Consider the following 57671-nt stretch of genomic DNA (forward strand, 5'->3'; position numbering starts at 1 on the left):
AATCCACAGGAACGGTTAGTACATTTTCCGCCTTCTGGGAGACAACGTTTAGTTTCACCGATGTACCAGTTGCCAAATTGGATCCTTCCGGAATGGATGCTTTCATCTTGAATAATCCGCTTTCCTTTTCAATCATGGTACTTTTTTCAGTTATGGTTCCTTCTATGTCAGATCCATTTTTTTCAATACGAATCCGTTCCCCTAGATTCAATCCGTTCATAACTCGTTCCGTAACATAGAAAGTAACTGCCTTTCCTCCCTCTCCGGAGATTACACAAACCGTTGACTGAGGAGAGATCATATCATGCAAGCTTAATTGAAAGCTTTCTACTCTTCCAGAAATAGGAGCTGTAATCTTACTGCTTTCCATTTGGTTATTATAAGCAATTTGCGCATTTTCATATTGAAGCTTTCCTGTCTTTACTTTATCCTGAAGAGATTGATAATCTGCTTCTGCTACGTCTCCTGCTGCATAGAGTACGGAATAACGGTCTAGATTCTTTTTCGCATCTTCATAACCAATCTTAGTCGTCTCCATTGTAATTCTTGATGACTCTAGTTGTTTGGTATCAACTTCGCATAGAAGCTGACCTGCTGTTACCACATCACCTGTCTTTGCTTGAATTCCGATCACTTCCCCTGAACCGAGAGGCTTTACGTATACAATGCTGTCAGGTTCAATGGTACCCATAAGTTCACTTGTCAGTTCGATATTCCGTACTTCAGGCTTACCAATCGTTACAGTAGGTGGTACAACAGCTACAATTTCATCTTTGTTCCATCCTGATATTTTAGGAATCACAAGTCCTGCTACAACAGCTACGATTATAACAGCTCCTGCAATTATAAGTATCTTTCTTTTTGTCATAATGAACTCCTTGTCTCGCTTCTACTAAGATTTTAGTTGTTATTTACAAATTCCATATTGTAGAATTTCTAATTTTTCACGGAATAATTCCTTAACTTTTTCCTTGTCTTCCAAATGATAGTAATACCAACTGATACATTCAGCCTGTGAAACAAGTATCATAGATAATATTTTACTAAATGTCTCAATCCCCTGATCCTTAAATTCAGTCTTATCTACTGCTTGGTATAGGGTCTCAATCAATAACGTCAATTGATGATCATTGCAGTTTCTTAAGTAATGAATTTCACCATACAATTTTTCTATATCTAAGATATTATGTACTAGTCGAGGCATTCTCTCTTTCGAATGATCAATACTATAATCCATAAAAGCTTCTGAAGTTTTCCATAAATTCCCCTGGTTCTTTTTGGCACAATCCAGCCAGAAAACCCGTAAACGCTCTGCTTCCTCACTTATAATATAACCGAGTAGATCCTTCTTATCGGTAAAATAAGTATAAAAACTACCTCTCGATATTCCTGCCCTTTGGATAATCTTATTAATAGAAGCCTTCTCATAGGAAACTCGGATAAATTCTTCCATCGCTGCATCATAAATCAAGTGTTTTTTTCCCTCAGACAAGTTAATAAAACGTTCCGATGGCATATTCTCACCTCTCTTTTCCTGTGTCCCTTTCAATAATCCAATGCAAAAAGGTGACAACATGTCACTTATTATAGTGACATGTTGTCACCTTGTCAAGAAAGGTTATATTTATTTTATAATTTTTCAGTTTAATTTATTTTTTCTGGTCTAAGAATTCTTTTAAGGCTTCCTCGCTTTCCTCAATCCATAAGTCTTCTTCTTCTGCATTAAAGCCAAGAAACTTAGCAAGTGTTTCTGCTGTACTGCTATTATTCCACTCCTCGATCCAGTCGTCAATCGCTTCAAATTCAATTTCACCTGTTAAATATTTTTCTTTAAATGTCATATGCCCTCGCTTTCTATTCCTTATCTTTAATATTTTTTGACACGGTAATCTCCTGATTATCTATATGCTCTCTCATCGCTTCCTTTGCATCTTCAACTTTTCGATTCCTTACCGCTTTTAAGATATTGTCATGTTCCAGTAATAATACCTGACGTTTATCCTCATCCTTTATGTATTCCAAACGATAACGATACATCTGCTCCCGTAAATTATTAATGATCTGAACTAGTTTTTCATTGCAGGTTCCTTTGTAAATGATATCATGATACGCTTCGTCTGTTTCTGCGATCTCCATGGAACTTCCGGATAATACAGCTTTGGAAAATAAGTCCTGCTTTGCCTGTAACTCTTCTACTTCTTCTACCGTCATACGCTGACAGGCAAGTTCAATGGCAAGTTCCTCCAATGATCTGCGTACTTCCAAAACATCACGAAGGCTTTTTTCTGAAATCTTAGCAACCTCTGCTCCCTTTCGTGGAATCATAAGAACCAGACCTTCCAGTTCCAATTTTCGAATGGCTTCCCGAATGGGGGTACGGCTAACTCCAAGACGGTCGGCAAGCTGAATCTCCATCAAACGCTCTCCTGGCTCTAATTCACCCTTTAAAATTGCTTGTCTCAAAGTATTAAATACCACATCTCTCAGTGGCAGATATTCATTCATATTAACCTTTAAATCATTCCCCATTGGTAACCTCCTTGGTATTATAAAAATTAGTTAAATATACTTGCTTTGCCAAATTCCGGCTTTTTCCGTAACGCATTTCTTCATAAGCATTCTCAGCTGATTTCTCACTTGTAAAAATCCCAAAAACGGTGGGTCCGCTTCCGCTCATAATGGCATTGACTGCTCCTAGTTCTTTCATCTTATCTTTGATTCTTGAAATGCCCGGATATTCAGATATGGTAACTGTTTCAAGTACATTTCCCAGTCGGTTGGATACCTGATAAATGTCACGTTTTTTAATGGCACTTATCATTCCATCTATATCTGGATGATCTTCTTTTTTCAGTCCAGCCAAATCAAGATGTTCATAGACGAACTTCGTAGATACACTAACCAGGGGTTTGGCAATGAGGACTTTGCACTGTGGCATATCCGGTAATGGAGTTAATATCTCTCCAATTCCCTCTGATAACGCAGTTCCTCTCATAATACAATAAGGAACATCCGCTCCGATCTTTACCCCTCGTTTCATTAACTGTTCTTTGGAAAGTCCCAGCTCAAACATCTTATTGACACCAAATAATACCGCTGCTGCATCACTGCTTCCTCCTGCCATTCCAGCAGAAACAGGGATAAACTTTTTTAAATGAATGCGGATTCCATGATTAATATGAAATTCATCCATTAAAAGTCTGGCCGCTTTATAAACCAGGTTATTCTCATTGACAGGCAGATAAAATAAATTAGTAATTACTTCAATTCCTGGTGTTTCTTTTAAGTAAATGTCGATTTTATCGTAAAGACCCACGGTCTGCATGATCATACGCACTTCATGATAGCCATCTTTTCGCTTACCCAAAACATCAAGTCCCAGATTAATCTTCCCATAGGCTTTTAACCCAAGATGTCGAATCATAGGCATCCATCCCTCACTTTTCTGATTTTTGGATTGTATTTTTAGATTTTTTTGTATACAGTATTTATTATATACCGAAAAAGGGAAAAGCACAAGAGTTTTATCTCTTTTATATTGCCTTAATTTTGTTAATATTTCACAAATATAAATAACTTTTATGCCTTATTTTTTTATTTGACAAATGCTGTGAGAAATGTATAATGTTCATATACCGAACGAGGGCGTTCCAAGACTGGAATTGCCCTCTTTTGCTGTTATTAAATCAAGGAGGTTGTGCTGTATGAAAAAACTGGAAATCATCATTAAACCAGAGAAGCTTGAAGACTTAAAAGCAGTTCTGGAAGGCTGCAAGGTCAATGGTCTTATGATCAGTAACGTCATGGGATATGGCAATCAAAAGGGCTACACTCAGATGTATCGGGGTACCAAATATAATGTAAACCTACTCCCTAAAGTTAAAGTCGAGACTGTGGTACCAAAAGAACTGGCTGACCCGATTATCGAAGCAGTTGTTGAAGAAATTAACACCGGCACATTCGGAGACGGTAAGATCTTTGTATACGATGTTCAAGAAGCAGTACGAATCCGCACCGGGGAACACGGTCGCGAAGCTCTGTAGTAAAAAGTATGCAGAGTATTTCTTAATTTAATACGGAATGAAATCAATTATCAATGGGGATAATCGCTTTTTTAAGCGGTTATCCCTTTTTTATTTGGCATTTCGTACATTCCATTATAAAAATCAGGAGGAGTTATGATTATGGATAATACAACATTATTAATAAATATTATGTGGACGATGCTAGGTGCATTTTTAGTCTATTTTATGCAGGCAGGATTTGCAATGGTTGAATCTGGCTTCACCCGGGCTAAAAATGCTGGTAACATCTGCATGAAAAACATGATGGACTTTGTCCTTGGATCCCTTGGCTTTTTCTTGCTGGGTTTTCCGCTTATGTTCGGACCCAGTATCGCTGGATTCTTTGGAGGCTCTGGATTTTTAATTCCTTATTCTCTCGCCGATGGCGATGGCATGTTTAACGGGCTTCCGATTGCTGTATTTATGATATTTCACACCGTATTCTGTGCAACCGCTGCCACCATTGTATCCGGTGCCATGGCAGAACGTACCAAATTTTCTTCTTACTTGGTTTACTCTGCCTGTATCAGCGTTCTGATTTATCCAGTCACTGGACACTGGATCTGGGGAGGCGGCTGGTTAACAGATCTGGGATTTCATGATTTTGCCGGATCCACTGCAGTTCATATGGTAGGTGGTGTTTGTGCTTTCGTCGGTGCTAAAATTGTTGGTCCAAGAATTGGAAAATATGACAAAGACGGAAAACCACACGCAATCCCCGGCCACAACATTCCTCTTGGAGCACTTGGTGTATTTATTCTCTGGTTCTGCTGGTTTGGTTTCAACTGTGGTTCTACCACTGCCGCGACCACAACCCTTGGAGACATTGCAATGACAACCAATCTGGCAGCCGCTGCAGCCACTTTAGTTACATTGCTATTCACCTGGAAACGATATGGAAAACCTGATGTATCTATGACTTTAAACGGTGCTCTAGCTGGGCTGGTGGCGATTACTGCAGGATGCGATGTCGTTACTCCATATGAAGCAATAATCATAGGTGCAATTGCTGGATTTGTAGTCGTACTTGCAATCGAATTTATTGACAAAGTAGTTCGGATCGATGATCCCGTCGGTGCGATTGGTGTTCATGGCTGCTGCGGACTCCTTGGAACACTCCTTACTGGCGTATTTGGAGAAGGGGTTTCTTTCCTTCCACAGCTAATCGGTGTATTAGCTGTTATGGCTTATGCTGGAGTTATGGCTTTCATTGTATTTACAATTATTAAGAAAACCATGGGGCTTCGAGTTTCCGATCAAGAACAGATCGATGGGCTGGATCTGCACGAGCACGGCATGTCTGCATACTCTGGATTCCGCATTGACAAATAATAAATCAGCTCTTATTATTTACGAAAGTCCCGGCAGGAACTGCCGGGACTTTTTATGTAGAATCAGATAAGAACTCCATTTTCTCTTCGATTTCTTTTAGTGCATCTGCGTACAGCTTCAATTCCTCAACTGCTCTTTCTTTCTTTTCTCTTTTGTAACAGATTCTGTGTTCCAGACTTGCCCAAAGATCCATGGACATAGTACGAAGCTGAATTTCTACTGGATAATACTCCATGCCGTCTGTATGGTATACTGGAACCCCAAATACAATATGATAACTCCGATATCCGTTTTCTTTTGGCTTCTTAATATAATCGCGCTCTTTAATTAATACGATATCCGTCTGTTTTCGAAGCAGGCAGACAATGGAATAAATATCTCTCACAAAGTAACAAATCACCCGGATTCCTGCAATATCAGTCAGGTAATTTCTAGCCGCCTCTGTACTTATATCCTGCTCATTTCTTAACAATTTGTTTTCGATACTTTTCTTCTGTTTGATTCTGTGTTGAATATGATGGATTGGATAATTATGTTCTTTCCTTCTATAATCATTATTAAGTACATCCACTCTCACCTGGATATTTTGTCTCGCATCTTCATAGGGCTGAATAAAACTGAGGTATTCTTCTTCGGTCATATTCCACCTCCAAAAATCTATCATCCTGAACCTTTAGTATATCCTTTTTTTGTGTCCATATCGTGTCCAAACTATAAATTCGCACGTTCCATTTTTGATTTAACTTAAAATCAAAAAGACCAGAAACTGCATTTGCAATCTCTGGCCCACTCAAAGCAAAAATTTATTTTAATTCATTGGTATCTTTCTCGTTTTTGTGTTCATCCCCTTTTGCTAAAAGAATGCTGTTTACCGGTTCATCCCCATTCTCTGCAAACAACGGTCTTAACTCGTCGTCCTCGCTCCGCTCCTCTTTTGGTGTATACCGATCAAATACCGGAGTCAGCATATAAGAATTTATGAATGCAACCAATGGAAATCCAAAAAGCATAAATACCATTAAAACAGGTGGAATCAAGAACACAAATCCTGCTGCCACCAATGCTCCATCAATTACAATAATTCCAATGGTACGGAATAAATGACGAAGTGACATAAAAAATGCATTAAAAAACGTCCGTCGAATCCCATTGTAAAATCTTGATTGAAGCGGAAATATGTACGTCGCAACTGCCAGATAAATCAGCCCCATCGCAAGGAATATGGTAAGCATAACCGTCTTAACCACCGTCGATCCTGTAAACAAACGGGTAAAGAAATACATGTCCACTCCCAAAATAGCGCCCAGCACCAATAAGATCAGCCAGATCAAAGTGGCCTGCTTAAAGTTTTCCTTAAACGACTTAAAAAAAGATCGGATGGTATATCCATCCTCATCTCTGGCAAGTTTCAGTGTTACATAATACACCGCTGTCGTAGATGCCCCCATGGTAACAATGGGAATACTGCATATAAACCATAAAATATTTAGTATAATCAGATCTCCAAATTTACCAATAAAGCGCCAGACCGGATTATCATAATTAAATAAACCAGAAAACATATGTCATTCCCCTTCTCTATAGAGTCAAAGTTATTATAGCGGATATGTGAATAAAAAGCAAATATTCTTGATTTTTTTATTAATTTTTATAATTATTAAGGATGTATTTCGTAGATCCTGTGGTATAATCAGTTCATTGGTAGTAATTACACAAGGAAAGAGGCGTGAGATATGACCCCTTACGAAGACAAAAAGTTCAAAGATACCCTACTAGAAGAAAAAAAGAAACTGAAAGATATGACTTTCAAAAATAAGATGTGGTACATATGGGAATATTATAAAATTCCCATCATTGGTGTTATCGTAACCGTGTCCCTTGCCGTTTCCATCGGTTCTGCTGTTTTAAACAACCGACACGAGACAGCGCTTTCTTGCGTCATATTAAACAGCCAGTCCGACAGCCAACAGGATCTGGTCGGTGAATATTTTGATCCGGGATTTCGTCAGTACATTGAACTGCCTGAGGAGGTTGAAATCGATGTGGACCATACCATGTCTTTGAGTTTTGATGAATCCGAGATGAATGAATTCACCTATGCAGAGATGGCTAAACTGTCTGCCATGATTACAAGCAAAGAACTCGATGTCATGATTGCAAAAGAAGATAGCATCGATCACTTTGGACAGATGGGAGGCTTCTACGATTTCAAAGAACTGCTTCCCCCTGATGTCTATGACAAGGTGAAGGATAATCTCTATCTTGTAACCAATCAGGAAACTGGAGAAACAGCCGCTTATGGTCTAAAGTTAACGGATACGGATTTTTTGAAAAAAACCGGCCTTCGGATGAAGGAGCCAATTCTGTCTGTTTTAATTAACTCCACCCATACAGACACTGCGCTCCAGCTAATTCGTTATGTGTACGGGCTATAAGATGAAATCCCAATTTTTCCAAAAGGCGTACAGAGAAATAATTTTCATCACTCACCCTTGCATAGACTTGATCTGTAAATCGAGAGGCATAGGATAACATCGATCGGCAAGCCTCCGTCCCATATCCCCGATTCCTATAAGGAGAAAAAATGTGATACCCTAGTTCAAGCGGGGTATCATTTTTATTTAAATGGTTCTGCCACACCGCTTCGTTGTCAGATTCCATCGGAAAAATCCCACCAACTCCAAGAATCGTTTTTCTATCTTTATCCCAGATTGCCCATAGCCCATATTCATAAAACCCATACTGATATTTGATATAATCTCTTAGTGTGTCTTCCCCACAAACAATGCTTCCTGCCTCTGTCATTTGTAATTCCGCTGGCAAAAGTAACCTGTCTTTTTGTTCAAATTCCCGAATAACAAGTCGCCTGGTGAGTGCAATTTCAAAGGGAATTCCCATCGCTCTTCTAACTGCCTGATCTAGAATGCAGTCATTGACATCCTCCATGGATTCCACTAGATATAATGCCATAGAAAGACACTGGTTTTTCTGATTCCGGTCCCACAAACCAATAACAGCCCTGCCTTCTGCAACGGCAGAACACAGGGCCTCATATTCATCGGATATGGTAACACGGTAGGTCTTTCCTTCTACGTCAATCTCCCGTTCCCATATCATCTCTTTATACTGTCTCCGGTTCCGTATACTCTTCACCGAAGGTTTCAACTGTCATAGTTTTTATCTTCTGTTCCTTCATTGGACGGTCATTGTAATCCGTCTTTTCATCTGCTATCCGATTCACAATATCCATACCTTCGGTCACTTTGCCAAACGCTGCATAGGAACCATCTAAATGTGGGGAGAGCTTATGCATGATAAAAAACTGAGATCCACCGGAATCTGGATGCATGGCTCTAGCCATGGAAAGAACCCCTTCGGAATGCTTTAAATCATTGTCCACTCCGTTCTGGATAAATTCGCCCTTGATTGAGTAACCTGGTCCGCCTGTTCCAGTCCCTTCCGGACATCCACCTTGTATCATAAATCCATGAATGACTCTGTGGAAAATCAGTTCGTCATAAAACCCCTTCTTTATCAGACTAATAAAATTATTGACTGTGTTTGGTGCAATCTCTGGATACAGCTCCGCTTTCATTACATCGCCGTTTTCCATAGTGATTGTTACAACCGGATTTTTCATGTTATTCTCCCTTTCTCGCGTAATTATTCGCACATGAATGTATTTTATCAAATCCATTCATTTTTGTAAAGCTGTTCATACTTTGTTTAAACTTCATTCAAAAACCTTTTACACAAATATCATTATTTCTTCATGTTTCTTAGATATACTAATAATATAGAAAAACAATATTTGAATTATTTTTTTCATAATACTTGAGCTGATAATTTATTATCAGCTCTCCTCCCTTTTTGAATAACTTTCTAAGAGCTGTCTCACAAATTCACGTGGGCAGCTCTTTTTTATAATTTTTAAAGTGGTCCCAGATCCGTCCGCTTTGCTTGATTGATTTATTTATATCTGTCTTTAAGCCCAGTTGTTGCTACTTGAATATTATCATATGCTTTAAAATAGTACTGACAATCAGAGGTATAATGCCTTCTTTAATTCATTTATGCAAGTCACCGGCTTTTTGCATGTACCATTCTGACATATATAGTATTGCGCACCAGTCTCTGGTATAGGATAATCTTTTGTAAACGGTGCTATTTTCGAGAGAACGTTCTGATTCTCCCCTGTCTTTAAAAGTATGCTCATTCCTGGCATGCGCAGATTCTTTAGCTGTAAAAGCTCTTTTTGTGTGGTATCTCGAAACGTAACTGCCACAATTTCTACCGTAGGATAAAGGATTGTCTGCAAACTTAAGAGTGAAAAACAAAAGTTAGCTGGACTGGCATTTATCTCTTTCATCAGATATTTCATCTGCTTTGTTAAAACCTCTTGCCATGTAACCTCCCCAGTCAGATGATAAAGTCTGGATAAAACATAGGCTGCTACTGAATTACCAGATGGCAATGCACCATCATAACATTCTTTTGGCCGACTGATCAATGCCTCTCTGTCATGGGCATACATATAGAATCCCCCCTGTTTTTGATCGAAAAACAAGGTTATCATGAAATGAGATAACTGAATTGCTTTTTCGAGATAGGCCGGATCCAATGTAGCATCGTATTGTTCCAACAACCCAAATATATAGAATGCATAATCATCAAGCTGTCCGTCATAAGCCGCGTCACCATCTCGGTAACGCACAAACAATCTTCCTTCTGAATTTGTTAAATTCTCTTCTAGAAATTTCTCGGCTCTTTGAGCCGCCTTTCCATACCGCTCATCTGAAAACACTTGGCTGGCTTTTGCCATGGCTCCGATCATAAGTCCATTCCATGAAGTTAGAATCTTATCATCCAAATGGAGTTTGGTTCTTTTCTCCCGATACGAGAAAAGGCGTTCATTCCCCTTCTGAATCGTTTCATTTGTCTTCTTATATTCTTTATTCCCAATTAAGTTTAAGATATTTTCCCCTTCAAAGTTCCCCTCTTTTGTAATACCATACCAACGGATAAATTCCTCTGCTTGATCTCCTAGTATTTTCCGTACCTCTTCCTCTTTAAATGTATAGAACTTTCCTTCCACACCTTCACTGTCTGCATCCTGCCCACAAGTAAATCCGCCACCTTCATCGGTCAGGGTATTCATAACATAAGATAAAATCCCCTGAGCCACATTTTTATAAAAATCATCCTTTGTAATAAGACTGGCTTCTAAATAGGTGTAAGCAAGCAAGGCATTGTCGTATAGCATTTTTTCAAAATGAGGAATCAGCCATTTTTCATCGGTGGAATAACGGGAAAACCCACCTCCCAGATGATCATAAATTCCACCTCGATACATCTGTCTTAATGTTTTTTCCACCATGGAACGCGAACTGGTGTCTTTTTCATAATAGGAGTGGCGGAGTAAGAAGAGCAGATTATGCCCCATTGGAAACTTAGGCGATCTGGAAAAACCACCCCACGTTTTATCAAACGATTGGTTAAGCTGATAGCATCCAGTTAGAAGCAGTTGTCTGTCCGGTTTCTTTTTTTCTTGCTCGTCCGTTTCAACTGAATGGTTTAAAAACTCTGTGATTTCATCCCCTGCTTTTAACAGCCTGTCTCTTTCTTCTTTCCAAAGCCGCCCAATGGATTCTAATACATCCAGCAGACCGGGAGACCCCCATCTGGCATGTTTGGGCAAATAGGTGCACGCATAAAAGGGTTTTTGATCCGGAGTCATAAAAATGGTTAAAGGCCAGCCTCCTGATCCAGTGAGCCTCTGGCAAACACTCATATACACCGCATCGATGTCTGGTCGTTCTTCCCGATCGACTTTAATTGCTATATAATCTTGATTCAATGCGATAGCTGCTTCTTGGTCTTCAAAGGATTCGTGTGCCATCACGTGGCACCAATGACAAGTTGAGTAGCCGATGCTTAAGAAAATCGGCTTATTTTCCTCCTTCGCCTTTTGAAATGCTTCTTCTCCCCAAGGATACCAGTTTACTGGGTTGTATTGATGTTGTAGAAGATAGGGCGATTTTTCATTTGATAATTTATTGGGTATCTTGCTAGTTGTCATAGGGCATCACCTCCTTAAATAAAGATACAACCTTATTATACCCATTAAAAAAGTGACTATGTAAGCCACATAGCCACTAATTTTTATTTCTTTGCATGTTGCAAAAGATATGGAATTCTTTTCTATCGATTGTCATTTTTAGGAACCGTTACTTCTTTCATAAGAAAAATCAGCGCAACGATGTTAGGAATAGCCATAAGACCATTCCAAATATCAGAAAATTCCCATACTGTCTCTAATTTTGCAAGGCACCCTGCAAATACGGCACCCAAATACAGTCCAGTATAGACTTTCCCTCGTAAAATCCGCTGGACCAGATAGAATTTCCCTCTAATTTTCAGACTCTCAGCCAGATATCCGGCTGCCTGCCGCCCCAGATAATACCAGGCGATGATAGTCGCAAAGGCAAACACAAGCATAGAAGCGGAAACTACATTCTGCCCCAGACCACCAAGTCGTTTGGAGAAGCTGTATGCAGTCAGTGCGGCGCCATCATATCCAGAAGCAGCCGTATTTCCATCTGTCATACAAAGAATAACAAGTCCTGTCATGGTACAGATTAGTATGGTATCAAAAAAAACTTCAAACATGGCCCACATCCCTTGTTCTTCAGGTGTGGTATCCTCTGCTGCCCCATGCAAAACGGCCATACTGCCCAGTCCTGCCTCGTTGGAAAAAACGCCACGGGATATCCCATACTGCAGACTTTTGCTGATTCCATATCCTGCTGTTCCCGATACCAGAGAGACTGGGCGAAATGCATCTTTAAAAATACATTCAAAAATATAAGGAATTTTATCATAACAGGACATAATAATAACCATAGAAAAAAGCATATAGATTCCGGCAGCCAGTGGGATTAACCGTTCCGATACAAAGGCAATTCTTCCAATTCCGCCAATGACTACAAATAAAACAAGAACAGTCAGAAAAATCCCAACCGGAAGGGATGGCATTTGAAACGCATAATTTAAGGTATCTGCAATGGAATTTGACTGGACCATACTTCCCATTCCCAAAGATACCATGATACAGAGAAAACTATAGAGCATACCAAGATATGGCAGTTTCAATCCTTTTTCCAGGTACACCATGGGACCGCAGACCCACTGACCATTTCCATTTCGGTAACGATAACGGATCCCCAGCATGGTTTCTGCATATCCTGTCATCATACCAATCCCTGCCGATACCCACATCCAAAACAAGGCACCCGGTCCACCGGCTGTCAAGGCAGTGGCAACACCAACGATATTACCGGTTCCAATGGTGGCTGCCAGAGCGGTACAAGCTGTTTGGAATTTAGTGACTTCCCCTGTTTTTTCACCACTTTCTTCCTGTATGCTTCCAATGGTATGTTTCCACCAATATGGCAGTTTCCGTACTTGAAAAAAACCTGTTTTCAGCGTATAAAAGATACCTATGCCCAAAAAAGCGAACAATAGCCACGGTCCCCATACCAGTTCATGTATGGTATGTATCATCCAATCAGCTCCCTAACACTCTCTCTAACACATATTCGTCCCAACCACATAGTATGAAAATTTCCAATAATTTTTGCACAAAATAAAATAACATATGTTATAATCAAACTAATAGTTTCAGAATTTATTCCAATGCGAGGTGAATAATATGCCCGGTTTTACCACCCACTACCTTTTGGGAGTCAGGGTTTTTAGCGACATTCCAAACAATCCATTAAAGCGAATCATATCCAAATACCGTTGGCTCTATCAGCTTGGTCTCCAAGGTCCGGATATCTTTTTTTATAATATACCCATTATCCGTCATAGGGATTATCGCAATGTGGGATCCTATATGCATGAAAATCACGTAAATGAATTTTTTGTCAATTCTCTAAACTACCTGTCCCAAATTGAATCCAGACAGCAAAGAGAACAGGCGATTGCCTATTTAAGCGGTTTTTTCTGTCATTACATCGGGGACTCCATTTGTCATCCCTATGTATACGGTAGAATTGAATGTAATGTAAATCATATAAGCAATTACCACCACGGTCTTCATGCCATGCTGGAAAACGATATTGATTCTTTGTTATTGATGAAATATAAAAAGAAAAAGCCTTCCCAGTTTAATCAGGCGGCTACGATATGTTTGAATGGGCAGGAAATGCAGTTTATCTCTGGGTTTCTGTCTAAGTGCATCAATGAAACTTATTACCCGATAAAAGACGGGAACAATTATAATGTTACTTCAAAGATGGTATCTCGTTCTATTCTTGCCATACGACTGGGCTGCCGAACTCTAGCTGATCCCAACAGTCGTAAAAAGAACAGCATTGAATTTATTGAATCCTTATTTCTACGTACTCCCATTGCATCTAGAAAACTGGTGACCGATATCACGCCAAATCCAGTGATCACCTTTAATCTAAAACACGAGACATGGTATAACCCCTGGGATAATCGACTGGCCTCAAACGCATCCTTTCCCGATTTGTTCCACTATTCTATGACCAAATGCAGCAATGTTTTTTACCGATTTAATGAAGAGCTGATTTCTCCCATTCCTTTAAGAAATCTAGATCACCATAAGCTGTTAAAAGAATTGGGCAACTATTCTTATCACAGCGGTTTGGCTGTTGATTAGACCTATTTCCCTGATACAACAAAAAACATGGACTGGGACTGGGCTTTCCCCATACCTGATCCATGTTTATTTACGATTCATCATTCATTTATATTTAATTCGTTTTACTCTTCTGCCTTTGTAGCCACTGTAGCTTCTGTATCCGTATCCCCCGCTTCCTGCTCATTCTCAGATGCAGTGGGCTCTTTGATAATCGCTCCCTCTTTGGGTTCAATCTCTTTTTCTGAGCCTTTTGGGATAGACATATCTACCAGCCAATATTTTGTTTCTTTCATGGTATAATCTGGCATAACAATCAGATGCAGATCATATTCCTTCAAAAATCCACCGTATGAAGTAGCACTGGATCTTTCAAAAGAAAAATCTTGAGTCGCAGCTTCGTCATTTAAGTAACGAACGGCAGCGTTCGCAAATGTAACGGCTTCTTCCGGAGTGGTTCCCTCTTTTACCATCAGTGTCATATCAATGCTTTTCTTTTCTTTGTCCACTCTGTAGTTGATGCTTAAAGCCATAGGATATTCTTTATTATCAACAAATTCCTCATCCATATCATTGTTTATCTGCTTCCAGTCCAGTACGATTCCCTGCTTTGTTTCAAACTCTGGTTCCGCTGGGCCACCAGAAGACAAGATATGACTCTGTGTACAGCCTGTTAACAGCAACGCTGACATGGCAAATATCGTGAACGCTTTGTTCCTCATCATAATTTCCTCCTTATTGAACATTTAACATTATATCTGATTCCCTGATCTTTTTGTAGTGTTTTCCGCAAAATGTCAGAAAATCTTCACAATTAAGTCAGAGTTCATTTCTCTCTCATACAATTCGCTGTTGCAATTTTTGTTTAACCATGGTATTATGTTCAATATTAACATTATAATTATGTTTTTGAACATAGAATAAAGGAGCGTTTCCTATGAACCAGAAAGAAAATAAAAGTATACTAAAACAACTTGATCTAGTGACGACACTAATCCCCTTTGCAGGTATTCTCCTCTTATGTATCTTATTTCTTACCAATCCTGCAAAGTCCGCCTCTGCCCTTTTCGCCATCCGTTCATTTTTTGGTAATGAATTAGGCAGTTATTATCTTCTCTTGGGACTTTTTACGTTCTTATGCTCCCTTTACCTGGCCTTTTCAAAATTTGGAACCATCAAGCTTGGAGAGATAGAGAAACCTCAGTACTCTAATTTTAAATGGGGCACTATGATGTTTACGGCTGGACTAGCTGCTGATATTTTGTTTTATTCACTTTGTGAATGGATCCTCTATGCAGGGGAGTCTCACATATCAGATCTGGGCTCTATGCAGGACTGGGCATCTGCCTATCCCCTGTTTCACTGGGGTCCTATCCCATGGAGTTTTTACTTAGTTCTAGCGGTAGCCTTTGGCTTTATGCTCCACGTTAAGAAGCGAACCAAGCAAAAGTATTCTGAAGCATGTCGTCCGATTTTAGGGAATAAGGTGGACGGATTTTGGGGGAAACTCATCGATATTCTTGCTGTTTTCGCTTTGCTTGCCGGTACGGCTACTACTTTTTCCCTTGCAACTCCACTGCTTTCCATGGCAATTAGCCGAGTCACCAAGATTCCCGATTCCCGATATTTAACCATTGCCATTCTTGTAATCATCTGCGTTGTTTATACCGTAACCGTCTACTTTGGTATGAAAGGAATTACCAAACTGGCTACCTCCTGTACTTATCTTTTTTTCGGTCTATTGCTTTATGTATTGATCGGAGGAGGTCAGGCACGGTATACCATTGAAACTGGTATCACTGCAATCGGAACAATGACGCAAAACTTTATCGGACTTGCAACCTGGACGGATGCCCTTCGAACTTCATCCTTTCCTCAAAACTGGACGATCTTTTACTGGGCTTACTGGATGGTATGGTGCGTGGCCACACCTTTCTTTATTGGTAGTATCAGCAAAGGACGAACCATCAAACAAACCATACTAGGTGGATATATCTTTGGGATTTCCGGCACGTTTACTTCATTTATTATATTAGGCAATTACAGCCTTGCCTTACAGACAAAGGGAATTCTTGACGTCATGGGGATCTATCAGTCAACCCAGAATCTTTATCACACAATTATCTCAATCCTTGAGACCTTGCCATTTTACCAGTTTGGTATGATCCTGTTATCTGTTACGATGATCGCTTTTTATGCCACTACCTTTGACGCTTTGACACTGGTGGCTTCGTCTTATTCATACAAAGAGCTTCCAGAAGGCAAAGAGCCTGATAAGCATGTGAAGCTATTTTGGGGCGTTATGCTTATGCTTTTTCCCATTGCATTGATCTTTTCTAAAAATTCCATGGAAAATTTGCAGACAGTTTCCATTATCGCAGCCTTTCCCATTGGATTGATCCTATTAATAATTATTTTCAGCTTTTTTAAAGATGCAAACGAATATTTAAACCAATCTTAATATCAAATAAAATACCAGATGCAATCCTATGTAGGATCACATCTGGTATTTTATTTAAAAATTTTGATTTCCATACTGGAATGGGTCGGTGTTCTCTGCTCTTTGGGTGGCAATTCTTTGTAATCCCCATAAATCCAGCTAAGTACTTCATGCCAGCCCTTTGGCGCCATCAATTTGGTGTCCTCAAACTCTAGATCTATGGTATCTTCACACCACTCTTTTTTTAGCGTCACATACAAATAATCCGGCTGGTAATTACTGTAATAGCGAAGTTTGCTTTTCCCTTTTCGGTCCTTTACTGCAACTGCATGTTGTAATTTTCTAAGTACTTTCATAGGAATTAGCTTTCCAATCAACGCTAGAATACCTACAACAATTTTGTTTATAAAACTATATTTAGAAAAGTCCAGCCGGTACCGATGCCCCATAGCCAATCCGTAGATTAACGTATGAAGAAGCAAGGTACCAGTAGATGCAACCTTATTCTCTGGCAGCTCGTCTATCAGGAAAAGATCCACCCATAGATGATTTAATTTCCCCTCATAATACTGCATCTGAGCCGTATTCTCATGGGTTTGACTCTTCTTATAGAGGATTCTGGGGGTAAAATCGTAAAATGCTTTTCCTCCCTTTAAATCCTCCGGTCTTAACAGTTCCATTTCTTCCGGAAGTTCTCTTTCCGCTACTTTCAAAAATGCTTCATAATTGGAACGGGTAAACGCGATATCTGCATCATCATCCCATGGAATAAACCCCTTGTGTCTCACTGCACCAAGCAGCGTACCTGAATCCAATAGATACTTAATTTTATATTTACGGCAGATCCGGTCAATCTCTTTTAAAACAGCAAGGTTGGCTTGATGTACCTGTGTTAAATCGTATTCTTCCATATTTCCTCCATTCCGCAGGCGCAGCCGGAAGATAGATTAAACCACCTGCTGGTCTAATGCTTCTTTTATGGTCTTCGTCATAAAATCAATCATCTCATCGGTCATACCAGGATACAATCCGACCCAGAAAGTATCTTCCATAATTCGATCGGTATTTTTTAAATCCCCAACGATCCGAAATCCTGTTTTTTCTTCTCTCATCTGATTAAAGCATGGATGTTTGGTTAAATTCCCAGCAAAAAGCATACGAGTCTGCACCCCTTTGGATTCTAGGTACTGGACCATATGGTTGCGGTTTACTCCTGATTTGCAGGTGATTAAAAATCCAAACCAACTGGGTTTAGAATTCTCACAAGCCTCTGGAAGGATCAAACGATCCTCTGTTTCTCTCAAACCCTCAGAAAGACGTATGAAATTACGCCGTCTTCGTTCTACGAAGGAAGGGAACTTTTCGATTTGTGCGCATCCAATAGAGGCCTGTAAGTCGGTAGCTTTTAAGTTATAACCAAAATGGGAGTATACATATTTGTGATCATAACCAATGGGAAGCTCTCCATATTGACGATCGAAGCGATGACCGCATAAATTATCCTGGCCAGAAGGACATACGCAATCCCTTCCCCAGTCCCTTAAGGACCTTATGATTTTATTTAAAAGAGAATTGTTGGTATAAACAGCGCCCCCTTCTCCCATGGTCATATGATGAGGTGGATAAAAACTAGAAGTCCCAATATCTCCGATGGTACCAGTAAGACGTTCTTCTCCATCCAGAGTATACAAAGTACCCAGTGCATCGCAGTTATCTTCAATGAGCCATAATCCATATGTATCACAGAATTTTTTTACTGCCGACAAATCAAAGGGATTCCCAAGCGTATGAGCAATCATGACGGCCCGTGTCTTCTCCGACCTAGCTTCTTCGAGCATTGTCACATCAATATTATACTGAGGAATGGTGACATCCACAAACACCGGAACAGCACCGAACTGAATCATAGGATTGACTGTGGTCGGGAATCCAGCTGCAACGGTAATTATTTCATCTCCCCGTTTTACCTGCCGTTCTTTTAACAAAGGGGAGGTAAGTGTCATAAATGCCAATAAATTTGCGGAAGAACCAGAGTTTACCAGAGAACAAAAACGAACGTTTAAAAACTCAGCCATTTTTTTCTCAAATGCGTCGGTATACCGACCGGAAGTAAGCCAAAATTCCAATGCACTGTCTACCAGATTGACCATCTCTTTCTGATCGTATACTCTGGAAGCATACGGAATCCGATCTCCCTCCTCAAACGGTTTTTTCTGATTGTGATGGGTATCACAGTATTCTTTTACCATCGCAAGAATTTCGTCTCGCGCATCTTTTTCTGATTTATGTTCAAACATGTCTCATATGCTCCTTTCTATTGTTTCATTGGTTAAAAAATTCATTGATCTGATGATCCATTATTTTTATCATATCATTGCCATCTAGGTAAGCTTTGGTCCATTCTACGGTTTTCTCCAATGCTTCTTTTACCCCGTATCTGGGGTTCCAGTCAAATACTTTCTTTATCTTCGAACAGTCCAGCTTTAAAAAATTCGCCTCATGAGGGCCACCATCGTACTGGTTGACCCATTGAATCCCTTGTCCCCACGCCTGACAAAACAAGTCAGCCAGTTCTCCTGCGGTTACGCAGTCCTTATCATCTGGTCCTACGTTATAGTATCCCTGATAGGAACGATCTTTATCCTGTTTCATGGCAATTAACATATACACGGCTAGAGGCTCTAGCACATGCTGAAACGGTCTGGTGGAGTGAGGATTTCGGAGAATAATGTCTTGTTTCTTGACTGCTGCCCGAATGCAATCTGGAATAATCCGGTCATTGGCAAAATCTCCACCACCGATTACATTCCCTGCCCGGGAAGTAGAGATTGCTACCGATTCAACTGCAAAAAAGGATTTGGCATAACTATGGGTAACCAGTTCGGAACAGGACTTACTGTTTGAATAAGGATCATAGCCATCCAATGGATCACACTCCCGATACCCATATTCCCATTCTTTATTCTCATAAACCTTATCCGTTGTTACGTTAAGAAATGACTTTACCGTATTGCTCTGCCTTATGCATTCCAGTACATGAACCGTCCCCATCACATTGGTCTCATAGGTATATACAGGATTCTGATACGATTCTCGTACAATGGGCTGCGCTGCCAGATGAAAGACGATTTCAGGTTTTACTTTCTCAAAGGTTTGTTTTAAATGTTCCAGATCCCTGATATCTCCGATTACAGAATCCATCCGATGGGATAATCCTGCCACCTCAAAGAGACTGGGGTCCGTAGGAGGAGTCTTTGAATAGCCTGTGACCTTAGCCCCAGCCAGATAAAGCATCCGACTAAGCCAAGCCCCTTTAAATCCTGTATGACCAGTAAGAAGCACTCTCTTCCCCTCATAGAACTCACAAAATTCTTTCCAGTTATCATTCTTAACAACCATTCTATTCATTCTCCCATATCTTCCAAGGCGCTTTCCCTGATTGCCATAGGGCTTCCAATTTTTTCATCTCACGCTGCGTATCCATACACTGCCAAAAGCCGTTGTGGTGGAAACTCATCAACTGACCCTCGGATGCCAGTTTTTGTAACGGTTCTTGTTCAAGCACCGTCTGATCTCCTTCAATATAGGAAAACACCTCCGGATTCATAACCATAAATCCTCCATTGATCAGGCTGGCATCGGCCTCGGATTTTTCCCGAAAGGAACGAACTACGTTGCCGTTGTCAATATCCAGAACACCTTTTAATTGAGCAATATTAACCGTTGTCATCGTTGCCATCTTTCCATGTTCCTTATGAAACTTTAAAAGCGCCTTTAAGTCTACATCGCAAACCCCATCTCCGTAGGTTAACATAAATGGTTCCTTCCCAATATATGGCTCAATCCTTTTAATTCTTCCACCTGTCATTGTATTTAATCCGGTATCCACCAGGGTAACTTTCCAAGGTTCGGAATAATTATTATGTACCTCCATCTTGTTATTCGCTAGGTCAAACGTCACATCTGAGGTATGAAGGAAATAATCCGCAAAAAACTCTTTTACCACATACTGTTTGTAACCAAGACAGATCACAAAATCATGAAATCCGTACTGGGAATAATACTTCATGATATGCCATAGAATGGGCTTTTCACCGATTTCTATCATTGGCTTTGGTTTTAAATGGCTCTCTTCACTGATCCTTGTCCCATATCCCCCCACTAATAAAACCACTTTCATTTTAACGTCCTCCAAATTAATAATTTAGTCATATTCTTTATATGCTTTACGGTAGAAATACATTAGAAACTTTACAATTGGTTCAGGCCACATCTTTTGAAACATCTCTGTTTCCTCTCGTGCCCGGCTGTTGTCTTCAATGCAGGCTTTTGTAGCTGCCTGCTCATGAACTCTATAATAAAGTACTGGCTTTTCAACACAAATAAAACGCCCTGGCAGCTTTGATAATTTATAAAGCGTATCCCAGTCTAGCGCAAAATGATAAGGAGAGGTGAACAAAGGGGCTCCTAATCTCTCCTTATTGTATGCACAGGCCGGACAGCAAATGGAATTACCAAACAGCAGAACGCTTTTTTTAATCCAGGATAGGTGACTCATGTGGCGGAGACGTAACGGAAACCTGAGTATTCTCTTTAGAAATTCCACCAGTTCAAAACCAGATACTTCATCCTGTTTCACAACCGTATACCCACCTGTAAATAAGGTTATATCGGGATACTTCTCATAACTATCCAATAATTTTTTTACATAATCCTTGTGATAAAGATCATCCTGATGCGTAATCGTAACAAAACGGGCATCCGCCATATAATAGGCAAAATTCCAGTCATCTTTGATGTCACTTTTTTCATGCCGGACAAAAAATGGGATTCCATATTTGTTCGTCAGGTCTTTTATATAAGGACTTGGCGTAGAAGTGCAAAGGATCACATCGGATTCCACGCTTTGATTCATAAGGGAACGGATACAAGACTCAAGGTACGGAGAGTCTTTGTAAGCGCAAATTGCAAATACATGTGGTTTCATCATCATTCCTCTACAATGTTAGTCATATTTGTCTGGCTATGATTATACCATAAAAGAGTTATAACATTCCACCCTATTTATTATTTTGAAAGAATTAATAATTTACTGTCAGAAAAAAGCCGCCTGTGTCAGCCACGGGCAGCTTTTTTTATGTTAGTAGAGTTCTCTGATATATCCTTTGACTAATTCTAATGTCTGCTCCATTCCTTTTTCATGAGCTCTTTCTGTCCCATGGGAAGCATGAACGCCTGGTCCGATGAGAGCACCACGAATATTATTCCCTCCATGGATTGCGGCACCCACGTCTGACCCGTAATGGGGAAAGATATCCACGACATAATCAAGTCCCTTGTTTTTTGCAACTGCAATCAGACGATTGGTCATCTCATAATCATATGGTCCAGAAGAATCCAGGGCACAGATAGAAACTTTTCGTTCATCTCCCATCAAGTCATCTCCAACAACGCCCATATCAACTGCAATAAACTCCTCAATATCTTCTGGTAACCAACTTGCACCAGATCCTACCTCTTCATAATTGCTGATGACTATTTTAAGGGTTTTTAGTGGTTTTTCTTTTGATTCTGAGAGATCTTTTAATACACCCATTAAAACGGCAACAGACGCCTTATCATCCAAATGGCGAGACTTAATATGGCCACTCTCTGTATGCACAAACATAGGGTCAAAGCTAATGTAATCTCCAGCGGAAATTTCTAATTTTTTAACGTCTTCTTCACTATCGGCTTGTGCATCAAGACGCACTTCCATATTTTTTGCCTTCCGTTCTAAGGTCTTTGCATCATCATAGGTATGGACAGACGGTTCTTTTGTAAGTATCGTACCGGTATAGGTTTTCCCCGTTCTGGTATGTACTTTGCAGTACATGCCTTCGATGGTTTCCATCATGAATCCCCCCACCGGTATGAGAGTAAGCATACCTTTCGAAGTAACAGAACGCACCATGGCTCCCAAAGTATCCACATGAGCAGACAGACCCAGCACTTCTTTTTTTAGTCCGGGAACTTCAATGATAAGTCCCCCTTTTCGATTATAGCTTGAACGATATCCAAACTTATTCGCTTCCTCTTCGACTGCCTGTATGGCTTCTTTTGTAAAGCCACTGGGACTTGGTATATTCACTAACGTTTCTAAAAATGATATTACGTATGACATTGTATCCATAGATATCCCTTCTTCTTTCCTATTTCGTTGTAATCATGTGCAGATGTCCTATTTTACCATGGTTTTCAATTCATTTCTAGTATAATCAACAAGAGCAATAATTTCTATTAGCATATGTAATCCTGTTCCCCCGCCTTCCTAAATGACAATAAAAACCGCCCTGTTGGATACGCCACAGGGCGGTTTTTATTGATTCTTATATGAGTTACACTTCGAAAATCAAATCTCCGTAGCTTGGCAGTGGCCATAATTCTTTATCCACAATCATTTCCAGCTTATCCGCCGGAGCACGAAGTGCTGCCATGGCAGGAATTACCTGAATGTAATAGGCATTGGCCTGTTCTTTGTTCCCTTCCAACGCACCGCATTCATCGGTTACCTGAATCAGGGTAGAAAGTGCTACTTTCATATCGGACAGGTAAGCACTCACTTCAGTAAGAAGTTCTTTTTGCACGCTGGTATCTGCATCCGGACAAGCTGCATTTACTTTAGAAAGAGAATCTGCAAGTCTGCCGATGTAATTTATCACGGCTGGAATAATCTGTTTTCCAGACATCTCAATCATGGTCTTCGCTTCAATATTAATTGCTTTAATATAAGCTTCATATTCAATCTCAGCCCTTGATTCCAGTTCTGCTTTGGTAAACACATGGAACTCTTCAAACATATTGATCGATGCTTCCGTAATCAGGGAAGGGATTGCTTCCACCATGGATTTAATGTTTGGAAGCCCTCTCCGCTCTGCCTCTTTAACCCAATCTTCGGAATAACCGTTCCCATTAAAGATAATTTTTCTATGAGTCGCCAACTGTTCTTTGATCATGTCATGAACAGCAGAATCAAAATCATCTGCCTTTTCCAGAATGTCTGCAGCCTCCTTAAACGCTTCCGCCACAATGGTATTTAGTATTACATTCGGGGAAGAGATCGAATCCGAAGATCCTACCATACGGAACTCAAACTTATTTCCTGTAAATGCAAATGGAGAAGTTCGATTCCGGTCTGTTGCATCCTTAAATAAATCAGGAAGTGTTTTTACCCCCGTCTTTAATGTTCCACCCGCTTTGGAGCTTGTTGCCTCTCCAGTACTGCAAAGCTGGTCAACTACATCTTCCAACTGTTCTCCAATGAATACAGAAATAATAGCCGGAGGTGCTTCATTGGCTCCTAGTCTGTGATCGTTTCCTACATCAGCAGCTGATTTGCGAAGTAGATCCGCATGTTTGTCAACCGCCTTTAAAATACAGGATAACACAAGAAGGAACTGAATGTTCTCATGAGGTGTTTCACCAGGATTTAATAAGTTGATCCCATCATCGCTGGTCAGTGACCAGTTGTTGTGCTTTCCAGATCCATTTACGCCTGCAAATGGTTTTTCATGAAGCAGACAATTCAGTCCGTGACGTCCTGCTACCTTCTTTAGTGTTTCCATAACCAATTGGTTGTGATCCACTGCTACATTCGCCTGCTCGAAGATAGGTGCCAGTTCGTGCTGAGCTGGTGCCACTTCATTATGCTGTGTTTTTGCCGGAACACCTAATTTCCAAAGTTCTTCATTTACTTCTTTCATATAAGCAGCAATTCTTTCACGAATGGTACCAAAATAATGATCTTCCAGTTCCTGTCCCTTTGGTGGCATCGCTCCGAATAACGTTCTTCCAGAATAAATCAAATCTTTTCTCTTTAAATATTTTTCATGATCTACCAGGAAATATTCCTGCTCCGCTCCTACGGATGGAGTAATCCTTTTCGATGTCGTATTTCCAAACAATCTTAAAATTCTCATGGCCTGTTCATCAACAGCCTCCATGGATCTTAAAAGAGGTGTTTTTTTATCAAGCGCTTCCCCTTTGTAAGAACAGAAAGCGGTTGGAACACAAAGTGTAACACCAATCGCATCTTCTCTTAAAAATGCCGGTGAGGTACAATCCCAAGCCGTATATCCTCTAGCTTCGAACGTTGCTCTTAATCCTCCCGAAGGAAAGGATGAAGCATCCGGTTCTCCTTTTACCAGTTCTTTTCCGGAAAATTCCATAATCACCTTTCCATCTGTTGCCGGTGAGGAAATAAAGGAATCATGTTTCTCCGCAGTGATACCGGTAAGCGGCTGGAACCAATGGGTATAGTGAGTCGCGCCTCTCTCAATCGCCCAGTCCTTCATCGCATGTGCCACAACATCTGCAATGGAAGGATCCAGTTCTGCGCCATCTTCAATGGTTTTCTTTAATTTCTTGAAAACTGATTTTGGCAAACGCTCTCTCATAACGGTTTCATTAAATACATTCTTACCAAATAATTCGGCTACGTTCACAACTTCACTCATAAATATCCATCCTCTCATATTAAAATCCACTTCATATCATTAAGTTAAGTCTAGATGCCTTTTAGTCTCCTCAATATCTGAATATGCGCACAAATCAGAAATGGCGCCCTCCTGCTATTAGGAGAACGCCATCGTTCCTTATTAAAATAAACCATTTTCCTAAAAAAATCAAGTACTTTTTTAAAAAACATGGATTCTATTCGTCTGATTATGCTTGTCCGACTGATCCAAATAACTCCATCTTCTCTTTCACAGTCGCTTTGATCGCTTCTGTGCCAGGGAAAAGAAGTTTACGAGGATCAAAGCCCTTACCTTCTAAATCTTTGCCTGATTCAATATATTTACGGGTAGCTTCTGCAAAGGTAAGCTGACATTCCGTATTCACATTGATCTTTGCTACACCAAGGCTGATCGCTTTTTTAATCTGGTCTTCTGGAATTCCTGTTCCACCATGAAGTACCAAAGGCATATCACCTGTTTTATTTTTCACTTCAGCCAGAGTTTCAAAACTCAATCCAGCCCAGTTTTCTGGATATTTACCATGAATGTTACCAATTCCTGCAGCGAGCATCGTTACGCCTAAATCTGCAATCTGCTTGCATTCATCTGGATCTGCACATTCACCCATACCCACAACGCCATCTTCTTCTCCACCAATGGAACCAACTTCCGCTTCAATGGAAAGACCTTTTTGTCCACATACCTTAACAAGTTCAGTGGTTTTTTCCACATTCTCTTCGATGGGATAATGGGAACCATCAAACATGATAGAAGAAAAACCAGCTTCAATACACTTTACACAGCCTTCATAAGAACCGTGATCTAAATGAAGTGCTACCGGAACTGTGATGTTTAATTCATCGATCATGGCTTTTGCCATAGCAGTTACAGTCTTATAACCTGTCATGTATTTACCAGCACCTTCGGAAACTCCAAGAATTACTGGAGACTTTAATTCTTGTGCCGTCTGTAAAACAGCCTTCGTCCACTCAAGGTTGTTGATGTTGAACTGTCCAACCGCATATTTGCCATCTCTTGCTTTTTCAAGCATGTCTTTTGCTGAAACTAACATATCACAAACCTCCAATTTTTTATTTATCTTACTCGTTTCATTATATACTATTTTTATCCATTTGAAAAGTTTAATTTTGAGCAGATCGTTTTTTTTATAACAATGTTACATTTCTTTTCATAGAAACTGCACTGGTATAAATACAGGCGATTCTAATCCAAAAAGCGTAATACTGCCTCTTGCATTTGATCCACATCGCATTCTGTCTGGTGGCGAACTGGAGCTGTGCGGATTTCTTCCACCGCCTGGGGAATCGTTGTACCAGATAATTCTGCAAGATGGTCGATGATCTGAAATACTTTCTCGGTCTGCTTCTTTCCTTCTAGTGCTTCCAAAACATGCCCTGAAAACTTATAAGGACTTGCAGTAGACGCAATGACCGTTTTTCCCAGGTCCTTCGTCTCAGACCGATACTGTTCATAGACAGATGCTGCCACCCCGGTATGGGTATCAATTAGATAACCAGTCTCCTCAAACAGATGCCTAATGGTTAATTGCATCTTTGCTTCTGGAGCATATCCTCCTACAAAATCCTTCATAAACCTCTTCATCTGGGGTGTAATCTCATAGCTTCCGGTTTCAGATAGTTCTTCCATCCGTTTTTTATTCTCAGCCGCATTCTGTCCAGTACTTAAATAAATCAGACGTTCTAAATTGCTGGAAATCAATATGTCCATAGAAGGGGAACTGGTTAAGATAAAGTCCCGGTTCTTATCATAGGTGCCTGTCTGGAAAAAATCATAAAGCACTTTATTGTCATTGGATGCGCAGATGAATTTGTGTATGGGTACTCCCACCTCTTTAGCAAAAAATGCCGCCAATATATTTCCGAAATTCCCTGTTGGAACCGCTACATTAATCTTTTCCCCATCCTCTATTTCACTGCTTGCAAGAAGTTTCGCATAAGCGTAAACATAGTAGACCACCTGAGGGATTAGTCGTCCAATATTGATGGAGTTTGCAGAAGAGAGCTGATATCCTTTTTGTTCCAATGAATGAGCGAAATCAGCATCCCTAAATATCTTTTTCACCCCGGTCTGTGCGTCGTCAAAATTCCCGTGAATGGCTGCCACATGGGTATTCTTTCCTGTCTGCGTCACCATCTGCAGTTCCTGAACTCGACTGACTCCATCTTTGGGGTAAAATACAATGATCTCTGTTCCTTCCACATCGGCAAATCCCGCCATCGCTGCCTTTCCCGTATCTCCTGAGGTAGCTGTTAAAATCACGATTTTATTCTTCACCTGATTCTTTTTGGCGGCGGCTGTCATTAGATGAGGAAGAATGGACAATGCCATATCCTTAAAAGCAATGGTGCTTCCATGGTAAAGTTCCAGATAGTATGCATCCCCAGCCTTTTTAAGGGGAGCGATCTGAGTTGTATCAAATTTACTGTCATAAGCCCGTTCAATACAACACTTTAACTCTTCCTTTGTAAAATCTGTAAAAAACAGCTTCATCACTTCATAAGCTGTATCCTGATAAGACATTGAGGACAGCTCCTTCATGGTTCTGTCAAGCTTTGGCATGGAATTTGGCATAAATAGACCGCCGTCTTTTGCAAGACCTTTTAATATTGCCTGGGATGCCGTCACATTGACCTCGCCGCCTCTGGTACTCTGATAAGTTATATCCATGGTTTCGCATTCCTTTCCTGCTGGCTGAATTCTAAATCTTTAAAAACCTTGCCAGCATTGTAGCACATTTTAAATAGACGTGCAAGAAAAAAGACAAGGTTACATTTTATCCTTTGCTGTGATAAAATACGGGTATCGATACAAAAAAGGAGCGTGTTTAGATTGAACTATAGCAATGTGATAACTGGTATTTTCATAAGCCGTCCCAACCGTTTTATTGCACACGTGCGGATCTTAGCGGATAACAAAAAAGAGAAAATGGTAATCTGTCACGTTAAAAATACTGGACGGTGTCGGGAGCTTTTGATTCCCGGGGTAGAGGTAATCCTTACGTTTCATCCGGAGGCTTCTGTCCTTGGGAGAAAAACAGACTATTCCCTAATCGGTGTTTGGAAAGAAAGAGACAAGGACCGGTTACTTATTAATATGGATTCTCAGGCGCCCAACCAAGTGGCCTTTGAATGGCTTTCATCGAATTCAACAAAGCTTCTCAAACCACAGCAATTCTTATCCCTTTCCAAAATCAGACGGGAAGTCTCCTATGATCAGTCCCGGTTTGATCTGGCTTTTCAGATTGTAAGCAAAAACCAGGAAGGAGCATTGGCAGCAATCCCTGCATTCATGGAGGTAAAGGGAGTTACCTTAGAGGAACAAAATGTTGCCATGTTTCCAGATGCCCCCACAATACGAGGTGTCAAACACATCATGGAACTCATCCGGGCGAGGAAGGAAGGGTACGAGACTTATCTCTTGTTTGTCATTCAGATGAAAGGAATGGTTTCGTTTACTCCTAACCAAATAACCCACCCAGAATTTGGCACCGCATTAAAAGCAGCGAAAGAAGCTGGTGTTCATATTCTTGCCTATGACTGTACCGTTACAAAGGATTCCCTTTCCATTGACCAGCCGGTTCCTGTTAGCCTGACTTGACTAATTTAAGATCTCCGTATTCCTCAACATAGCGATCTCCTTTGCATGACCTGCAGAGTCATTGGGAGTTTCCAAATAGATGGGAAGATCCTTAAGTGCTTCATGATTGACAACACGCTTTAACGCCTCAAATCCAATCAATCCCTCACCAATTTTAGCATGGCGGTCTTTCCTTGATCCCAGAGGATTCAAACTATCATTTAAATGAATTGCTTTTAATTTAGAAAGTCCGATCCTCTGATCAAATTGATGAAGCACTCCATCAAGATCCTCTTTTATGTCATATCCTGCATCCCAGATATGGCAGGTATCCAGACAGACTCCCATCCGATCCTCTTGTTTTACCCGGTCAAGGATTTCTCTTAACTCAAAAAAATCTCTTCCCACCTCACTCCCCTTTCCAGACATGGTTTCTAACAAAACGGTCGTGTTTAAATCTGGATTCAAGATTTCATTCAGCATCTGAGAAATATACTCTATTCCTACTTCTATTCCCTGTCCGACATGGTTTCCTGGATGAAAATTATAGCTGTTTCCCGGCAAATATTCCATACGCAACAGATCATCCTTTACGGTATCTCTTGCCAGTTTTCGAAGTCCTTCATCGGCAGAACAGGCATTTAATGTATAGGGAGCATGTCCAAGAATTCGACTGATTCCATGTTCCTCAGCAAATGAACGAAATCGATTAATATCATCCAGATCCATGGCTTTTGCCTTTGTTCCTCGTGGATTCCTTGTAAAGTACTGAAACGTATTGGCATCGATCGTTACTGCTTCTTTCCCCATGGCAAGGAAGCCTTTGGCACAGGATAAATGGCACCCAATTGTAAGCATAAACACCTCCTGTTATTTTTTATTTCTCATCCTTTTTCCCCGGCTGGGATGGATCACTATAATGGCTGCAGCCAGGAAAAGTGCTGCAAGTATAAGTTGAATTATAATACTTAATAGTACCCAATTTTCCATAATAAAATTTCCCGGATGAGGTCCAAACCAGTTGTTTAAACTGGTCACCACTTTATTATCTCCTGTCTGCGTGCTAATCATTACATAAAAAGTTGCCACTGGATTTAACAGAAGCAGATACAGACTGGGACCAGAACTGGCCTGATCCGCCACGCCTTGAAAGGAGGAAACAAGGGCACTATCCATATTCATTTTGGCCATGGATAACATAAATACATTGACCGCATAGGTTCCTGCTGCAATCAATATTAAAACCCCATAACTGACAACCGTTGCTATGGTTGATCGCTGAAACAGAGAGGAAAAAAAGATTCCCATGCTCCCACAGAGAAGCGCTACAGCCAGATAACACAAAAGAAGCAAAAAGACATCGTAAATCATCACGCCACCATAAACAAAGGAAACTGCCAGCAGAGGAAAGCTAGATACAATAAGCAAAAACATCGTGGCAAAAGAAGATGACAGTTTTCCCACAATGATTTCTCTGGGCTTCATCGTCGTTGTTAGTAAAAGATCGAGGGTCTGGCGTTCCCTCTCACCACTAATACTTCCAGATGTGAGTGCTGGCATAATAAACATCAGCATAACAAATTCCACAACTGCTACAAAGGTATATAAGTTTGTAAAGGAGGAATACTGAATGTCAGCCGTTAATTTTACTCGTTCTACCACGGAATACATATTTAGCAAAGTCACCAGGGCTAAAATAGCATTAAAAAAAACAAGGGTCAGTGCAAGTCGAAAGCTTCTTGAACTAACTTTCGTTTCCATTTTATAGACTGGATTTATCTTCATGTACCAACACCGCCTTTTCTTTCTCATGATCTGTGATCTGCATAAACAAAGACTCTAAATTCCCTTGTTCTCTAAAAAATCCGTGAACCAATACCTCTGCATCTATTAACTGCTGTAAAAGAAGTGCCTCATCTTGATCGTCGCCGATAAAATTAACTCGAATGTCCCCATCCTTTACTGCAATGGTCTGAACACATGCCTGACTTTTTAAGATAGCAAGTGCCTTTTCCTTGCTGCCAAGAACGGAAATAATCAGAGGATTGGTTGCATTTACACGGCGTAAAATTTCTTCCATATTTCCACATAATACCATCTTTCCCTGATCAATGATCCCCATGTCTGTACAGAGCTCAGAAAGCTCAGAAAGTACATGGGAACTAATGATTATGGTTTTTCCCTGTTCCTGTAATTCTTTTAGTATTTCTTTTAATTCAAACCGTGTTCTAGGATCCAGACCCGAAGCTGGCTCATCTAATACCAATATGAGTGGATCATGGATTAAGGCTCTAGCCAAGCATAGCCTTTGTTTCATCCCTCTTGATAGACTATCTACATAAAAATTAATTTTATCTTCCAACCCCACCTGCTCCAAAAGAGTCATATAACGGGTCCGTGCCTTTAATCCAGTGATCCCATAACAAGAGGAGAAAAACTCCATATATTCATTGACTTTTAAGTTATCGTAAACCCCAAAAAAATCTGGCACATAACCGATTTTTTCCTTTAACTTGTTTGTTCCCCTCGTCACATCGACTCCATCAATTTTAACCTGACCGGAATCCGCATATAAAAGTCCTGTTATGATTTTAATGGTTGTCGTCTTTCCTGCACCGTTGGGTCCTACAAAACCAAAGAGGGAACCCTTTGGAATGTGTAAATCCAAACCATTTAAGGCATGAAATTTACCATATTTTTTTCTCAATTCTTTCATCTCCAGCATTATTTATCCCTCCCTACGACTGTCAGCATGGGGAGCGTCACATACCAATTATTCTCACTGGTATCTTCGCATACATATTTCACAGTCAACGTATTGCCTGGTGATAGATAGGGTGCTAGTTCCCTTTCATAGTATACCGTTTTTTTGTCCTTCATATTATCATAATTCCCTGTATTGTGATTATAGAAATATATCTTTCCCTTAAAGATGGTTGTGTAATGATTGGCATCGCTTTTTAAAAAGTCAGCGGAAGGGTTCTCAAAGGTCAGTTTCTCCACACTTAAATCATTCCCTAGATAATACTCAAGTGCAACCGGATCCACTCCATATATGGAATTGGTCTCGGAATAAAACTGTCCACTGACCACATTGGGAGCCTTCATTAGTGCAGAACGGGAAGTAAGTCCCTTCTTTTTCATCTTAACATCTACGGTAGAGGTAAACATGGACATTCCATAGGTCTCATAATTGCCGTTTTTTAGAAACTGTCTTTCATTTTGATCCTTACTAAATGCCACAATTCTGGCCTCCTGATTATAAAACGAGGAGTATTTATCCAGATAGAAACTCAAGATATTGGTTCTTGATAACGCCAGCATATATGCAGGGTCTTCAATATCTGCCTGTGGATATAGATAGCCACCAGTTACTCTTGCCGCCACTTGAAGGGAACTGTTGATGGGATAATTTATGACGGGAAGTTCATCAAGCTTCTTGACTTCACCTGGTCTTAATTCATCTATGACCACCATTTTCCCATACATTAAAACGCCTACTTTCTCCACCGGAAATGGGTACTGATTGGTAATCGTACCATATGCCTTTCCCTCAAACAAAGTGATGCTGCCCAAAAGACCTTTGTGATCCGGATTGGAAATACGTCTCCTTAAAGAATAATATTTAGGTGTAAATGCCACCGTGTTTTGAACCGATACATTGGTTCTCTCTTTTTCGTAACGAATCTTAACCTTTGCATCTTCCGTCCCTGTAAATCTAGGAACCACCGTCTGACCATAAAGATTGCTCCTTGTGATGGGAAGAAGGTTATAGGATGGATCTAGGGAGATATGGTAAGTTTTGTTATAGGGTGTTCTCATGTTAAGATAGGTATATTCATCCACGTAAGTATCTTTGGTATCCAGTATGGTTGCGTAAGTAAAAAAGGTGTCTTTGAATCGGGTTCCTACCCCCATTAAATAAACCACTGCAGTAAATACAAGGGAGACAGCCACGACTCCAGTCCGGTAATACTGTCTTTGTTCCTTCCGTTTTAAAATCAGGTACAGACCTGGGCCTACAAGCAAAATATATGCAATAATAACCACAGAATAAAAGAATATATCCGGTAATTTATCCACATCTCCGGTATTTAACATATTCTGAACCGACCAGTACTGACCGTTATTGCCACTGTAAAGATAGGATGAAAGATTGTTTAACTTTCCTTCCCCCAAAAGTGCAGTAAATAATTTATCTACATAGGACCGCTGGTCTTTGCAGAAAGAAGCAATGTCTACAAAATCGTAAGCGGCTACCCCAACATTTCCTTTTCCTTTCGTCACGGAGGTTAAAACCGAAAACTGGTCATTGGACAATACATCTGTTCCGCCTTTTATGGAAACATCTGCACAAACCAAATCCAGAAAAGAATCTCCCGGACCATTGGTGGCATACTCTACCCCCATATCCACTGCCCGTTTTTCGGGCGTATTATACTCCTTAGAAAGAAGTTCTTTCCGGAACGCAAATAAGGTATCATCTGCACGAGCACCTGTTCCAATTAAAAGTGTGCCTCCTTCTTTAACCCATTCCCATATGGCATTGATTTGATCTTTTGAAAGCTTTTTGGTGTCGTAATCTGAAATAACAATTACATCAAGAAGGCTTAATCCAATTACATGATCCGTTAGCTCTTCTGCGCTCATGTCAAAGGTCTTAATCTCTACCGAACTGTAATTGACCCCCACTCCATTCAAATAGAACAGCTTGTCAGGATGATCGGTTAACACACCCACAAAAAGCTGAGCAATGTCGTCTTTGACGTTCATTTTTAATCGTTTACTAATTAATTCTGTTCCCTGCTCATCCAGTAATTTCACGTACAAAACGTCTGCTCTTCCAACCGGAATATCCAGAGTTTTTTCTAGGTCTCCCATCGCATCCACTGATACTTTATAATCGTACTGGTAGATATCATAATCGGATTCCATGGTTTCTACTCTTATTGTACCAGAAAAGGGAACGTTTGACTGGCTCTTTATGGAATACTTCACCGGTATATAACGTCCTACTTTTGCATTATCTTGATAGCCGCAGGAAACATCCATGGATAGTTTCAGAGAATCATTTACATAAGAATCATATGCAAACGTCTCATTCTCCTGCATACCGAAAACAGGCAGCCGAAAGCTGCCTGCCAGTATAACCGCCAAGGCGCAAATCAGGGATATCTGTCTGAATTTCATCATCTGTCACCCTATCTTTCCAAAGTTCTCTTTGTTTACATCAAAATCCACTTTTAATTTTACCGTAAATACCGTCCCGGACAAATCACTGTTCACCATAATGGTACCTCCGTGCATATCCACAATATTTTTGGCAATCGCAAGCCCTAATCCTGTTCCACCTGTATTGGTCGATCTAGACTGCTCAACCCGGTAAAACTTATTAAAAATAAGAGGCAGTTCGTCTGCCGGAATTACATAACCATAATTGATCACTTGAACGGATATCAGTTCATCCTCTTCATTAATTTTTACAAGAACTCGTTTTCCATCGGCCCCATATTTTATGGCGTTGTTGATCAGATTATCAAACAATCGGGCAAGAAGATTGCCATCAGCTGTTACCACCTTCACCGGTACATTGCTTTGAAGTTCATAGGAAAGGTTTTTCTCTACAAAGCTAGGGTAGAATTCTTCTAACAGCTGGCTCAGCAGTTTGACCACATCCACTCTTGATATATTCATGGTTATCTTTCCGTAATTAAGCTTTGTAAATCCAAAAAGATCCTCGATCAGTTTTTCCAGACGCTTTGTCTTTATGTAGGCAATCTCTATGTATTTTTTCTGCATATCCGAATCTACCTTTACATCTCCAGACAGAATCTCCAAGTAACCTATAATTGAGGTGAGGGGAGTTCTTAAATCATGGGCTATATTGGTAATTAGCTCATTCTTGGTCCGCTCCGCCTCCCGTTCCTTATCAATTAGATCTTTTAAATCCCCGACCATCTTATTTAAACTGGCAGCCATCACTGAGAATTCATCATCTCCGTCGATATCCACCGTAACGTTTAAATCTCCTTCCGAGATGCTTTGCATGGCATCCGAAATCTTACCAATGTATTGCATGGATTTTTCCTGAAGAAGGAGAAATGTGATGGTGAACACACCAATACCGAATATTACATAGATGAGAATCACGACTACATCAAATGAGGTAAGCAATTCCAAAAATGCATTGTCCCTCTGCGTGTTTCTCATGTAAGAGGCAACCAAAGAGAGATTGGTCACTAGAAATATCTCAATTAACACAGTAACCACTGCACTGTAAAAGATATTCGCAATTACCCGTGTGTGATAACGGTGATTAATATCATTTTTCAATTTTGTATCCTACCCCCCAAACAGTTGCGATAATTTTGTTCTGTCTGGTGTCTTCTTTCATCTTACCGCGCAGACGTCTAATATGTACCATTACCGTATTATTCGCTTCATAGACTTTCTCATTCCACACTTTTTCAAATATCTCATCGGTGCTAAACACTCTTCCTGGATTGGACGCTAACAGATGTAGGATGTCAAATTCTATGGGGGTCAGTTTGACCTCTTCTTCATAAACAGTCACTTTATGATTATCCTTATTAATTGTAAGTCCCCGAATCGCTATCTCATTCTTTGCGGCATCATTGACCGCACTGTTTGGATTTAACTGGGTATAACGCCTTAGCTGGGACTTGACCCGTGCAGTCAGCTCCAGAGGATTAAAGGGTTTTGTCACATAATCATCTGCACCGGTTCCAAGTCCCAAAATCTTATCTAAATCAGATGATTTGGCACTGAGCATGATAATAGGAATGTTGTTGTTCTCTCTTATCTTTTTGCACATGGTAAGCCCATCCATACCAGGCATCATAATATCCAAAAGCACCAGCTGAATCTTGTTATGTAAAAGAACCTCCAACCCTTCTTCTGCGTTATTCGCTTTATATACTTTATATCCATCACTAACCAGATAAATTTCTACCAGATCTGCGATCTCCTTCTCGTCATCCACAACCAGAATGTTAATCGTTTCGGACATGAAAAAATACCTCCCTTGTCGTTATGTAAGCAGTCCCCCCCATTTTAGAGGGAAGCCTGCATTCATTTTACCACAAGAAAGGTATCTTTGCTTTACTATTTTCTTACAAAAAAACTAGAAATTGGGAATCTTTTGCCAGTGATTGCCTTTCCTTTTACGTGGGAATAAAAGTTCGGTTGGCAGATGGATCCCATTTTTCAATCATGCCACTGGCTTCTTTGGCGGCCTCTTCACAAAATGTTTCCTGACAGTTAACCAAAGCTCTTCCTCTCTTATCTGGTTTTTCATAGGTCCCATCCGGTTGTAACACATGAGACTTTACATTATCATCTAACTGAACCATTAGAACATGAAGAATTTTCTCTTTCAACCGTTCCTCTTCCACAGGGAACATAATCTCCACCCGTTTGTCTAGATTTCTCGGCATCCAATCGGCACTTCCAAGATAGACTTCTGGACTTCCATCATTCTCAAAATAAAAGATTCTGGCATGTTCTAAGAAATTACCAACAATAGAACGAACGGTGATTCGCTCACTTAACCCAGGTTCGCCGGCCTTTAGGGAACAAATCCCACGCACAATCAGCTGAATGGTTACCCCTTCACAGGAGGCTTCGTAAAGTGCCGCTATGATCTCTTTGTCACACAAAGAATTCATCTTTGCTATGATGTGAGCCGGCTTATTGGCTTTTGCATTCTTTACTTCCCTGCGAATCATCTTTAAAAATCTTGTGCGCAGCCAAATGGGGGCCATAATCAGTTTATTCCAGTGGAGCGGTTCGGAATAACCAGATAACATATTAAAGACTGCAGTTGCATCTTCTCCAATCTGAGGGTTGCAGGTCATAAGACCAAAATCTGTGTACAGCTTTGCAGTGGAATCATTGTAGTTTCCTGTTCCCAAATGGACATACCGGCGGATTCCATCTTGTTCCCGACGTACCACAAGAGTAATCTTACTGTGGGTTTTTAACCCCACCAATCCATAGATTACATGACAGCCAGCTTTTTCCAGCTTTTTGGCCCAGTTTATGTTGTTTTCCTCATCAAAGCGTGCTTTTAGTTCCACCAGGACAGAAACCTGTTTCCGATTATCTGCAGCTTCTAATAAGGCTGCTATGATGGGAGAGTTTCCACTGACCCGGTAAAGGGTCTGCTTAATAGCCAGTACTTCTGGGTCTTTGGCTGCTGATTTGATAAAATCTACCACAGGATCAAATGTCTGGTATGGGTGATGAAGCAGGATATCTCCGTTTCTGATATTGGTAAAAATATCATCTTCATTCATTAATTCCGGAACCTGTTTGGGAGAATAAGGTGCTGCTTTTAGATGTTCAAAGCCTTTCACGCCATACATCTTCATGAGAAAGGTCAAATCAAGCGGGCCCGCGATCTCAAAAATATCCGTGGTACCAATACTCAGTTCCCGTTTTAAGGTCTTTAACAGTTTTTTGTCCATCTTTTCTTCTACTTCCAGTCGAATTGCCTCTCCCCATTGGCGTTTTTTCAACTGTTTTTCAATCTCCTCCAACAAATCCACTGCCTCTTCTTCATCAATGGTAAGGTCTGCATTTCTCATCACTCGAAATGGATGGGCAGACATTACATTATAATTAAGAAACAGCTTTTCCATGTTTCGTTCAATGATTTGTTCCAGCAAGATCAAGGATCGAACATCGTTTTGTTTATTTGGGATTTCTACTATCCTCGGAAGAACACTGGGAACTTGAACCATGGCAAATTCCAATTCCTCTTCCCCGTTTTTCTTCTTTAAAAGGGCAGCAATGTTTAAAGATTTGTTTCGAATTAAGGGAAATGGTCTGGAAGAATCCACCGCCATTGGTGTTAAGACGGGATAGATATTCTGTTCAAAATAATGGTCTGCATACACTTGCTCCTCTTCCGTGAGATCTTCGTGTTTTAAAATAACGTGAAGCCCATTTAATTTGAGAGCAGGAAGCAATGACCGATTGTAGGTAGAATACTGAAGTGCCACCAGATTGTGGGTTTTCTCACTGATCTTTAAAAGCTGTTCCGATGGTTTTAAACCGGCTATATCAGGCTTTGTATAATTCGCATGAACCATATCTTTTAACGAAGCCACACGTACCATATAGAATTCATCCAGATTGGAAGCGGTGATACTTAAAAATTTCAACCGTTCAAATAGAGGCAGACTTTTATCTCTTGCCTCACTTAAAACCCGGTAATCGAACTCAATCCAACTCAATTCCCTATTTACAAAATTCTTAGGATTGTGATATATTTCATTTACATCTGCCATCAGGATAACCTCCTTTTCTGTTTTAATACAGGTCTGATTCCAAATATTTCTTCGAAAAAATCTGCTTTCTGTCGAAAAGCAACCGCTTCTAGTGTAATATCACCCTCGTAATGGGTGGTCACGTTTAGCTGATTGTTTTTTATCATCATGCGGCTTCCAATTAGCTTCTGTTTGTGGCTCCTGTCCATGGAATTAGCAAGTCTTAAAATAGCAGTCAATTTTGCCATCAGGATTGTAATATCCTCATGGGGAAGTTCCCCTTTCGTATTCCGAAACAATTCATCATTTAAATGGACCTGGTTATAATCAAATTCAACGCCATTGTATCGTACGATATTGGCAACGATCTCTCGTTCCATATGGGACAATCCAATGATTTCTGTAGACATAATGATATGATACGCCGATTCACTTGGTTTTCTCATGGTAATATATTTTCCGCATGCATGTAAAATGGCGGCAATCTGTAAAAGCAGACGTTCCCTTTTTCCCATGCCATGGTATTTTTTCATACTGTCAAAAATACTCAAAGAAAATTCTTCCATACAGGTCGTATGAGGTCCATGGCATTTATATCTTTTTGCCATATTTCTGGAAGCTGCAAGGATATCCTCGGAAAAATCATGATGAAATTTAATGGCCTTGGTTTCTTCCGCATATTCGGCAGCAATGCTGTCACAAAGTCTGATCCCGGGAATCCAAAACATCTCGGCCCCCATGAGTTTTAACACTCTTTTATAAATAATTGCTGCAGGAACTAATAAAGCTGCATATTCGGCATTCACTCCAAACCGGTCCTGAATTTGATCCAGAGACAAAAACTTGATCTTATCGTAAAATGTGGTAAAATCCTGCTTCGTTATCCATTCCACTGATTTCCCGCTATTGATTTCCCTTGATAGATATAATATACTTTCTCCAATTCCGATTAAGTGCTTAATCTCCCTATCTTTTAAGTATACCTTTCGAAAGGTATCCAGTTCGTTATCTACCATCTCCTCAATCAGGGTATTCTGCATCTGGATATTTGCTTGTACCTCTCCGATCATTTCACGAATCCGCAGCACTCCAAGCATCAGATTATGGGTGGAAACCAGAGCGTCCTTATCAAAGAGAGAGACTTGCATGCTGCCAAAACCTACATCTACTATGGCAGTCCCTTTTTGGATGATTTTATTAAATTCTGTATCTTTTGATGCAATTGCTTTGTAACTGATAAAACGCTGTTCTGAATTGCTGATAATCTGAACTTCAATCCCAGTTCTGACCCGGATCTGATCCAGAACAATCTGACTGTTTCTGGCTTCCCGTAACGCACTGGTGGCATAAGCCCGGTAACCGATAATTTTATAGGTCTGCATAATGGATTCAAAATCCTTAATGACGCGACACATTTCATCCACCAATTGATAGCTTATTTTCCCGTTTTTATAGGTATCCCTACCCAGTGCAATGACATGACGGACATGATCAATCTTGCAGATTCCATTTTTCCCAGAGATCTCATAGATGCCTAGTTCAAGCTCAAAGGATCCTACGTCGATGGCCGCAAATATTTTGATTGCCATACTTGTCCTCCTTACCGCCCCTATGGGCTTTTTTTATATTTTACTCTATCTTTTCTCTCTTTGTGTCAAATCTTTGTAAAATTTGCAAAATCCCCTAAATTTCTACCATTTTCCCCAGCAAATGGACAATGAATTGATTTGCTGTTCGTCCCGATAAGCCCCCATGGCTTAATTCCCACATATTTGCCTCTGCATATAGCTGTTCTAAGGGCATGGAAATCTGATACCGCTCTGCAAGTTTTTTAACAATCTCTTTAAACTGAGACTTGTCTGGGGAGCCATAATAAACCGTAACACCAAAGCGGGCCGCCAATGAAAGTTTCTCCTGAACCGTGTCATTGGTATGTAATTCCTCATCTAACTGCCGTTTATCCTGAAAGGTTTCTCGTATTAGATGACGGCGGTTTGAGGTGGCATAAATCAAAACATTCTCCGGCTTCTTCCCAAGTCCGCCTTCAATGATTGCTTTTAAATACTTATATTCGACCTCTGTATCTTCAAACGATAAATCATCCATGTAAATGATAAACTTATAATTCCTGTCTTTGATCTGTTCCTGAATTTTCGTTAAATATGGAAATTGATGCTTATACACTTCAATCATCCGCAGTCCTCTGTCATAATATTCATTTAATATTGCTTTGATGCTTGAAGATTTTCCAGTTCCACTATCCCCAAATAGCAATACATTATTGGCAGCCTTCCCATCTAGAAATGCTTCGGTATTCTCAATGAGTTTTTTCTTTTGAAGCTGATACCCAATGATGTCGTCCATTCGAATGGACTCCACATTTGTAACCGGAAGAATTGCAAATCCATCTCCTGATTCTTCTAACCGGAATGCTTTATTTAGTCCATAATTACCCACCCCAAACCTGCCATAAAATTCGGTTATTTTTTCGGCAAATTCATTGAGACCGGAAGTATCTTTTAAAGCCTTTGCCAGTGATATAATCTCATCTCGGATTTGTTTGTGATAGAATTTACCCATTGAGTTTCCGCTTTGATACTCACAAATTGAGGCAAAGACTCCCTCATCTGCCTCATCCAAAATCCGAATATCTAACTCAAACAGCTCTTTCATTTTCTTTAGATCATGAAATGCCAGCTGTTTTAAGGTGCCAGGATCTGCACCTTTGATCTCGCAAGAGGTGCTGTAAGGGTTTTCGTTCTCTGTCAGGCAGTATGTTAAAAAACAATGCCAGAGATTCCCCTCAAATCCATAGGCATCTGCCAGTTCAATGAGCTGGCCTGCGCAGGCAAAGGCATCTGACATTGTTCTTTTATTTTTATCTGTTTCCAGTAATAAGTCTGTCATCTGATCAAATAAAGTTTTGTATTTTAAATTACGGTACAGGATCAATTCCTGAGATTTCATAATAACCTCCCCTGATTCTTTAAAAGCCGGACTGGCAATCAGTCCGGACTTTTTGCTATCTTAATAATTTCCTAATATTCTAAAATTATTTCCTTCCTCATAGATACCCTTTAACGCATTCTGGATGGAGGCATCGCCTAAATTGCCTTCCACATCTATAAAGAAACGGTATTCCCAATTTCTTCCTGGTATCGGTCTAGATTCAATCATAACCATACTGATTCCATTATAAATTATGTTACTGAGCATGTTATAAAGGGATCCGATTTCATGAGGTGTTTCAAAGCTAATGCTTAGTTTTTTTGCATCCTCTTTGTAAACTGGATCTTTGGATAGAATAAGAAAACGTGTGGTATTTTCTTTGTTGTGGCTGATGGATGATTTTAATATCTTTAAACCGTATAGTTCTCCTGCAATTTCACTGGATACGGCTGCTTGCGACGGATTGCCATCCTCAATCAATTTTTTCGCTGCGACTGCGGTATTCTCGACACTGATCTGTTTCCACTTCCGATTAGCATTTAAAAACTCCGAACACTGCATCAATGCCTGGGGATGGGAAAAAACAGTTTGGATCTCTTCTAGTTTCGCATCTGGAAGTCCCAATAGCGCATGATTGACTGTCAAGAAAGTCTCACCCACGATGGTATTATGATATTTCATCAAAAGATCATAATTGTCACTTACGGTTCCCGCAGTTGAATTCTCAATGGGAATAACGGCATAGTCCGCGTTCCCATCTGCTACCTCTTTCATGGCATCTTCAAAGGTAACCACGTGATAAAGGTCCGCCTCCTGCCCAAAGTACTGAAGTGCTGCTCCATGGCTGTAAGCACCTTCCACTCCCTGATAAACCACTCGTACATCCGATACTGGAATACTTTTTACAGGCTTAAAGTTGTTCTCTACCACAACCCCGTGTTCTGCCATCTGCTTGTACTGGAGATGACGGCTGATGGCCATCATCTGCGTGAACAATTCCTGAACCGCTTTCTTTTGAAATTCGCCTCCTGTTAACTGTGTGACAGAATCGATTTTCTGTCGTTCTCTTTCTCTATCATAAACTGGTTTTCCAGTATCAATCTTATAAGCCGCTACCTCACCGCTTAATTCCATCCGCTTTTCAAATAGTGCTACGATCTTCCGATCAATGACATCGAGCTGGTTCCTAATTTCCTGCAAGTCTAAATTCTTCATATGTTTATCATTCCTTTTTTTCTTCGGTTGTACGATTCGTTGGAACGCTGTTATCTCTTTGCTGTGCGTTCAGCATGTTTATGATTACACTGCTTGTATAGGCTCCTGGAAATTTCTTAACTTCCGGTTCCAACTCTTTAATGAGAAATGGCTTGCCAAATTCAATGATAACATGAGATGGCCGAATGAAGGGAATATGCTTTTCTAACACCTCTGCCGTCCCTGACATCGCAACAGGAACCACCGGGCAACGGCTTTTCTCTGCTATCTTTAGACTTCCTTCTTTAAAATCAAGAAGTTTCCCTAAATCTTCCTCCCGATTCCTTGTCCCTTCTGGAAAAATCCAGACGGAAATTCCTGATTTTACCTGTTCGATTCCTAAAAGAATGGTCTTTAATCCCTCTTTTAAGTTCTTCCTGTCTAGAAACAGACAGTTAACATTCTTCATCCAGGATGCTAATAACGGGATTTTCTCCATCTCCTTTTTTGCTACAAAACCCACCAGTCCAGGCACTGTCACATAACCCACCAGAATATCAAAATAGCTTCTGTGATTCCCTACATAAAGAACCGCACGGTCTTTTGGTATGTTTTCTTCTCCCTTAACTGTAATGGTAACTCCAGAAAGCATTAAAATAAACCGAAAAACCCGGCGAACGATAGAAATGCTCTGCTCATTACGCAGTTGGGGGTTTTTTCTTCCCAGGAACCATTCAATTATCAGAATTGGAACACTCAATATTAAAAATAGAATGATTGTTGCTGCTACAAGTATTATACGTATCATTGGTTTCATCCTCCGTTTTACCTATTATATAAAAAGGAGACTTTAATTACAATACTACCTCGCTTTCTTTTTTGTTATTTGTTCAAACAATAGTCCTGTAGCAAACCACAGCGGAGCAAAATCCAGACGGATTAATCCGTCAATGTTGGTGCTTCGTCCCGTATAATCCCAAGGGCATATGCCGTTTCCCCGCAACAGGGTACCGGCGAAATACTCAACGACAAAGATTAATACCATGTAAAGAAACCCATGGCGAATGGTAAGTTCTGCTCTTTTTGCCGCTGATTTTTTCCCAGGATTGACCCAACGGTCAATCAGAAAACCAATGGGGCCTAACAAAGCTCCACAGCCGTAAATCGGAAACATAAGAAGGGAAGTCTGTCCCATAAGTCTCCAATCATTATGCAAGATAGAGTCCATCGATGTAAAAATAACCTCCAAACACCACCCTGCAACCCCACATTTACAAAAGTTAAGGGGAAGTTGTTTTAAGTTTAATTGTGATAGTATCTTCATAAACTTTATTATGCACCGGATCGGGTTAGATTATGTTCTTCCTAGTAGAATTCTATAAAAGTGGAGACAAAAGTCTGCTGCCCTGTTCCTTAACCCGGATGAAGATATTTCTAGCCTCATAAAGTTCTGGTGTTATCTCTTTTGATTCCTTTAAATCTTCCCTAAATGCTGCCTCAAGCTCCTTAGTCGTCTCTTCATCATAGATGACTGCATTGACTTCAAAGTTTAGTTCAAAGCTGCGGATATCCATGTTTGCAGTACCATATGAACAAACTTTTCCATCGGTCATAACCCCTTTTGCATGTAAAAAACCATTCTCATAGGTATAACAACGTCCCCCTGCTGACAAAAGATCTCCCACATAGGAATAGGAGGCCCAGTATACAAATGGATGATCTGGTTTACATGGAATCATCAAACGAACATCCACACCAGATCTGGCCGCTACTTTTAAAGCAGTAAGCACTGCATCGTCAGGCACAAAATAGGGGGTCTGAATGTAGATGTGATCCTTGGCTTTGGAAAAAAGGCGAATGTAATTATCTCGAATGTGGCGGCTGCTTGCGTCAGGACCACTTGCAATGATCTGGATTCCAAGCTGTTTTTCTTCTTCATTCACCTTTCCCATCCCAAAGGTATCGAGACAGGACAAGTCATCCCCTTCGCAGAAATATTTCATACTTTTAAACAGATTCTCTCCTGCCGCGTAGTTCCAATCTAGGGCAAAACGGATCTGAAGACTTAAAACGGATCCTCCCTGCAGCTTTAAATGAGTATCTCTCCAGTACCCAAATTTAGGGTCCTTTGAGATATATTCCCTGCCGATATTAAATCCACCTACATATCCCACCCGATTATCAATGACTACAATCTTCCTATGATTTCTATAGTTGACGCGAAGTTGAAGTCTTCCAAGAATCGGTGGGAAAAAGATCCCAACTTTGACTCCGCTCTCTTTTAATTTATTCCATTTGGATTTTGGCATAAACCTGCCCCCCATGCCATCGCAGAGAATGCGGACTTCAACACCTTTTTTTGCCCGTTCCACGAGGATTGGTATCATTGAATCAAACAATTCATCATCTTTTATAATATAATACTGAAGATGAATAAACTGGGCTGCTTTTTTTAGTTCCTGCCTAAGATCTTCAAACTTCTTCTCTCCATCGGTGAAGATGGCGACGGTATTATCCACAGTTAAAACAGCTCCGGACGTTTCTAAATTGTATACCACCAAATCGTTGTAATCCCGAGAAAGGGAAGGAGCCAGACTAATTCCATGATTCTTTAAAAATTCTTCTTGACTCTTTGCAGAATAACGCATTCGATCTTCCACTTCCTTAATCCGGAACATTTTTCCTTTTCTCATATCCTGCCCCAGTATGAGATAGAAAAAAAATCCGAAAACTGGTATGAAATACAAGGCAAGCAGCCAAGTCCAGACCGCCTTTGGATCCCTGCGTTGAAAAAAAACAATGATTATGGAAAGCATTAAATTAATATAGATCAAATGATCCATCATCCATTTCCATACACTTGCTGTTTGATTCAAGATTTCCTGCATATTCTCCCCTCCTTATTGCTCCATAATTCTATATAACATTACCCAATAACCTAGGCTTTCATTCCCAATAACAGGCCCTAATTTATTCAAAAAAGAGCCCCGCAAATGCGACGACCCTTTAAAGTCCCATAAACCAGTTCTTATAGGAATCGATTTTTCTCATCGTCATAGTGATAGTCAATGGCAGCCAGAGAGGATAGAATGGTTTCTTCACTGATTAAAAGACTTTGACAACATTCTTTCAGTGAGGGGTAAAAATCCCTTAACTGGGTATTGATGTAACTTAACAGCATGACTGGATCTTTTGGTATATTAGGCATTGTCCTATCTCCCGTTTTTATTCCTCATTCTACCATAAGTGTAACCGCTTTACAATAAAGTCCTGTACGAATCCAGAAAGAAGTGCTACAATCAGGTTCAGAAACTTTCAGGAGGTACTTCTATGAAAAAATTACTGATGTTGGGAACTGGAGGCACCATAGCATGCAAACGAAGTGATTCTGGTTTAAAACCGCTTCTTACTTCAACGGAACTTCTCTCCTATGTTCCGGATACCTCCACATTCTGTGAGGTACATAGTCTGCAGATTCTCAATATAGACAGCACCAATATGCAGCCAAAGCATTGGATCACCATTGCGGAAGCGATTATCAATCATTATAACGCTTACGATGGCTTTGTGGTCTGCCACGGCACAGATACCATGGCATACACTGCCGCCGCTATCTCCTATCTGATACAAAATTCAAAAAAGCCTATCGTAATCACAGGTGCCCAGCGTCCCATTGACATGGAAAACACCGATGCCCGGACTAATTTGTCCGACAGCCTGCGTTTTGCAAGTGATGACAGATCCCATGGAGTTACCATTGTCTTTGACGGGAAAGTCATTGCCGGAACCCGTGGAAAAAAGGAAAGAACCAAAAGCTATAATGCTTTTTCCAGTATAAATTTCCCCTACATTGCCTCCATACAAGATGGACAGGTCATATTTTATGTAGATGACAAAGACTCCTGTTTGGATCCACTCACCTTTTACCACAAGTTAAATCCTAACGTAGCATTGATCAAACTGATCCCATCTATGGGAGCTTCAGCCCTTGATTACATGGCAGAGCATTATGATGCTGTCATAATCGAATCGTTTGGAGTCGGCGGACTTCCTTCCTATGATACCGGTGACTTTTACAAAGCCATAAAAACATGGATCTCCCTTGGAAAAACCGTCGTCATGACGACCCAGGTTACCAACGAAGGGAGCAATATGTCCGTCTATGAAGTAGGACATTTCATCAAAGAGGAATTTGGTCTTTTAGAAGCGTATGATATGACATTAGAGGCAACTGTCACAAAACTTATGTGGATTCTTGGTCAAACCAAAGACCCGGAAACCGTCAAAGAGTTGTTCTATCGCACCATGAACCGGGATATTCTCTGGAAAGCATAAAAAAATCACTTCAACCCAATCATACTGCTGTGGAACATGCAAAGTATCTTCCCGGGTTACCATCTCCCAGTGGTCTGCGGTTATCAACTTTTTCCCTTTTGCTTCCATAAAACAAACTCGTCCAGTGTCAAAAATACTTCCTTATAGCCAAGGGAATGACACAGCTTCGTCGTATTGGGCTGCTCCAGACATGCCTGCCTAAGAATCTCCTTTTCTCCAAATACAGTTTTCATATCCCCGTCCAGAAGAATCTTACCATTTGAAAAAACAATGGCTCGTTCAAAGGTCTCGGCTACAAAGTCCATATCGTGAAGAATGGAAATCACAATTTTATTTCTTTTTTTCAGTTCCCTAATGATTCGTTTGATTCGTTCCTTTCCCTGATAGTCCTGGGCAATGGTAGGTTCATCAAAGATTACTACCTGAGTGTCCATAGCCAAGATGGCAGCGATGGAAATCAGCTTACGGTCCGACAATCCTAGATCATAAGGATTCATCTGCCCAATACCGGACAGACCTACCATACCCAGTGCTTTCCTGGCGGACTCTTCCGCTGATTTTTCAACCAGTCCAAGCTGCAAAGGACCGAACATGACTTCGTCCAACACCGTATTTTTGAAAATCTGGTCGTCTGGATTCTGAAATATCAAACCAATATCCTTTGCCAGTGCTGCAACTGTCATCTGGGACAGATCTTTTCCTTTAAACAGGATCTGTCCAGAAGCAGGTTTAAGAAGTCCCTTAAGTAACTTGACAAACGTTGTTTTACCTGCTCCGTTCTGTCCAATGATTGCAGTGGGACGTTCATCTATCACCATGCTCAGTCCTTTTAATATTTCTTCCTTCTCCGTATAGGAAAAATGAAGATTTTTGACTTCTAATGAATTCATTTAACCTCCTGTCTTTGATCCAATAATCCTTTTGCCTCTTCTAAGGTTACCGGATAATATTGGGTACCCGGAATTTTTAAATTAAGTTGCCGGCAGATTTTTGTAAAAACAGGAGCCGCACCTCCATGCTGATCCAGATCATCCCGAGAGAAGATTTTCTGTGGAGTGTCAAACGCCACCAGCTTTCCATCATCAAGCAGCATGATCCGGTCGCTGTAGGCCGCAATTTTCTCGATTTTATGTTCCACCATAATTACTGTGATTCCACGCTTGCTCAAAGTCCCCACTGCCTGAAAGACTTCTTCACTGCCCTGTGGGTCCAGCTGGGAGGTCGGCTCATCTAGAATAATTACTTCTGGTTCCATGGCAATCATACAGGCAATTGCCATTCTCTGCATCTGACCGCCTGACAGATCAAAGGGACCTCTGTCCTTATATCTGGTGATATCAAACAGTTCCATGCTTTCATCGATTCTCCGTTTCATTTCTTCTCTTGGCACTCCAAAATTCTCCAGACCAAATGCAATTTCTTCGTATACGGTCAGTTTTGCGCCTGTTACCTGGTTAAAAGGATTCTGAAATACAATACCGACTTTTTTTGACAGATCATCTATTTCTACATTTCTTACTTCCAATCCGTCGATCAGAACCTTTCCGCCATAAGCCCCCCGGTAGAAGCTTGGTACCAGCCCTGTCAGCGCCTGACAAAGAGTACTTTTACCGGAACCGTTTGGGCCGATGATCCCGATAAATTCACCAGGCTCGATTTCTCCAAAAATACCATCCAGTGCCAGTTTTTCCGTATGTGGATACCGGTACTTTAAATTTTCTATCGTTATCTTAGCCATTGTAATATCCTTCCGATCATTGGAAGTATTATGCTGATCACCAGTACCCCTTGAATGATTTGATCCAAAACGGTTGTCCGCTTTTCATTCAGAAATGTCTTTTTATTCCGGGCGTTGAAACCGCGGACCTCAAGTGCCAGAGCTCGCTCTTTGGTGTCAATAAAGGAGCTCATGATCACCGGTGAAATCAATGGCAGAAAAGCTTTCATCCGAACCAGAATATTTCCTTCAGTCTCCATTCCGCGGCTTCTCTGGGCATCGGTTATGGTGGCTATTTTATCTGTCATCTGCGGTATCAGCTGGAACAAGGATATGAATACATAACCGAATCGGGGTGAAAATCCTCTGCGTACAAAATTTTCAATCAGATCAGATGGTTTTGTGGTCAAGATCAATACACAGAAGCTAAGTATTATATTTAAAACATTTATAGCAATTTTAAGTGCAAACAGAAGACCTTCTTTATAAAAGACGGCTGGACCAAGCTGCAGCACCGGAGTCATATTTCCTGCATGGAACTGCCCCTGAATGATCAAGACTGTCAGTATGACAAAGCTGGATATTCCCATAATGGAAAAGGTCTTACGAAATACTCCTGACTGTAAAAGCAAAATGGAGCTAATTACGATAAAAGCCACTCCAAGGAATGGAACGTTTACGAATACCGGAATTATGATCGCCGCCAGAACATACAAAAGCTTGCTTTCCGGCAGAAGTCTGTTGAGAAAAGAATGTTTGTCTTCATATAAGCTGATGCTTTTCATCTTTTTAACCCCTCCTTAATCCAGATTTTCAATCTTACTGTTGCTCTGATACAGAGACAAAAGACTCTTGGGAAGTCCTTTATAAAGGCCGGCGGCCAGAATAAGTACAACTAATTTATCGGGAACGTCCACCACAATTTCATCTAGTGAGGAGGCGACCCAGACAGGCAGCTTCTGAGAAAGTGCTCCGGCATAGACTAAATCACCCCATAAGTTTCCTGTCGTACCGCCCCAAAATATAATGTTTAACGGAGTGGATACTAAGACCGCAGCAATACCGGTCAGAATGCCAGTCAGTATGATATTTCTTAAGCTTTCCATTTTTCCATAATACGCCATCAGGCCTACCACAATTCCAATTGCTGCCTGTGATAATGCATAAACAGTGGAAATCGGATCCATGGTCAGACCATAAATGATGTTATTGGCCACCCCTGCTATGGCGCCTACTAAGGGACCTGCCAGACAAGCCGCCAGACAGGTCCCAATGGAATCCAGCCAGAGCGGAAGTTTTAGAACACCGGCAAACAGCTTCCCAATATAATTAATCCCAACCGCAGCCGGAATCAGTACCAATGAAGCTGTATTAAATTTCAAGGACCATTGGTTATTATCATGCTTTCCTTTCATATTCTCATTCTCCTATTTTTGCTAATTTTCTTCCAAAATTGCTATTGCCGCACTTTCCTGAATTTTATAATTTCCTCTTGAGTAATCTTACATAAGGTTTGGAAAGCATAGAAAAATCCGGGGAAGAAAGAGATCTGATTCCTTCTCCCCCGGTTGCCTATTCTAGATCTGCAATCAGTTTTTCCCTATCTTCTGAACAATCAATCACAATTTTATTCCCCGGATGGATCTCATTTCCCAAAAGTATCCTGGCTGCCAGCGTCTCTACGTGTTTTTGTAAAAATCGCTTCAAGGGGCGGGCCCCGTAAACAGGATCGTATCCTCTTTCTACCGCAAATTCCTTCGCCTGATCGGTTAGTTCAATTTTAATCTCACGATCTTCCATTCGTCTGTTCAAATCCTGAATCAAAAGATCAATGATACCGGCGATATGATTCTTCTCTAGTGGTTTAAACAGAATGATTTCATCTAGCCGATTTAGGAACTCCGGACGAAAATGAGCCCTTAATTCGTTCATTACCATGGTACTTGCTTCCTCTTTTATCATACCCTTATCATCAATCCCCGTAAGCAGATACTGAGAACCGATGTTGGAGGTCATAATGATAATCGTGTTCTTGAAATCCACCGTTTTTCCCATAGAATCGGTGATTCGTCCGTCGTCAAGCACTTGAAGCAGAACATGGAATACATCGCTGTGCGCCTTTTCTACCTCATCAAAAAGCACAACGGAATAAGGTTTTCTCCGAACTGCCTCCGTTAACTGTCCACCCTCTCCATATCCCACGTATCCAGGAGGTGCCCCGATTAACCGGGAAACGGAATGTTTCTCCATATATTCGCTCATATCAATTCTTACAATGTTATTCTCATCATCAAACAAATTCTCTGCAAGTGTTTTAGCGAGCTCTGTCTTTCCGACACCAGTTGGTCCTAAAAAAAGGAAAGAACCGATGGGTTTGGATGGATCCTTAATTCCAGCCTTGGAGCGAATAATGGCCTCGGTCACTTTAGTCACCGCTTCTTCCTGACCAATGATTCTTTTATGGAGTTCTTCATCCAGATGAAGGGTTTTGTTCCGTTCACTTTCGGTTAGCCTAGCAACCGGGATCCCCGTCCATTTGGATACAATCCTTGAGATTTCTTCTTCGGTTACGCTTTCCCGTACCAAACTTAAATCCTGATTCTTTACTCGTTCTTCTTCCTGCTCTAGTTCTTTTAAAAGCACTGGCAATTTTCCGTATTGCAATTCTGCAGCAAGATTTAGATCGTATTTTTGTTTGGCATCCTGAATGTCCCGATTGAGACTCTCGATCTCTTCTCTTAACGATGACAGCCGATCTACCGATTCCTTTTCATTGTCCCACTGAACTTTTTTTGAAGCAAATACATCGTGCAGTTCCGCCAGTTCTTTTTGCAATTCCAACAGCCGTTCCTTGCTTAAGTGATCCGTCTCTTTTTTCAGTGCCGCCTCTTCGATCTCCATCTGCATGATCTTTCTTGACAATTCATCTAGCTCCGCAGGCATGGAATCCAGCTCGGTTTTAATCATAGCGCAGGCTTCATCCACCAGATCAATCGCTTTATCTGGAAGGAAGCGGTCGCTGATATAGCGATCCGATAACATCGCCGCAGAAACCAATGCGGAATCCGTAATCTTGACTCCATGATAAACTTCATACCGTTCTTTGATTCCCCTTAATATGGATATGGTATCTTCCACCGTTGGTTCCTGAACCATAACCGGCTGAAATCTTCGCTCAAGTGCTTGATCTTTTTCAATGTACTGCCTGTATTCATCTAACGTGGTTGCCCCGATGCAGTGGAGTTCCCCCCTCGCAAGCATGGGTTTTAGCATATTTCCTGCATCCATGGATCCTTCTGTCTTTCCGGCACCTACAATGGTATGAAGTTCATCTATAAAAAGAATAATCTCCCCATCACTTTTTCTCACTTCATCAAGAACTGCTTTCAGTCGTTCTTCAAATTCTCCTCGGTACTTGGCACCGGCTAATAATGCTCCCATATCCAGTGCGAATAGTTTCTTGTCTTTTAATCCATCTGGAACGTCTCCCCGTACAATTCTTTGTGCCAGTCCTTCCACCACAGCAGTTTTCCCTACTCCAGGTTCTCCGATTAACACCGGGTTATTCTTTGTTTTTCTAGAAAGAATCCGGATCACATTACGGATCTCACTATCTCTTCCGATGACGGGGTCAAGCTTCTGCTCTCTGGCACGTTCCACCATATCGTATCCATATTTATTCAAGGTATCGTAAGTTGCTTCTGGATTATCATTTACCACGCGCTGATTCCCACGGACCGTGGACAATGCCGTTAAAAAGTTCTCTTTATTGATAGCAAATTTTTTAAACAACTCCTTGACTTCCCTCGAGGGCTGCTTTAGCATGGCAAGAAAAAGATGTTCAACGGATACATATTCATCTCCCATACGTTTTGCCTCGTCCTCGGCACTGATTAACACCTTATTTAAATCCTGACTGATATATAGCTTCCCACCGCTTACTTTGGGGAGTCTCTCAATTGCCTGAGATACTTCATTGACAAACAATTCTTTTTGAATCTTCATTTTCGTAATTAACTTTAAAATAAGGCTGTCCTCTAAGGTAATAAGACTATAAAGCATATGCTCCTGTTCGATCTGCTGATTTCCATACTCGTAAGCTAGTTTTTCACACTGATTCACGGCTTCCATGGATTTTTGTGTAAATTTATTAATGTTCACGGTTAATCCCTCCTTTAATCCAACTCTAGACATACATCTCTTCGTTGCATTGTTCTATATGTAATATAACAGATGCTTCTTTGTCTGTCAAGATCAAATTATCCATTCATAATGGAATCTTATTTCTTACAGTTTTCTTTCGCACATTGTATTTTTCACTCAGATCCCTTATAATCGAACCAACCAAATGGTTCACGAAAGGAGACACTCGTTTTGCATATTAAATTCAAACTTCTTCGTCTTAATTCACTCCGTTTTCGGGCTGGAATTTTATTCTTGTCCGTGCTTATGACGCCCCTTAGCACATTTGGGATAACAAGCTACGCACATACAATCGAAGAATCCATCTATCTCTCTGGTACTTGGACAAGGGATGCCGTTGGATGGCGTTTCTTTAATCAATATAATGCCTCCTATCCTGCAGGTCAATGGGCGGAATATGAAGGATATTCCTACTATTTTATGCAGAATGGATATTTAGCAACTGGTTGGGATACCTACCAGGGGCACTGGTATTATTTTAATAAAGACACCGGAAAGACGGAAGGTGCGATGGAAAAGGGATGGATCTTTGATCCGAATTATAATGGTTGGTTCTATACCAATGATTTGGGGATTATGATAACTGGATGGCACAAGATTGAAGGATTCTGGTATTATTTTAATCAAAGTTCAGATGGAGTATTGGGGCTTATGGCAACGAATACAGTCATCGACGGTTCCTATGTCGATCCCAACGGAATTATGAACGAAGAACGATAAAGGACAGTGCCGTTTTAAACGGACACTGCCCTTTTTTCAATTCCATGAAAACGAAACGCAAATACTACACCTCTGAAAAACCAATCAATAAACATTCCGTACCATACTCCCATAACACCTACATTAAGAATCTTTACAAAGAAATAAGCAAAGGCAATCCGGAACAGCCACATGGAAAAAACAGATACAAACATGGTAAATTTAGCATCCATAGAGGCTCTTAGCGTGTACGGTATGGTAAATGACAGAGGCCAGATGATCATGGCATAGCTGTGAGCAACAATCATTTGAGTCGAAATCTCCGATGCTTCTTTGGAAAGGTGATAAATAGATACAAGTTGTCCAGAAAAAGCTATCATTGCCGTACAAAGCACAAGCAATACTCCGTAATTAAGAAATACCAACTGCCTGGTGTAGCGTTTTGCTTGTTTCTTCTCTCCTGCCCCAATACACTGTCCCACGATGGTAATTAACCCCAAGCCAATGGCATTCCCAGGCAGATACAGCAATGTAACTAGATTAGAGGCTACTGCATAGCTGGCTATCGCAGCTGTTCCTAAGGAAGAGACCAGACTTTGAAGTGCAATCTTACCAAATTGAAACATTCCACTCTCCAGTCCATTGGGAATCCCAACCAACAAAATATTACGAATCATTTTAATATCTGGTTTCAACTCATCAAGCCGCTTAATCCTTACTGTATTTTGTGGATTCTGTATCAAATAAAACATCATGAGTGCCGCAAGCATACGGCTTAATAACGTGGGATATGCAACTCCAGTGACTCCCATATGAAGACCAAATACGCAAATGGCATTTCCTACAATGTTCACCGTATTCATCACAAGGGAAACCATCATAGATACTTTGGAATTGCCCATGGAACGAAATAGTGCGGCACAAGAATTATAAACGGCTAAGAATGGATAAGACAAGGCAGTAATCTGAAAGTAGATTACCGCATCCTTCATCACATCTGCATCTACTTTACCAAATATTGCACCTAGTAAAAAACGATTTCCAATGAGTGCCACCATGGATACCAACAACGATAATACCGTGGTTACTCCAATCAGCTGTCCAGCAGCCTTACAGGCATTCTCTGACTGCTTTTTCCCTAGATACTGGGCAGAGATAACCGCACCTCCTGTAGCAAGGGCTGCTAAGATTTGAATGATTAAAATGCTGATAGAATCCACAAGGGAAACCCCCGAGACTGCTGCCTCTCCAACAGCTGCCACCATCATGACATCAACCATGCCAACCAGTACTGCTAATACCTGCTCAACGATTAAAGGAGCAAGTAGTTTTATCATATCTTTTCTCGTAAACATTTATCTTTCCTCATTCGTATTATTCAAAGGGATAAGAAATCCCCCACGTCTTTCTCAACGAATCCATTACTTTCATAATATCCAGTGTGGTTTTATGCGGCATCTGCGGACATTCATTCCAATTATTAAGAATTGCCTCATAACTTGCCTCAATCTGATACTCATAACCAGAGATTTGTTCCGGTCTTATATAGCTGTCCACTAATTTTCTGTCTGTATTATATACTTTAATGGATTCAAAGTTATTAATGTTTTCAACAACCAAAAATCCTTTTGTTCCGTAAACGATCCCCTTGCGGTCCGATAGTGCTTGAATCGAACTGTTTAAAACCGCCATTTTCCCTCCCGGATACGTAAGGGTCATACTATTTTGTGCATCCACACCAGTCTCTGTTTTGATCACACTTGAGGTGATATCTAAAATCTCATCTCCGAAAACCAAGGAGGCAAAGTTTAACGTATAGACTCCCACATCAAGAAGTGCACCCCCGGCCAGTTCTGGTTTCGTCAACCTGGGTAAATGGGACACCAGATAGCAAAGGTTAGCAGTCAATGTCATCGGTTCCCCTATACTACCAGAATCAAGAACCTTTTTTAACGTTTCCACCATGGGCATATAACGGACCCACATCGCTTCTGTGATCAATCGGTTCTTCTTCTGTGCCAGCTGGATCATCTCTTCTGCCTGAATGGCATTGACAGCAAATGCCTTCTCACACAGCACGTGCTTTCCATGTTCCAGACAAAGCTTGGCATTATTGTAATGCTCCGAATGGGGCGTGGCGATGTAAATAAGTGAAATCTCCGGATCCTTGACCAATTCTTCGTAAGAACCGTAAGCATTCTTAACGGAATGACGATCGGCAAATAACTTTGCCTTGGCTTTATCCCTAGAAGCCGCTCCATATAAACAAACCTGTGGCATATGAGACATCGTATCTGCTAATACCGATGCAATATTTCCAGTTCCCATAATTCCAACATTTAAAATCTCCATGATTTGACCTCCTCCATAATAGCAACCTACATTTCGTCTGTTTCCCCAGTATAGCATAACCATACAACCGGTACAATGTTTCTTTTGGGATATAAGGTTATGTGGTCATTTGAGCTTGCTTGGTACCTTCCATTTCCTCCACCAGTTCAAGAAAAGACCGCATTTCTCTGCTAATCCATTTGTCCTTATGGTACACAATCTGCCTAAAAGTCTGCAAGTGAAAATCCTTCATCTGAAGTTTTACCAGTCTCCCCTCTTCCATCTCTTTTCGTATGGCAAATTCAGGCAACAAAGAAATTCCAGCATTCTGTCTTAGAAGCTTGACGATAAACTCTGTGCTCCCAATCTCTAAATAGGGACGAACTTCTTTCCCTTGTTCCGCCAGGAACTGTTCTAACAATAGCCGGTAACTGGCATCTTTTTCCGTAAGGATCATAGGTTCTCTAATCACTTGATCCACTTCTAAATCAATCTCTCCAGCCAACCTATGTTTTCTGGATGCGGCAAATATAATATCTTCGGGTTTTTCCATCACTTTAACCCATTTTACATCAAAGACCTGTTTGTCCAGAAAATAAACAAGGTCAATGGCATTGCTGTTCATCTGGGACAAAAGAGTTCCGGGAGAATCAATGATCAATTTCACATTTACGTTTGGATGGCGGCGATGGTATTCCAGAATCAGAGATGGAAACAAAGTGGAGCAAACAGACTCAATGGTTCCAATCAGCAGACTTCCAGAAAGTTCTTCTGGCTGACTTAACAGGCTCTTAGCAGAAGCTAGACTTTTCATAACATCTTTCGCATACGGGTAAAAGACCTCTCCTTCGTGTGTCAGAGTTGTCTGCTTTCCAAGCCGGTCAAATAAATGAACCATCAACTCATTCTCTAACTGTTTGATCTGAATGGTTACTGCCGCCTGGGAATATCCTAGCTTTTTTGCTGCCTTGCTAAAACTATTGTGATTGGCTACTTCTAAAAATGTCCGAATCTCCCTTAGTTCCATCTTCTCCTCCTTCTACAGTTTAAAATTTTTAAACATATTTATAAAAACATTAAATTTTACATATGTGTACTTTTATGATACATTAATTTCACGTAGAGTACAAGACTTGAAAGGCGGTTGATCCTAAATGAATCAGTCAAATAAAAAATATAGTGCATATATTCAGATCTTAAAAGAAGAACTTTTGCCAGCAATGGGCTGCACCGAGCCAATCTCACTGGCCTATGCCGCTGCAACCGCCAGAAAGGTACTAGGTGAGATTCCGGATCGAGTGGAGATCAAAGTAAGCGGAAGCATCTTAAAAAATGTTAAATCGGTCATTGTCCCGAATACTGGACACTTAAAAGGTTTAAAAGCGGCTGCAGCGGCCGGGATTGTGGCAGGAGACCCAGATAAAAAACTGGAAGTCATTGCAAAGGTGTCTCAACACCAGATAAATGCCATAAAACAATACCTGGAACAAGCGGAGATGACCGTGGAGCATCTAGAAGAGGGCGCGGACTTTGATATTCTCATCACTCTCTTAAAGGGAATTAAAACAAGCAGAGTTCGGATTTCCAATCACCACACTCATATAGTTCTTATTGAAAAGGACGGAAAGCCCCTCCTTAAACAGGAACTGACAGAGAAGTCAGACGGACTCACGGACCGGAATCTACTTAACATGGAAGACATCTGGGATTTTATTCATTCCGTCGACATCGGGGATATAAAGGAAATTCTTGACCGGCAGATTTACTATAACTGGGCCATCGCAGAAGAGGGATTAAGAAATAACTATGGGGCCAACATCGGTAAGGTACTCCTGATGGATGCCCATGAGGATGTATGCAAAAAGGCCAAAGCCATGGCGGCGGCTGGTTCGGATGCCCGTATGAACGGATGTGAACTTCCGGTTATTATCAATTCAGGCAGTGGAAATCAGGGCATTACGGTTTCTGTTCCTATACTGGTCTATGCAAAGGATCAAAATGCAGACGAAGAACGGATCTACCGGGCACTGGCACTTTCTAACTTAACTGCCATCCATCAAAAAACTCCCATAGGTAGATTATCCGCTTATTGTGGTGCAGTCAGTGCAGGGGCTGGCGCTGGCGCTGGGATTGCTTATCTTTGTGGTGGTACTTATGAGGATGTGATCCATACCATTGTCAATGCACTTGCCATTGTCTCAGGCATTGTATGTGACGGTGCCAAATCATCATGCGCTGCAAAGATTGCTTCTTCTGTGGAAGCTGGGATCTTTGGGTACCGCATGTTTCAGCAGGGTCAACAATTTCTCGATGGAGATGGAATTGTAAAAAAA

Annotated in this window: 52 protein-coding genes (2 of these 52 cut by a window edge); 9 read left to right on the plus strand and 43 right to left on the minus strand. The window is 40.7% G+C overall.

Annotated elements, in window-relative coordinates; all coding sequences use genetic code 11:
* The 5 genes from EFT72_RS11260 to ispE form a co-directional block, all read right to left on the minus strand.
* Positions 1–868, minus strand: partial view of an efflux RND transporter periplasmic adaptor subunit gene (locus EFT72_RS11260; RefSeq protein WP_124067016.1) — the 5' portion only. It extends 263 nt beyond the left edge of the window; the window shows 868 of its 1131 coding nt (coding positions 1–868); its start codon is at positions 866–868; its stop codon lies beyond the left edge, outside the window.
* A 39-nt stretch (positions 869–907) separates the two neighbouring features.
* Positions 908–1516 carry a TetR/AcrR family transcriptional regulator gene (locus EFT72_RS11265; protein ID WP_124067017.1) on the minus strand — a complete coding sequence of 203 codons (609 nt, stop codon included), beginning with the start codon at positions 1514–1516 and terminating at the stop codon, positions 908–910.
* 133 nt (positions 1517–1649) lie between these two features.
* Positions 1650–1841 (minus strand): hypothetical protein, encoded by a 192-nt coding sequence (locus EFT72_RS11270; RefSeq protein ID WP_124067018.1) that lies wholly within the window; start codon positions 1839–1841, stop codon positions 1650–1652.
* Positions 1842–1854: 13 nt separating this feature from the next.
* Positions 1855–2529 (minus strand): GntR family transcriptional regulator, encoded by a 675-nt coding sequence (locus EFT72_RS11275; protein ID WP_124067019.1) that lies wholly within the window; start codon positions 2527–2529, stop codon positions 1855–1857.
* Positions 2519–3424 carry a 4-(cytidine 5'-diphospho)-2-C-methyl-D-erythritol kinase gene (gene ispE, locus EFT72_RS11280; protein ID WP_164473137.1) on the minus strand — a complete coding sequence of 302 codons (906 nt, stop codon included), beginning with the start codon at positions 3422–3424 and terminating at the stop codon, positions 2519–2521. Before ispE ends, EFT72_RS11275 begins: the two co-directional genes overlap by 11 nt.
* Positions 3425–3704: 280 nt before the next feature.
* Between ispE and EFT72_RS11285 the strand changes: the two genes are divergently transcribed.
* Positions 3705–4043, plus strand: coding sequence for a P-II family nitrogen regulator (locus EFT72_RS11285; RefSeq protein WP_124067021.1), 339 nt, complete (start codon positions 3705–3707; stop codon positions 4041–4043).
* Positions 4044–4184: 141 nt separating this feature from the next.
* Entirely contained in the window at positions 4185–5396 is a 1212-nt protein-coding gene (locus EFT72_RS11290) for an ammonium transporter (RefSeq protein WP_124067022.1), read from the plus strand.
* A gap of 52 nt (positions 5397–5448) precedes the next feature.
* Here EFT72_RS11290 and EFT72_RS11295 read toward each other — a convergent pair whose 3' ends face one another.
* A complete protein-coding gene (locus EFT72_RS11295) occupies positions 5449–6036 on the minus strand; it encodes a (p)ppGpp synthetase (RefSeq protein WP_124067023.1) in 588 nt (195 codons plus the stop codon).
* Positions 6037–6199: 163 nt separating this feature from the next.
* Complete coding sequence (locus EFT72_RS11300) at positions 6200–6958, minus strand: YesL family protein (RefSeq protein WP_124067024.1); 759 nt, start codon at positions 6956–6958, stop codon at positions 6200–6202.
* 171 nt (positions 6959–7129) lie between these two features.
* On the opposite strand from EFT72_RS11300, the gene EFT72_RS11305 reads away from it, so the two are divergent.
* The gene (locus EFT72_RS11305; RefSeq protein ID WP_124067025.1) at positions 7130–7831 is read left to right on the plus strand and encodes a hypothetical protein; all 702 of its coding nucleotides are present in this window, start codon (positions 7130–7132) and stop codon (positions 7829–7831) included.
* Here the strand turns inward: EFT72_RS11305 and EFT72_RS11310 are convergent.
* The 4 genes from EFT72_RS11310 to EFT72_RS11325 all read right to left on the minus strand — a co-directional run bounded on the left by EFT72_RS11310 (position 7773) and on the right by EFT72_RS11325 (position 12959).
* Positions 7773–8513 (minus strand): GNAT family N-acetyltransferase, encoded by a 741-nt coding sequence (locus tag EFT72_RS11310; RefSeq protein WP_124067026.1) that lies wholly within the window; start codon positions 8511–8513, stop codon positions 7773–7775. The two genes, EFT72_RS11305 and EFT72_RS11310, sit on opposite strands and share 59 nt — an antisense overlap.
* Positions 8514–8517: 4 nt before the next feature.
* A complete protein-coding gene (locus EFT72_RS11315) occupies positions 8518–9036 on the minus strand; it encodes a peptidylprolyl isomerase (protein ID WP_124067027.1) in 519 nt (172 codons plus the stop codon).
* Between the two features lie 402 nt (positions 9037–9438).
* Entirely contained in the window at positions 9439–11475 is a 2037-nt protein-coding gene (locus EFT72_RS11320; protein ID WP_124067028.1) for a thioredoxin domain-containing protein, read from the minus strand.
* Between the two features lie 122 nt (positions 11476–11597).
* Positions 11598–12959, minus strand: coding sequence for a sodium:alanine symporter family protein (locus tag EFT72_RS11325; RefSeq protein WP_124067029.1), 1362 nt, complete (start codon positions 12957–12959; stop codon positions 11598–11600).
* 148 nt (positions 12960–13107) lie between these two features.
* Between EFT72_RS11325 and EFT72_RS11330 the strand changes: the two genes are divergently transcribed.
* Complete coding sequence (locus tag EFT72_RS11330; RefSeq protein WP_124067030.1) at positions 13108–14085, plus strand: zinc dependent phospholipase C family protein; 978 nt, start codon at positions 13108–13110, stop codon at positions 14083–14085.
* A 104-nt stretch (positions 14086–14189) separates the two neighbouring features.
* Here the strand turns inward: EFT72_RS11330 and EFT72_RS11335 are convergent, their stop codons facing one another.
* Positions 14190–14789 carry a hypothetical protein gene (locus EFT72_RS11335; protein ID WP_124067031.1) on the minus strand — a complete coding sequence of 200 codons (600 nt, stop codon included), beginning with the start codon at positions 14787–14789 and terminating at the stop codon, positions 14190–14192.
* 212 nt (positions 14790–15001) lie between these two features.
* Here EFT72_RS11335 and EFT72_RS11340 point away from each other — a divergent pair, with 212 nt between their 5' ends.
* On the plus strand, positions 15002–16525 hold the full coding sequence (locus EFT72_RS11340) for a BCCT family transporter (protein ID WP_124067032.1): 1524 nt from the start codon (positions 15002–15004) through the stop codon (positions 16523–16525).
* Between the two features lie 50 nt (positions 16526–16575).
* Here the strand turns inward: EFT72_RS11340 and EFT72_RS11345 are convergent, their stop codons facing one another.
* The 9 genes from EFT72_RS11345 to thrC all read right to left on the minus strand — a co-directional run bounded on the left by EFT72_RS11345 (position 16576) and on the right by thrC (position 27708).
* Positions 16576–17415: a LicD family protein gene (locus EFT72_RS11345; protein ID WP_124067033.1), complete on the minus strand. Its 840-nt coding sequence runs from the start codon at positions 17413–17415 to the stop codon at positions 16576–16578.
* A 36-nt stretch (positions 17416–17451) separates the two neighbouring features.
* Complete coding sequence (gene rfbH, locus EFT72_RS11350; protein ID WP_124067034.1) at positions 17452–18801, minus strand: lipopolysaccharide biosynthesis protein RfbH; 1350 nt, start codon at positions 18799–18801, stop codon at positions 17452–17454.
* Between the two features lie 25 nt (positions 18802–18826).
* Entirely contained in the window at positions 18827–19903 is a 1077-nt protein-coding gene (gene rfbG / locus EFT72_RS11355; RefSeq protein WP_124067035.1) for a CDP-glucose 4,6-dehydratase, read from the minus strand.
* 1 nt (position 19904) lies between these two features.
* On the minus strand, positions 19905–20684 hold the full coding sequence (gene rfbF, locus EFT72_RS11360; RefSeq protein WP_124067036.1) for a glucose-1-phosphate cytidylyltransferase: 780 nt from the start codon (positions 20682–20684) through the stop codon (positions 19905–19907).
* Between the two features lie 24 nt (positions 20685–20708).
* The gene (locus tag EFT72_RS11365; protein WP_347561877.1) at positions 20709–21497 is read right to left on the minus strand and encodes a glycosyltransferase family A protein; all 789 of its coding nucleotides are present in this window, start codon (positions 21495–21497) and stop codon (positions 20709–20711) included.
* A 147-nt stretch (positions 21498–21644) separates the two neighbouring features.
* A complete protein-coding gene (locus EFT72_RS11370; RefSeq protein ID WP_124067037.1) occupies positions 21645–22676 on the minus strand; it encodes a M42 family metallopeptidase in 1032 nt (343 codons plus the stop codon).
* Between the two features lie 205 nt (positions 22677–22881).
* Positions 22882–24999 carry a glutamine synthetase III gene (locus tag EFT72_RS11375; RefSeq protein ID WP_124067038.1) on the minus strand — a complete coding sequence of 706 codons (2118 nt, stop codon included), beginning with the start codon at positions 24997–24999 and terminating at the stop codon, positions 22882–22884.
* 208 nt (positions 25000–25207) lie between these two features.
* The gene (gene fba / locus EFT72_RS11380; protein ID WP_124067039.1) at positions 25208–26071 is read right to left on the minus strand and encodes a class II fructose-1,6-bisphosphate aldolase; all 864 of its coding nucleotides are present in this window, start codon (positions 26069–26071) and stop codon (positions 25208–25210) included.
* A gap of 152 nt (positions 26072–26223) precedes the next feature.
* Positions 26224–27708 (minus strand): threonine synthase, encoded by a 1485-nt coding sequence (thrC, locus tag EFT72_RS11385; RefSeq protein ID WP_124067040.1) that lies wholly within the window; start codon positions 27706–27708, stop codon positions 26224–26226.
* A gap of 162 nt (positions 27709–27870) precedes the next feature.
* On the opposite strand from thrC, the gene sfsA reads away from it, so the two are divergent.
* Complete coding sequence (gene sfsA, locus EFT72_RS11390) at positions 27871–28638, plus strand: DNA/RNA nuclease SfsA (RefSeq protein WP_124067041.1); 768 nt, start codon at positions 27871–27873, stop codon at positions 28636–28638.
* Here sfsA and EFT72_RS11395 read toward each other — a convergent pair whose 3' ends face one another.
* The 14 genes from EFT72_RS11395 to EFT72_RS11460 all read right to left on the minus strand — a co-directional run bounded on the left by EFT72_RS11395 (position 28639) and on the right by EFT72_RS11460 (position 45261).
* Positions 28639–29475: a deoxyribonuclease IV gene (locus EFT72_RS11395; protein WP_124067042.1), complete on the minus strand. Its 837-nt coding sequence runs from the start codon at positions 29473–29475 to the stop codon at positions 28639–28641. It abuts the gene before it with no gap.
* Between the two features lie 12 nt (positions 29476–29487).
* The gene (locus EFT72_RS11400) at positions 29488–30402 is read right to left on the minus strand and encodes an ABC transporter permease subunit (RefSeq protein ID WP_124067043.1); all 915 of its coding nucleotides are present in this window, start codon (positions 30400–30402) and stop codon (positions 29488–29490) included.
* The gene (locus EFT72_RS11405; RefSeq protein ID WP_124067044.1) at positions 30380–31342 is read right to left on the minus strand and encodes an ABC transporter ATP-binding protein; all 963 of its coding nucleotides are present in this window, start codon (positions 31340–31342) and stop codon (positions 30380–30382) included. The genes EFT72_RS11400 and EFT72_RS11405 overlap by 23 nt, the downstream gene beginning before the upstream one ends.
* A complete protein-coding gene (locus tag EFT72_RS11410) occupies positions 31342–33810 on the minus strand; it encodes a hypothetical protein (protein ID WP_243109998.1) in 2469 nt (822 codons plus the stop codon). Before EFT72_RS11410 ends, EFT72_RS11405 begins: the two co-directional genes overlap by 1 nt.
* A gap of 3 nt (positions 33811–33813) precedes the next feature.
* On the minus strand, positions 33814–34950 hold the full coding sequence (locus EFT72_RS11415) for a HAMP domain-containing sensor histidine kinase (protein ID WP_124067045.1): 1137 nt from the start codon (positions 34948–34950) through the stop codon (positions 33814–33816).
* On the minus strand, positions 34940–35647 hold the full coding sequence (locus EFT72_RS11420) for a response regulator transcription factor (protein ID WP_124067046.1): 708 nt from the start codon (positions 35645–35647) through the stop codon (positions 34940–34942). Before EFT72_RS11420 ends, EFT72_RS11415 begins: the two co-directional genes overlap by 11 nt.
* Before the next feature lie 154 nt (positions 35648–35801).
* Positions 35802–37931, minus strand: a complete 2130-nt coding sequence (locus EFT72_RS11425) for an RNA degradosome polyphosphate kinase (protein WP_124067047.1) — start codon at positions 37929–37931, stop codon at positions 35802–35804.
* Positions 37931–39499: an exopolyphosphatase gene (locus EFT72_RS11430; RefSeq protein ID WP_124067048.1), complete on the minus strand. Its 1569-nt coding sequence runs from the start codon at positions 39497–39499 to the stop codon at positions 37931–37933. The genes EFT72_RS11425 and EFT72_RS11430 overlap by 1 nt, the downstream gene beginning before the upstream one ends.
* A gap of 94 nt (positions 39500–39593) precedes the next feature.
* Positions 39594–40877: an ATP-binding protein gene (locus tag EFT72_RS11435; protein ID WP_124067049.1), complete on the minus strand. Its 1284-nt coding sequence runs from the start codon at positions 40875–40877 to the stop codon at positions 39594–39596.
* A 60-nt stretch (positions 40878–40937) separates the two neighbouring features.
* Positions 40938–42074: a bifunctional chorismate mutase/prephenate dehydratase gene (locus tag EFT72_RS11440; RefSeq protein WP_124067050.1), complete on the minus strand. Its 1137-nt coding sequence runs from the start codon at positions 42072–42074 to the stop codon at positions 40938–40940.
* Positions 42075–42081: 7 nt separating this feature from the next.
* Positions 42082–42861 carry a lysophospholipid acyltransferase family protein gene (locus EFT72_RS11445; RefSeq protein WP_124067051.1) on the minus strand — a complete coding sequence of 260 codons (780 nt, stop codon included), beginning with the start codon at positions 42859–42861 and terminating at the stop codon, positions 42082–42084.
* A gap of 54 nt (positions 42862–42915) precedes the next feature.
* Positions 42916–43377, minus strand: coding sequence for a hypothetical protein (locus EFT72_RS11450; protein ID WP_124067052.1), 462 nt, complete (start codon positions 43375–43377; stop codon positions 42916–42918).
* A gap of 52 nt (positions 43378–43429) precedes the next feature.
* Positions 43430–44941: a cardiolipin synthase gene (gene cls, locus EFT72_RS11455; protein WP_124067053.1), complete on the minus strand. Its 1512-nt coding sequence runs from the start codon at positions 44939–44941 to the stop codon at positions 43430–43432.
* A gap of 140 nt (positions 44942–45081) precedes the next feature.
* Positions 45082–45261, minus strand: coding sequence for a DUF4250 domain-containing protein (locus tag EFT72_RS11460; protein WP_124067054.1), 180 nt, complete (start codon positions 45259–45261; stop codon positions 45082–45084).
* A gap of 122 nt (positions 45262–45383) precedes the next feature.
* Between EFT72_RS11460 and EFT72_RS11465 the strand changes: the two genes are divergently transcribed.
* On the plus strand, positions 45384–46388 hold the full coding sequence (locus EFT72_RS11465; RefSeq protein WP_124067055.1) for an asparaginase: 1005 nt from the start codon (positions 45384–45386) through the stop codon (positions 46386–46388).
* 83 nt (positions 46389–46471) lie between these two features.
* Here EFT72_RS11465 and EFT72_RS11470 read toward each other — a convergent pair whose 3' ends face one another.
* The 5 genes from EFT72_RS11470 to clpB all read right to left on the minus strand — a co-directional run bounded on the left by EFT72_RS11470 (position 46472) and on the right by clpB (position 52266).
* Positions 46472–47278, minus strand: a complete 807-nt coding sequence (locus tag EFT72_RS11470; RefSeq protein ID WP_124067056.1) for an ABC transporter ATP-binding protein — start codon at positions 47276–47278, stop codon at positions 46472–46474.
* Positions 47275–48126: an ATP-binding cassette domain-containing protein gene (locus EFT72_RS11475; RefSeq protein WP_124067057.1), complete on the minus strand. Its 852-nt coding sequence runs from the start codon at positions 48124–48126 to the stop codon at positions 47275–47277. Before EFT72_RS11475 ends, EFT72_RS11470 begins: the two co-directional genes overlap by 4 nt.
* Positions 48114–48890: an energy-coupling factor transporter transmembrane component T gene (locus tag EFT72_RS11480; RefSeq protein ID WP_124067058.1), complete on the minus strand. Its 777-nt coding sequence runs from the start codon at positions 48888–48890 to the stop codon at positions 48114–48116. The genes EFT72_RS11475 and EFT72_RS11480 overlap by 13 nt, the downstream gene beginning before the upstream one ends.
* Positions 48891–48905: 15 nt before the next feature.
* On the minus strand, positions 48906–49520 hold the full coding sequence (locus EFT72_RS11485; protein ID WP_124067059.1) for an ECF transporter S component: 615 nt from the start codon (positions 49518–49520) through the stop codon (positions 48906–48908).
* A 157-nt stretch (positions 49521–49677) separates the two neighbouring features.
* Positions 49678–52266, minus strand: a complete 2589-nt coding sequence (gene clpB / locus EFT72_RS11490) for an ATP-dependent chaperone ClpB (RefSeq protein WP_124067060.1) — start codon at positions 52264–52266, stop codon at positions 49678–49680.
* 213 nt (positions 52267–52479) lie between these two features.
* Here clpB and EFT72_RS11495 point away from each other — a divergent pair, with 213 nt between their 5' ends.
* A complete protein-coding gene (locus tag EFT72_RS11495) occupies positions 52480–53028 on the plus strand; it encodes a glucan-binding protein (protein ID WP_124067061.1) in 549 nt (182 codons plus the stop codon).
* 14 nt (positions 53029–53042) lie between these two features.
* Here EFT72_RS11495 and EFT72_RS11500 read toward each other — a convergent pair whose 3' ends face one another.
* The 3 genes from EFT72_RS11500 to EFT72_RS11510 all read right to left on the minus strand — a co-directional run bounded on the left by EFT72_RS11500 (position 53043) and on the right by EFT72_RS11510 (position 56365).
* Positions 53043–54362 carry an MATE family efflux transporter gene (locus tag EFT72_RS11500; protein WP_124067062.1) on the minus strand — a complete coding sequence of 440 codons (1320 nt, stop codon included), beginning with the start codon at positions 54360–54362 and terminating at the stop codon, positions 53043–53045.
* A gap of 19 nt (positions 54363–54381) precedes the next feature.
* Positions 54382–55359: a Gfo/Idh/MocA family oxidoreductase gene (locus tag EFT72_RS11505; RefSeq protein WP_124067063.1), complete on the minus strand. Its 978-nt coding sequence runs from the start codon at positions 55357–55359 to the stop codon at positions 54382–54384.
* Positions 55360–55456: 97 nt separating this feature from the next.
* On the minus strand, positions 55457–56365 hold the full coding sequence (locus EFT72_RS11510) for a LysR family transcriptional regulator (protein ID WP_124067064.1): 909 nt from the start codon (positions 56363–56365) through the stop codon (positions 55457–55459).
* 127 nt (positions 56366–56492) lie between these two features.
* On the opposite strand from EFT72_RS11510, the gene EFT72_RS11515 reads away from it, so the two are divergent.
* Positions 56493–57671, plus strand: partial view of an L-serine ammonia-lyase, iron-sulfur-dependent, subunit alpha gene (locus EFT72_RS11515; RefSeq protein ID WP_124067065.1) — the 5' portion only. The gene runs 96 nt beyond the window's last position; only the first 1179 of its 1275 coding nucleotides appear in the window; it begins with the start codon at positions 56493–56495; its stop codon lies beyond the right edge, outside the window.

This window comes from Clostridium sp. E02 (assembly GCF_003833015.1).
Lineage (GTDB): Bacteria > Bacillota > Clostridia > Lachnospirales > Lachnospiraceae > Lacrimispora.

Excerpts from the sequence above, each read along its gene's own strand:
- thrC (WP_124067040.1), bottom strand. The coding sequence starts at position 27,708 with ATGGATATAACTTATCAGAGTACCAGAGGCGGCGAGGTCAATGTGACG.
- EFT72_RS11410 (WP_243109998.1), bottom strand. The coding sequence starts at position 33,810 with ATGATGAAATTCAGACAGATATCCCTGATTTGCGCCTTGGCGGTTATA.
- EFT72_RS11325 (WP_124067029.1), bottom strand. The coding sequence starts at position 12,959 with ATGATACATACCATACATGAACTGGTATGGGGACCGTGGCTATTGTTC.
- cls (WP_124067053.1), bottom strand. The coding sequence starts at position 44,941 with ATGCAGGAAATCTTGAATCAAACAGCAAGTGTATGGAAATGGATGATG.
- rfbF (WP_124067036.1), bottom strand. The coding sequence starts at position 20,684 with ATGAAAGTGGTTTTATTAGTGGGGGGATATGGGACAAGGATCAGTGAA.
- EFT72_RS11375 (WP_124067038.1), bottom strand. The coding sequence starts at position 24,999 with ATGAGTGAAGTTGTGAACGTAGCCGAATTATTTGGTAAGAATGTATTT.
- EFT72_RS11440 (WP_124067050.1), bottom strand. The coding sequence starts at position 42,074 with ATGAAGAATTTAGACTTGCAGGAAATTAGGAACCAGCTCGATGTCATT.
- EFT72_RS11365 (WP_347561877.1), bottom strand. The coding sequence starts at position 21,497 with ATGATGATGAAACCACATGTATTTGCAATTTGCGCTTACAAAGACTCT.
- EFT72_RS11485 (WP_124067059.1), bottom strand. The coding sequence starts at position 49,520 with ATGAAAGGAAAGCATGATAATAACCAATGGTCCTTGAAATTTAATACA.
- EFT72_RS11285 (WP_124067021.1), top strand. The coding sequence starts at position 3,705 with ATGAAAAAACTGGAAATCATCATTAAACCAGAGAAGCTTGAAGACTTA.
- EFT72_RS11435 (WP_124067049.1), bottom strand. The coding sequence starts at position 40,877 with ATGAAATCTCAGGAATTGATCCTGTACCGTAATTTAAAATACAAAACT.
- EFT72_RS11330 (WP_124067030.1), top strand. The coding sequence starts at position 13,108 with ATGCCCGGTTTTACCACCCACTACCTTTTGGGAGTCAGGGTTTTTAGC.
- EFT72_RS11395 (WP_124067042.1), bottom strand. The coding sequence starts at position 29,475 with ATGCTTACAATTGGGTGCCATTTATCCTGTGCCAAAGGCTTCCTTGCC.
- EFT72_RS11450 (WP_124067052.1), bottom strand. The coding sequence starts at position 43,377 with ATGAAGATACTATCACAATTAAACTTAAAACAACTTCCCCTTAACTTT.
- EFT72_RS11275 (WP_124067019.1), bottom strand. The coding sequence starts at position 2,529 with ATGGGGAATGATTTAAAGGTTAATATGAATGAATATCTGCCACTGAGA.
- EFT72_RS11505 (WP_124067063.1), bottom strand. The coding sequence starts at position 55,359 with ATGGAGATTTTAAATGTTGGAATTATGGGAACTGGAAATATTGCATCG.
- EFT72_RS11345 (WP_124067033.1), bottom strand. The coding sequence starts at position 17,415 with ATGGAAGAATACGATTTAACACAGGTACATCAAGCCAACCTTGCTGTT.
- EFT72_RS11420 (WP_124067046.1), bottom strand. The coding sequence starts at position 35,647 with ATGTCCGAAACGATTAACATTCTGGTTGTGGATGACGAGAAGGAGATC.
- EFT72_RS11430 (WP_124067048.1), bottom strand. The coding sequence starts at position 39,499 with ATGGCAATCAAAATATTTGCGGCCATCGACGTAGGATCCTTTGAGCTT.
- EFT72_RS11335 (WP_124067031.1), bottom strand. The coding sequence starts at position 14,789 with ATGATGAGGAACAAAGCGTTCACGATATTTGCCATGTCAGCGTTGCTG.
- EFT72_RS11400 (WP_124067043.1), bottom strand. The coding sequence starts at position 30,402 with ATGAAGATAAATCCAGTCTATAAAATGGAAACGAAAGTTAGTTCAAGA.
- EFT72_RS11510 (WP_124067064.1), bottom strand. The coding sequence starts at position 56,365 with ATGGAACTAAGGGAGATTCGGACATTTTTAGAAGTAGCCAATCACAAT.
- EFT72_RS11305 (WP_124067025.1), top strand. The coding sequence starts at position 7,130 with ATGACCCCTTACGAAGACAAAAAGTTCAAAGATACCCTACTAGAAGAA.
- EFT72_RS11480 (WP_124067058.1), bottom strand. The coding sequence starts at position 48,890 with ATGAAAAGCATCAGCTTATATGAAGACAAACATTCTTTTCTCAACAGA.
- EFT72_RS11500 (WP_124067062.1), bottom strand. The coding sequence starts at position 54,362 with ATGTTTACGAGAAAAGATATGATAAAACTACTTGCTCCTTTAATCGTT.
- EFT72_RS11320 (WP_124067028.1), bottom strand. The coding sequence starts at position 11,475 with ATGACAACTAGCAAGATACCCAATAAATTATCAAATGAAAAATCGCCC.
- EFT72_RS11370 (WP_124067037.1), bottom strand. The coding sequence starts at position 22,676 with ATGGATACAATGTCATACGTAATATCATTTTTAGAAACGTTAGTGAAT.
- EFT72_RS11405 (WP_124067044.1), bottom strand. The coding sequence starts at position 31,342 with ATGCTGGAGATGAAAGAATTGAGAAAAAAATATGGTAAATTTCATGCC.
- fba (WP_124067039.1), bottom strand. The coding sequence starts at position 26,071 with ATGTTAGTTTCAGCAAAAGACATGCTTGAAAAAGCAAGAGATGGCAAA.
- EFT72_RS11460 (WP_124067054.1), bottom strand. The coding sequence starts at position 45,261 with ATGCCTAATATACCAAAAGATCCAGTCATGCTGTTAAGTTACATCAAT.
- EFT72_RS11315 (WP_124067027.1), bottom strand. The coding sequence starts at position 9,036 with ATGAAAAATCCGGTTGTAACAATCACTATGGAAAACGGCGATGTAATG.
- EFT72_RS11425 (WP_124067047.1), bottom strand. The coding sequence starts at position 37,931 with ATGGCAGATGTAAATGAAATATATCACAATCCTAAGAATTTTGTAAAT.
- EFT72_RS11300 (WP_124067024.1), bottom strand. The coding sequence starts at position 6,958 with ATGTTTTCTGGTTTATTTAATTATGATAATCCGGTCTGGCGCTTTATT.
- EFT72_RS11470 (WP_124067056.1), bottom strand. The coding sequence starts at position 47,278 with ATGAATTCATTAGAAGTCAAAAATCTTCATTTTTCCTATACGGAGAAG.
- EFT72_RS11340 (WP_124067032.1), top strand. The coding sequence starts at position 15,002 with ATGAACCAGAAAGAAAATAAAAGTATACTAAAACAACTTGATCTAGTG.
- EFT72_RS11445 (WP_124067051.1), bottom strand. The coding sequence starts at position 42,861 with ATGATACGTATAATACTTGTAGCAGCAACAATCATTCTATTTTTAATA.
- rfbH (WP_124067034.1), bottom strand. The coding sequence starts at position 18,801 with ATGTTTGAACATAAATCAGAAAAAGATGCGCGAGACGAAATTCTTGCG.
- EFT72_RS11310 (WP_124067026.1), bottom strand. The coding sequence starts at position 8,513 with ATGATATGGGAACGGGAGATTGACGTAGAAGGAAAGACCTACCGTGTT.
- EFT72_RS11475 (WP_124067057.1), bottom strand. The coding sequence starts at position 48,126 with ATGGCTAAGATAACGATAGAAAATTTAAAGTACCGGTATCCACATACG.
- EFT72_RS11265 (WP_124067017.1), bottom strand. The coding sequence starts at position 1,516 with ATGCCATCGGAACGTTTTATTAACTTGTCTGAGGGAAAAAAACACTTG.
- ispE (WP_164473137.1), bottom strand. The coding sequence starts at position 3,424 with ATGATTCGACATCTTGGGTTAAAAGCCTATGGGAAGATTAATCTGGGA.
- EFT72_RS11295 (WP_124067023.1), bottom strand. The coding sequence starts at position 6,036 with ATGACCGAAGAAGAATACCTCAGTTTTATTCAGCCCTATGAAGATGCG.
- EFT72_RS11465 (WP_124067055.1), top strand. The coding sequence starts at position 45,384 with ATGAAAAAATTACTGATGTTGGGAACTGGAGGCACCATAGCATGCAAA.
- EFT72_RS11270 (WP_124067018.1), bottom strand. The coding sequence starts at position 1,841 with ATGACATTTAAAGAAAAATATTTAACAGGTGAAATTGAATTTGAAGCG.
- EFT72_RS11290 (WP_124067022.1), top strand. The coding sequence starts at position 4,185 with ATGGATAATACAACATTATTAATAAATATTATGTGGACGATGCTAGGT.
- rfbG (WP_124067035.1), bottom strand. The coding sequence starts at position 19,903 with ATGGTTGTTAAGAATGATAACTGGAAAGAATTTTGTGAGTTCTATGAG.